Raw genomic sequence first — 53490 nt, 5'->3', positions numbered from 1 at the left:
GCACGACTTCTGGGCGGCCGCCGAGGCGGACCAGCAAGACGAGATGATCAACTTTCTCAAGAACGTCGCCATGCTCGCCGGGGCGCTCGTCTTCCTCGCGCTGGGCAGTGTCGAGTGGCCCTACGCCGTCGGCGTGGGTCTGGTCTGAAGCGGCAGGATTAGAGGGGTCGGGCTCCTGGGTTCCGACGTTCCACCCACCCCAACATGCAGATCGACCCCGAAACCTACGACCGGTCGCTGTATCGCACGATGACTGGCGCGGTCGTCCCCCGCCCCATCGGCTGGATCTCGACGACGAGCGATGACGGCGTCGACAACCTCGCCCCCTACAGCTACTTCAACGTGGTCAGCGTCGAGCCGCCGGTAGTTATGTTCTCGCCCGCGAACAAGGGGCCCGACGAATTGAAAGACTCGGCTCGTAACGTCGTCGACACCGGCGAGTTCGTCCACAACGTGGTCACTCGACCGCTGGCCGAACGGATGAACGAGACCAGCGCGACGCTCCCGCCCGAGGAGAGCGAGTTCGACCACACGGGACTGGAGCGCGTCGAGAGCGAGAAGGTCACGCCGCCGCGAGTCGCCGACGCCGACATCGCCTTCGAGTGTGAACTGTACGACGTGGTCGACGTCGGCGTCGGGACGATGATCCTCGGCGAGATCGTGCTGGCACACGTCGACGACGACGTGACGACCGAGGGTAAAGTCGACGTCCGGAAGGTCGACGCAGTCGGTCGACTGGCAGGTAATTACTACGCGAGTACCGAGGATCGCTTCCGGATCGAGCGGCCGGACTGAGCCGCTACAGCGGTTCCTCGCCGTCGATGATCCGCTGGGCGCGGTCGGCCAGCGCGGGGACGCCCTCGCGCATCTTCGGGTACATCGGGTCGTCGCTGTTGCCTTCCAGGAACCGGCGGAAGAACATCTCGCCGAGCGCGGCGAGTTTGTATACCGCCAGCGCGCGGTAGAACCGCTCGTGCTCGAACTCGAAGCCAGTCGCGTCCTCGTAGCGGGCGACCAGTTCCTGGCGGGTCATGTAGTCGTCGTTCGCCATGAACGTCGTCGAGAGTGTGTCCGTCGATTCGGGCGGGGCGGGGTCTTTCGCGTCCCACCAGTACGACAGCATCCAGCCCAGGTCGGTGAGCGGGTCACCGAGGGTTGACATCTCCCAGTCGAAGATGCTGGCGATCTCGGGGTCGTCCGCGGGCGCGTACATCACGTTGTCGAGCTTGTAGTCGCCGTGGACCAGCGTCTCGGGATGGTCCTCGGGGGCGTTTGCCTGCAGCCACTCCATCACGTCGCGGACGACCGGGACCTCCCGCTCCTCGGTCGTGACCTGGAAGGCCCACTCGAACTGCTCGCTCCAGCGCTTGACCTGGCGCTGGGCGAACCCTTCGGGGTACCCGAACTCGCCCAGCCCGACGGCCTCGTAGTCGACCGCGTGGATCTCGGCCAGCCGGTCGACGAGTTCCGCGCCGACCTGCCGGCGCGCGTCCGCGTTCTGGAATCGCTCGGGTTCCTCGGCCCGCAGGACGGTGCCCTCCTCGCGTTCCATCACGTAGAATTCCGAACCGATGACGTCGTGATCGTCGGTCGCGGCCACGGTCGTCGGCACACGAACGTCCGTGTCCTGTAGCGCGTCGACCACCTTGTACTCCCGGAGCACGTCGTGGGCCTTGTCCGCAGTCTCGCCCGGCGGCGGCCGCCGGATGACCAGCCCCTGGTCACCCCAGGTGACGAAGAGCGTCTCGTTGGAGTGTCCCTCCTGGTGGTGGGCCACGTCGTAGGTCTCGACGGGGCCGAGTTCGGCTTCGAGGTAGTCGGCCAGTTGCTCCTCGTCGACGATGCGGTCGAAGTACGTCTCGCTATCGTCAGTCACGGGGCCGTCACCCCGGACGCGACACCAGTGAACGCTAACATTGTTAGCCCGATTGCGGTCCACGTATGAATAAGTGGGGGTTGCCACCGCGGGCGGCCGGCCATGAGGGGATCTGAACCGGAGGTTGCCGTGTGTCGTGCTGTCACGGCTGGGGGATGTTTTACAATGTTGTGTTCGTAAGGGGTCGTATGGTAGTCGAGTACGAGGATTCCGACACGGCTGCGGCGCTTCGGGAGAAAGCCCACGAGTTCGTCCAGAACGAGGTCATTCCGGTCGAGCGTGAGTACCTCGGTGACGGGCCGGTGCCCCACGAGGAGATCGAGGACCTGCGGGCGGGTGCTCAGGAGAAGGGGATCTTCTGCCCCCAGATCGACGAGGAGTTCGGCGGCGGCGGGTACAATTTCCGTGACGTCCTGCCACTGTTCGAGGAGGCGGGCAAGAGCCTGCTCGGGCAGGCCGCGATGCGTGTCGACGCGCCCGACGAGGGGAACATGCACACCCTCGAGATGTTCGGGAGCGACGAACAGCAGGAGGAGTGGCTGAAACCCCTCGTGGCTGGTGAGATCCGCTCGGGCTTCTCGATGACCGAGCCGATGCAGGGTGCCGGCTCGGACCCGAAGATGATGCAGACCACGGCGGAGAAAGACGGCGACGAGTGGGTCATCAACGGCCACAAGTGGTGGACCACACAGGGCGACGAGGCCGACCTCCTGCTCGTGATGGCCCGGACCGACATGGACGCCCACCCCTACGAGGGCACGTCGATCATCCTGGTTCCCATGGACACCGACGGCGTCGAAGTCGTCGAGCCGACGCCCCACTTGGGCCAGTCGCTGATGGAGGAGAGCCACGCCGAGATTCGGTACGACGACGTGCGTGTACCCGAAGAGAACCTGCTGGGTCCGGAGAACCAGGGCTTCGCCATCTCGCAGGAACGGCTCGGCCCGGCCCGGCTGACCCACTGCATGCGCTTCTCGGGAATGGCCGAGCGCGCGCTGGGCATCGCCAAAGAGTACATGCAGGACCGGTCGGCCTTCGGCAGCCAACTTTCCGAGAAACAGGCCCAGCGGTTCGCCATCGCCGAAAAAGAGACGCAACTGCACGCCGCGCGGACGATGGTCCGACACGCCGCCGAGAAGATCGCCCGCGGCGAACAGGCCCGCATCGAAGTCGCGATGAGCAAGTACTACACTGCGAACGTGGTGCAGGAGACCATCGACCTGGCACTGCAGGCCTGTGGTGGCGCGGGGATCTCCCGGCACCTGCCGCTTGCTGACTTCTACGAGTCGGTGCGTGCGTTCCGCATCATCGACGGGGCCGACGAGGTCCACAAGCGATCCATCGCGCGCGAGGCCTTCGAGGAGGAGAACGTCCCCGAGGGCGAGTTGACGAACCTGCCGCGATTCTGACGGGTCCGGTAGGCCTAAACGCGACGCGGCCGAGACTCCGGGTATGTCGCCCGGCGTCCTGCAGATTGGGCTGTTACAGTCGATTCCGTGGTGGCTCTGGGCCGGCGTGGTGCTGGTGTCGGTGTTGCTCTCGCTGGGTGTCACACTCAGGTTCGAGCGCCCGCGTGGCCGCTGGGCCCACGCGCTCCGACGCCGATTCGTCCTCGGGGTCCCGTGGGGGACGCTGCTGACCGTCGGCGGCGTGGCGGCGTTCTATCTCGTCGTCCAGGCCGGGTACCAGCACCCGCGGCAGCCGCTCATGATCCCCTTCGTCAGCTGGTCGTACTTTTACCCGCTCGGCGTTCTCTCGTCGCCGTTCGCCCACTCCGGGCTCAACCACGTCACGTCCAACCTCGTCGGGACGCTGACGTTCATGCCCGTGGCCGAGTACGCCTGGGGTCACTTCCCCCGGTCCCGGGGGAGCCAGTCGTTCGCGCGGCTCCGGGACAACCCGTTCGTCCGGATTCTCGCGGTCCCGGCCGCCGCCGTCGTGGTCGGTCTGGTATCCGGCGTGTTCTCGTTCGGCCCGACCATCGGCTTCTCCGGCGTCGTGTTCGGCATCGCCGGGTTCGCGCTGGTCTCCTACCCCATCGCGTCGATCCTCGTGTTCCTCGGCGCGCGCATCGTCAACCTCGCGGTTCGAGCGGTCGGGGATCCATTCACCATCTCGCGCGCACGAGAGGTGTTCGTGGCACCGGGCTGGGCCAACATCGCGATCCAAGGCCATCTCTATGGCTTCCTCCTCGGTGTCGCGCTCGGTGGGTACCTGGCCGTGCGCCGTGATCGGTTGCCCGGGCCGGCGCGCCTCTGGTTCGCGACGCTGCTGTTCGCCGTCCTGCAGGGGCTCTGGCAACTGTACACGCCCGTCCCCGGCGGCCGGTTCGTCCTCTACCGGGCCGTCGGCGTCGCCGTGATCTTCCTGCTGGCCGCCCTGATCGCGGGCGGTATCGGCGAGTACGGTGACCGAACGTTGCTGTCGAGCATCGACCTGCCCTTCTCCGACCGGTCGGTGACGGCAGACCTGCGAACCAGGGAACTGGCTGGTATCGTCTTCGGGGCCGTCGTCGTCGCGCTCTCGCTGACGGCCGTCTGGACGGGGCTGTTCGTCCTCGACGACGGCGTCGACGGCGAGATCAGCGTCGACGGCTACGAGGTCACCTACGCCGAGGGGATCACCGACGAGTACACCTCGTCGTTCGCCGTCGGGCCCTTCGGGGACGGCGGCCAGGTCAACACCAGTGGCGTCGTCGTCACGAGCGGATCCCGCGAGGTATTTTACACCATCGTCGGCAAGCAGGAACTGGCGGTCAGAGAGTCAGTGACGATCGTTCTCGGGAGTCCCGGCCGGTACGAGCGAGTGGAAGCCAACCGGACCGCCTGGAACCCCGTCGGGAACGACTCCGTCTACAAGGTCTACCTCTCCCACGAGGACACGCGGCGGCTGGCGTTTACGTCCGGACCGTCGACCGTCCAGCCGCGAATCGCCGGGCGTCGGATCGTCCTCGCGCCCGCCGAACGCGACTTCGGCCTCGCCGTGGTCGCCGCCGGCGAGCGAGTCGGCGAGACACCGGTACCCGCCGTCGGCACCAACGTCTCCGCCGGCGGTCTGCGGTTCAACCGGACGGCCTCCGGGAGTCTGTTCGCGATCACGAACGACACGCGCGTCCGGATCGCGGGCCGGCCCTAACCATCAAAACGACTCCTGTTCCGACTCGTCCTGGCTGGTTCTGCGGTCGGAGTAGTCGGTCCGGCCTGCGGCAGACGCACCGACCATCGTGAGGACCGTCTGTTGGACGGCGTCGGGACCGTCGAAGGTCTCGCCGCCGACCGGCCCGAGGATCTCGTCGAGCGTCTTCGTCCCGGATTCGGTCCCGATCTCGCGGTCGCCGTACGCCGCCAACAGGTCCGCCTTCGAGAGCGGGTACGATTCGTCTTCGAAGTCCGCCCGGAGTTCGCCGAAATCGAGTCCCACGTCGCGGTCTGCGACCGTGGTCGCTCTCGCCGACCGAGGCAAATAGCGGTTCGGCCGGCGCGTGCAGGCTCGTCGTCCAGCGACCCGGATCAGGCCCACTGGATACGGAACACTTCCGCGTCGATGCTGCGGGACTCGTCGGTGTGGTGGTCGAACTGGTTCGGCAACTCGAAGGTGGCCCGGAAGGCGTGGGTGACCTCGCCGCCCTCGTCCGCGGCGAAGGCCTCGACGAACTCGTCGCTGTTCTCGTTGTGGATCGAGTAGGACACGTCGGCGATCTCGGCGGCGGTTCCGAGGAACGCGCGGTCGGCGTGTTCGTTGCCGGCCTGCGCGCCGAAGGGTGGGTTCATGACGACCGTCGTCGGGCCGTCGGGACAGATCGGGGCCTGGGTCGCGTCCGCGCGGAGCCACTCGACGGCCGACGCCGAGGCCACCTTCCGCTCGTTCTCCGTCGCCGTGGCGAGCGGCGCGGGGTCCACGTCGATCCCGACGACCCGCGTCGGCCCCCGGAGTGCGGCCCCCAGCGCCAGCATGCCGGTGCCACACCCGAGGTCGACGACGGTCCGGTGCTCGACGTCGCCCTGCAGGTCCGCCGTGTGGACCAGGTGGGCCGCCAGCTCCGGCGGCGTCCGGTACTGCTCCAGCGACGCCGACGGATTCTCGAACCCCGCGACGATCGCCAGTCGCTGTGCGAGCCCGCTCTTCGTACTCATACGGAACGCTCACCCCGACCGCCATCCCGGCGAACACCTGTGCTCATCGCTACCGTGGAATACGCTACGTTCATTGAAAAATGTTTGTGTATGCTTCGTAGTAATCCCATTCCGGCACACCAGCGAAACAGTGGCGGCCGGGGACGACGGTCCGGTTTACGACGTTAGCTCAATGTGGGATAGGATTAACAGTGGCGGGATCCGTGGGCCACGGTATGGCAGACCAACCCCATCCACAGGTACAGGCCGTGTTGCAGATGATCGACGACCAGCCGGTGCCGCCGACGTATGCAGTATCGGTCGAAGAGGCCCGCAACCAGCTGGAAGCGATGGCCGCCATGCGGGGTGGCGGCGAGGACGTGGCCACCGTCGAGAACTTCGAGATTCAGGGGCCCGACGGGGCACTCCCGGTCCGCCTCTATCAGCCCGACGGCGACGGCCCCCATCCCGTACTCGTGTACTTCCACGGTGGCGGCTTCGTCATCGGGAGCCTGGAGACACACGACGCGCTGTGTCGCTCGATCACGAACGCCGCCGACTGCGCGGTGCTCTCCGTCGACTATCGGCTCGCCCCCGAGCACCCCTTCCCCGCGGCCGTCGAGGACGCTTACGCCGCCGTCGAGTGGGTGGCCGAACACGGCGACCACGTCGACGCCGACACCGACCGGATCGCGGTCGGGGGCGACTCCGCCGGCGCGAACCTCGCGGCCGCGACCACACTCGCGGTGCAGGACCGGGGCGGCCCGGAACTGGCACACCAGGTGCTGATTTACCCCGCCGTGAGTTCACCCGTCCTCGACGCGGACTTCGACTCGTACGAGGAGAACGCGGAGGGATACTTCCTCGAAACCGAGAGCATGGAGTGGTTCGTCGACCAGTACATCCAGGACGAGATCCACCTCCGCAACGAGTACTTCGCGCCGCTGCTGGCCGACGACCTCTCGGGGGTCCCGCCCGCGTCGATCCTCACCGCCGAGTTCGACCCGCTACGGGACGAAGGGACGGTCTACGCCGACCGCCTCGAAGACGCGGGTGTCGACGTGACGCTCGATCACTACGAGGATATGATCCATGGCTTCGCCACCATGGTCGGCGTCGTCGACGCCGCCGACGATGCCATCGGCAGCATCGCCGCCGACCTCGACGACGCGTTCTGAGCGCGCGAGGTTACGGGCCGCCCGGTCCCGGACCGGGGCCGTCGCCGGGGCCGCGGTCAGTACCTGGTCCTCGCCCAGGTCCCGGTCCAGGTCCCGGCCCGGGACCCATCCCCGGACCGGGCCCCGGCGTCGTCGCTTCGTCCCGCGCCTCGGACAGCCAGTCGGGTTCCTCGACGCTCGGCACGCCCACCTCTTCGACGCGGAGTTCGTACCGCATCGTCACGGTACGCTGTTCGGCCTCGACGGCCCCGTTCACTGCCCGGACCACTCCCCGATCGTCGACCACGAGCGTAACGTTGCCGCTCGCATCGAACCGCGGGTCCGCCAGTTCGATCGGTGCCGTCAGGGTCACGCTCTCGGCGCCAGTGTCGGCCTCGGGGAGCGGCTCCTCGGCGACGGTGAACTCACCGGTCGCGTTCTCGAGTGCCAGGAGGACCGCCCCAGGGACGGCCTGCCCCGGTCCCATCACTCCGGGACCGCGCTGTGGCATCGGGCCGGGGCGCTCGCCGGTCGCCGTCCCGTTTCCTCCGGGCGGACCGCCCTCACCGCGTGGCCCCACGGGCTCAGTCGGCAGCCGCTGGTAGGTCACGTTCCCGTCCCGTTCCACCCGGACGAACCGCTCGTCCTCGGTCGTCCAGACCTCCATCTGGACGGCTCGGCCGAACGTCGTCGCGTTTCGGACGACCAGCGACCGGTTGTCGGCACTCGCGGTCTCCGTCTCGTTCAGCCCGTGACTGAGTGTCCCGTTCATGTCGACGGTCACGTTCTCGGTCACACGGTACCCCTCCGACCGCAACACCTCGCTATGGCGTTCGTATAGCGCCGTCAGGTTCAGCGATCCGTCGTCGACTACGGCTTCTGGAACGGTGTCGAGCGGTGTCGCACCTGCCTCGCCGTCGGCATCCGTCGGTGTTTCGTCGGGCGTTGCCTGTTGGGACAGCGCGTCTCCGGTCGCGTCCGGCCCACCGTCGCCGAGTCCGATGGTGGCCATCGCGCCGACCGCGAGCAGGATGACCACGCCGAGTGTGACTGTGCGCACCACGTCGCTCACGGCAACGGCCAGCGAGGTAGTCGCTCTTGCCGGCTTGTCCGTCGTCTTCGTGGCTCCCAATCGCTCCGTTGTGAAACGACCCCGGACTGCTCGCGGGGTGGCTACAGCTGGTTTCGCCTCCGTCAACCGGCGGCCGCGGTCCCGGGCGCGCTTCGATCGTTCGGCACGTTCTGGTCCGCTTCGTCGGTAGTCGCCGATACGTTGCCGGTCCAGGCGGGCCGTGGCACGTCGTCGACGCCGAGTTCGACGAGCCGGTACGTCATCCGTTCGGTCCCGTCGGCCGTCGGGCGGGTCACGGTGGCGTTGCGGACGATTCCGCGGTCGTCGACCCGGAGGTTCAACGTGCCAGCCTCGCCGTCACCGTCGGTCGACCGTTCGAGGGGTGCCGCGAGGGTCACCACCCGGTGGCCGTCGACCGTCTTCGAGTCCGTGACGACGAACTCACCGTCGACCCGACTGAAGGCCGCGGTGAACGGCTCCGTCGTCGGCGGAACCGGGGTGACGGGGACGCGCCCGGTGACGGTGAAGGTGTCGTCACCGGGCGTCGACTGCCGAGTGACCCGGTGGCTGTCGTTGGCCCAGACGGCGGCCCGTCGGGTCTCACCCTGCGTGTCGAGGCTCCGCTCGACGACCAGCAGCTGTGACCCGTTCGGGGACACCCGGAAGGACAGGTTCCGTGCGGCGACTACGGACCCGTCGGTCTGCCGGGTCGCGTTGGTGACCGCGACGTAGCCGCGACTGGAGAGGGCGCTCCGGTGGGATTCCAGGACGCCGGAGATGTTGGCGGTCCCGTTTTCGGCGACGCCGGGGACGGACGCGTTCCCGGTGTCGGCGACGCTATCGGACGGCTCGGCCGGGGGAGCGGAATCGAGGGCGATGTCGCCGGCGATGTGGCCCGCCGCGGCCACGAGGGCGGTCCCGGCCGTCAGGACCACCGCGACGCCGAAGGCGACACACACGACGATTCCGACCGTGACGAGTGGCGTGCGTGACACGTTCGAAAACAGAACCCCCGGGGTTGAATGACATTCTGCGGGTCGGCCACGACCTCGCTGCCGAGTGCTTGCGGCATCGACACGCGACGGTACCCGATAGGGACCGTCCTGGTGCAGGATCACACCCGGACGCGTCCCACCGCGCCTCACCAGGTACCGTGGAAGGTATCGAAGGAGAGTTCCTCCAACGGTTTCTCGCCGATGGCGATCTCGTACTCGCCGGGCGTGAGCATCGGCTTCTTGAACTGGGGGCCGTCGTCTGTCGTGATCCGCGGACAGCCCGTGTTGACGTAGGCGTCGAACCCGAAGTTCGTCAGCCGGTCGGGCGTCACCTCGTCCATCGTGATGAGGTAGGCGTTGTCGTTGTCGTCGACGATCTCCTGGGCCTGATCCCAGCGGCCCTGCCCGATCTTCGTACAGAAGATGACGCCCCACTCCTCGGCGTCCATGGCCTTGTGGACCGAAGCGTAGCGCTGTTTCAGGAACTTCTCGGGGTCGGCGACGGTGATGGCGTTGTTCACCGGGTCAGCGATGACGACGTGTTTGTCCGGGTGTTCCATCGCGAGGCCGAGCGGGTGGAACTTGCCGCCGCCGACGTAGAGGATCTGGTCGGCGTCCACGTCAGCGCTTGCGTAGTTACAGCCGAGCACCTGTCCCTCGTGGGTCAGTCGCTCGTCGCCGCGGCGGGTGTGGACCTCGTAGCCCCGGTCTTCGAGCCACTCGCGCATCTCCTCGAACTTGTTCATGTGCTGGGCCGTCGTCACCAGCCCCACGTCCGGATCGTCGTCTGGATCGGCGAGTTCCGAAAGCGACTCGTCCATGATCGGCGTGACCTCGACGTTCGAGAACAGCGGCACGTAGATGATCTTCTCGGACTCCTTCATCGGGCTGTGCCCGAAGTGGACGAACACGTCCGTCCGGCGCATCATGTACGTGTCCAGATCACAGGCCCCGTAACAGGGCTGTCCCGAGGTCATGACGGTCACGTCCTCGGGGAGCTCCGCACGGAGGTCGTCGGTGACGGCGCTGGCGCGCCGCTTCAGTCCCTCGGGGAACTGTAACCCGACCATCTCGGCGTCGCGTTCCGCGACGGCTTCCGTGATCCGGTCGAGTTCGTAGTCCCACTCGCGGTCGTGTTTCAGGGACATTCCCGTCCCCCGGAGGTCTCCCTCCGAGTAACCCTCCGACGAATCCTGACTCATTGCACCTGCGTTACCGCCGGGCGCGTAAAACGCCGACGCTTTCGGATACCGGAGTCGCTAGCCAGGATTCAGACCGGCCGCCCCGGCCGCTCGTCGCGGCCGTCCGACTCGACCCGGTCGAGGTACCGATACAGCGGGACCGACCCGACGCCACTCAGGAGGACGGCCAGCGCGAGGAACACCGCCCCGGCTCCCGCTCCGTCCAGCACCTGTACGAGCGGAGCGAGGACACCCTGCCGTTCGGGACCGCCCGGATAGAAGCCCGCGACCGGCGCGGTCCCGTCGACGTAGCGGTCGAGCCAACCGTCCATCCGGTGGCCGGCGACGGCGGCGACGGCGTCGGCGAAGTCAGTGTAGGTAACCGGCCCTTCGTGGGCGTTCAGGCGCCGGAACACGTCCTCGAGAGACCGGTCGCCGTCCGTCGAGAGCCGGATCTTTCGGTCCACGAGCGCGAGGACGCGCGCACCCTTCGTGTAGGGCACGTGGGGATCGGTCCACGTACCCGGTGCGGTCAGGGCGGCGGCCTTCGGGGTGCCGGTCAGATGCGTCTCCATCGCGGCCCTGTCGATGCGCCCCTGTTCGTATGCCAGGCGCGCGGCGTAGTACTCGGCGCTGGCTTCCCGGAACCACCGCATGTCCGCCGCGAGGCGGAAGTCCTGGCGCGTGTGGACGTACTCGTGGAGCCAGACGCTGTTGGGGTCGTCGAGCCGCGAGTCGGCGTTGATCCACGCCTCGTCCTGGACCGGGAACGACTCCCCACCACGTCGGGCCGGACTCCCCAGCGCGAACAGCACTACCTCGTCGCCGCGGTCACCCACGTCGAGTCGGTCGGCGGCGTCACCGAGAGCCGCGGCGAGCGCGTCCTCGTCGGGTCGGAGGGTCGTTCCGGCAGGCCTGACGAGCCGGACGTTCCCGTCGGCAGTGTCGACGGTCGTGCGACGCTGGGTGCCGACCAGCGCGTACCGCTCGCCCGCGGTCACCTGCTCCGAGGTTCCCCGGACGTCATCGAACAGTCGCCGGCGTTCGACGGGTCCGCCGGCCCCGGCCCAGCGGAGCTCGACCAGCGGCACCCGGCCCAGGAGCCACGAGTCGGCCGCGACGTACTCACCGCCGTCGGTGGGTCGGTCGGCCACCGCAGTGGTGGTTCGGATGCGGACCGTGGCTTCGCCACGCTGACCGCCGACCTGCAACCACGTCCGCCCGTGACGCTGCGTGGCCGTCGTCCCATCCGTCTCGAGGACCGTCGCGTCCCGTCCGACGACGAGTTCGACCCGCTCGTACTCGGATAGCCCGCTGAGCGAAACGTCGTATCGCAGCACCCCGGTCCCGGAAACCCGCTCGACGGTCGTGTCGACCGTGGGCCCCTCCACAGCAGTCGCGTTCGCGTCGCCGACGGCAGCCCCAGCCACACCCGCAGTCGCGACGAGAGTCACGCCGACGGCTACAGATACGAGTATCAATAATAAAGAAAAAAGGGAGCTACGGAACGAAGCTACTTTTTTCATCGTTGATGTCGCCTTGGAGTCGATTTCTGCTATCGAAATAAATCAGTAGCCCTCAAAATATCGATACTGATACTAAATTTCGTTCGGTGCCGGCGGCGTGGACCGACGGGAGGTCACGGCTGCTGGGGCTCCGGGGGCTGACGGTTCGGCAGGTTGAAACCGCTGAAGAACGTAGCCCAGGGTGATGAGCATCGAAACGGAATCCGGCGAGTCCGCCAAGTCGACAGTCGACCAGCTCAGCCGCGACCTCGGCGAGGCGATCGCCGATCTCCCGGCCTACCAGCGCTTCGAGGAGGCCAAAGAGGCCGTCGAGAACGACGAAGAGGCCCAGGAGAAGATCCAGGAGTTCGAATCGTTCCGCGAGGAGTTCATGCTCGCCCGGCAGACCGGTGAGGCGACCCAGGAAGACCTCCGCGAACTGCAGGCGAAACAGGAGGCACTCCACGACATCCCCGTGATGGCCGAGTTCATGCAAGCACAGAACGAACTCGAACTCCACCTCCAGGAGATCAACGAGACCATCTCCGAGCCCCTGCGGATCGACTTCGGACAGAAGGCCGGCGGCTGCTGCGAAGACTGAGACGAGGCGTCCGGAACGGCCCGTTTTCTCCACGCCGCCGACCTCACGAGCGGCGTGTGGGTCGAAATCCTCTTTGGGCGGCCCGGCGGAGCCACGGGCATGGTTCACAGCGACTGGGGCGACTGGCTCCCGGCAGCCGTCGCCGACGCCGACCCCGACGGACTGGCGATCTGGTATCTCGGCTGTAACGGATTCGTCCTGAAGGCCGACGACGGGACGACGCTCTTTATCGACCCGTACCTCGGCACCGGCGATCCGCCGCGGACGGTCCGCATGATCCCGATCCCCTTCGAGCCGACCGACGTGCGCGAGGCCGACGCCGTCCTCGCCACGCACGAACACTCCGACCACGTGCACGGCCCGAGCCAGGCGCCGATCCTGGCCGGAACCGGAGCCGACTACGTAGGGCCGGACGACTCCCTGGCCGTGGTCGAAACCGAGGGCTGGACCGACGAGTGGGCGGTCGACGACGCGCAGTTCCGCGAGGTGAGCGAAGGCGACACCTTCGAGGTCGGTAGCCTCCGCGTACACGTCGAACCCGCGAACGACCCCGACGCGACACATCCCGTCTCCTACGTCTTCGAGCACGACGCCGGAACCTTCTTCCACGGCGGCGACGCCCGCCCCGGTGAACCGTTCGCAGCCGTCGGCGAGACGTACGATATCGACCTCGGTGTCCTCGCGTTCGGGTCGGACGGTCAGATCCCGGACAAGCAGACGCGGGAACCCAAGTACACCAAGTGGTACAGCGACGAGAACGAGATCAGCGAGGCCGCCCGCCAGCTCCAGCTAGACCGGTTGCTCCCGACCCACTGGGACATGTGGAAGGGGCTGACTGCGGACCCGACGGCGCTACACGATCACGTCCGGAGTCACGAGTATCCACGCCGGCTCGAAATCGTCGAGATCGGGGATCGAACCGACCTGTAACCGGTCGTTACTGCGAGCCCCCCGGCGACGCCGGAGCGCGGTTGTGAGTACCTACCACGCGGGGAGAAACGGTACGTAGCTTTAATACCGTTGGTTACTCGAACTGTAATCATGAGCGAATCGCAAAATTACGAGGAGGTGACCGTCGCCTCGAACGGGGTCACTGTGATCAAGACCTTCGAGGCCGACGCGTTTCCTGTCCCCGCGATTGCGTTTCGGATCAACTCGGACAGGACCGAAGCGGTGACGGTCAGGCTCGTCGACGACGTGCCGGAGAACGTCGCTGTGGAGGATCTGGGGTTCCATCCGGAGTACGGCAGCGAGTACTGGACGATCGAGGACGACGAGATCACCTTCGAGCGAGAGATCGAGGCCGAAGAGCAGTACACGACGGTCTACGGGATCCGGGCGACGGGGACCGACAACGTCGAGCAGTTCCTCACCGAACCCGAAATCGCCGAGGTCGAGCCGCCCCTGGAGGACGAAGACGGTGTCGTCGGGGGGAGCGGCAGCGACGTCGTCCGCGACGTAATCTCCGGCAACGCCGACTCGGTCCCCGGGCTCGAGGACGAAGAAGCCGACGAGGAGGACATCGGGACGCTGGACCTCACCGATCCCAACGCCGAGGAGGCGGAGGCGGACCCGGACGAGGTCGACCTCGTCGACGACGATGACGACGAGGACGAGGCGGACGACGCCGACGAGGAAGCCCAGGCCGACGAGGAAGAGACCGAGGAAGACGAGGAAGGGACCGAACAAGCCGAAGAGCAGGAGGCCGAAACGGAAGCCGAGACCGAGACCGTCGACGCCGAGTCGGGTAGTTCACTCGACGTCGAGAGCGTCGCGTCGGCACTCGCCTCGGAGATCGAAGACGGCGAGGTCGACGACGACGACCTCGAGGTCCTCCGTTCGGAACTGGAAGTCGAGCGCAACGGCGGGGGCGGTGCCGTCGAGGCTCGCATCGAGAAGCTCCAGACCGACGTGAGCGAACTCGACGCCTACACCGACGCGCTCGAAGAGTTCCTCGAGGAGAACGGCACCGGCCAGGACCTCATCGAGGGACTCCAGGACGACGTGGCGAACCTCGAAGACCAGCTCGGTGGGCTGGAAGACGACATCGAGGACAACACCCAGCAGGTCACTTCGCTCGAAGACAGCGTCGAGAGCATCCAGGGCGACCTCCAGTCGCTGAAAGGCGACGTGAAGGACGTCGACGACGAGATCGACGCCATTCAGGGCTCCATCGGCGATCTCGAGGACGAACTCGGGGACATCGACGAGGTCGACGACCGCGTCGACGACATCGAGAACAACATCGAGGAACTCCAGGAGTGGCGCGAACAGCTCAGCAACGTGTTGGGTGCGGCCGACGGCGACTAGAAACCGGCGGCGTTTTACTCTCGGCTCGCGACCTGTTCGATAATGACTACTGTCCGCGTCGCCGTCCCGCGCAAGGGACGGCCGCTGGAGGCCGTCCTCGAACGGCTCGCGGCCCGGACGGGCACGACAGACCTCGCCGACGACGTCATCTCGACGCTCCAGTACGAGAAAGCGATCACGAAGGACAACCAGACCGCCGAGCGTGACGTCTACGACCGGCTGGCGGCCTACTCGGACACCGACGACCCAGCTGCACCCGAGTTCACACTCCTGCGCGACGATCGCGCCGGCATGCCCCGGCGGATCGTCTTCGACAGCCTCACGCTCGACCTCGACGGGTACGACCTCCAGCTCGTCGGCCGCGAGGAACCGTTCCGGGCGCTCCGGACCCACGAGTTCGCTCTCGGGTTCGACAGCGCGGACCTGGTGCTCGAAGAAGTGGTCGGACTCGACCCCGAACCGCTGACCGGACTCGACGAGGTCAACGACCGGATCGATCCCCGCGATACCGACGTGCGCGTCGTCTCCGGACTCGGGGACACCGTCTGGCACACCCTGCTGGCCACCCCGGAGACACGCCGGGACGTCGACGCGGACCTGAACCGGTCGTTCGTCGATGCCTACGAGGGCACCCTCTGTATCTCACCCCGATACGAGCGTCTCGTGGAGGCCGTTCTCGGAACCGACGCCATCGAGGGCGTCGAGTTCACCTATCCCGACGAGGAGGCCGTCGAGGAAGCGGCGATCGCCGAGACGGGGCTCGGGGTGTACCTGACGGTCACCGGATCGACGGCACACGATTACGGACTGGAACTGGGCGAACGGCTGTTCCCGAGCGAGACGGTACTGCTCGAAAACACTGCCGAGACGACGGACGCCACCGAGCGCGCGACCGATCTGTTCGTCGGCGCGGATCTGGAGACGAAACTCGCGACCTGAGGCCGGAGCATCCGACTCCCGGGCCAAACGGTCACGGGTCTCGATAGCGACGGACGGCGGCTTCTGTCTTCCGTCGGTGTTCGCCGACGGTGCCGTTCGCCAGGCCGAGCCGGTCGGCGACCTGTGAGTGATCACGGAGATGAGGATATTTTTGCTGGTGTCTGTGGATGGTAGACACATGCCCAGGGATCGAATCTCGCGGCGGACCATCGTGACGGTGGGTGCCGCCGGGGTGTTGTCGGCAGTGGTGGGGGTCGTCGTCGGGCGGTTCACCGGACTCGTCCCCGGTGGCGGCGACTGGTGGGAGGGGACCGCGACCGTCTCACTCCCCGAACCGGAGCGGGACGGGGAGACGGCCGTCGAGACGGCACTGGACGACCGCCGGTCCCGACGGGAATACGGACCCGGCACAGTCTCTCGGGCGGACCTGGGGCAGTTGCTGTGGTCCGCACAGGGGATCACCGAAGCCGGCACGGGCCACCGGGCCGCGCCGAGTGCCGGTGCACTGTATCCGATGGACCTGTTCGCCGTCGTCGGTTCGGATGGCGTCGAATCACTCGACGGTGGGGTCTACCGGTACCGACCCGACGGGCACGAACTCGTCCGGGGGGCCGCCGAGAACGCGAAGTCCGAACTGGGACGGGCGGTCGAACAGGACGCCGTCGACGAAGCGCCCCTCGCCCTCGTCGTCTGTGGCGCCGACGGCAGAACGACGCGGAAGTACGGTGACCGGGGACGCCGACGATACGTCCCCTTGGAGGCCGGCCACGTCGGACAGAACGTCTACCTCCAGGCCGAAGCCCTCGGGCTCTCGACGGTGGCCATCGGTGCCTTCGGCGACGACGACGTCCGGTCCACACTGGGTGTTCCGTCGAATCTGCGTCCCCTGTACGTCCTGCCCGTTGGCCCGCGTCAGTGACCGCGCGATGTCGGACCGGGAAGCAACACGACGACGGCAGACCGATCCACTCGATCGTCCCTCCACGTGCCGGGGACCACTCACCCAGACGAACCGTAGAGCCCCGCTTCCGACGGAACGGCGCGATTTTTGTATAGCGCCATACGGTTTATCCGTCGCCCGCCGAACGTCAATCCACTGGTGATTTACTCTATCTCGAGTACACATTCACCACTTTGGCCCCCTGGACCTGAGGTGACGAACTCTCGATTCGCGAGAAGCGGGACTGCGCTTTTTGTACCGACGGGCGTATTGTCGCCGAGATGTACGAGCGGATTCTGATTCCGACGGACGGGAGCGATCACGCAGTACGGGCGGCCGAGCACGCGATGGCGCTCGCTCGGGCCTTCGACGCGACGGTGCGCGTGATCGGTGTCGCCGACGTACAGGGTGCGGCGGGCCCGTTCGACGCGGGTGGGGTCGACGACGCGTTCGTCGACGAGCTAAAATCACAGGGCAGAGAATCGATCGAGGCGATCGAAGCGCTCACCGACCGGCGCGTGGAGACGGATATTCTGGAGGGGACGCCTGCGAACGGCATCGTCGACGACGCCGCGGAGTTCGGGGCCGACCTGATCGTGATGGGGACCCACGGCCGAACGGGCGTCCATCGCTACGTCGTGGGGAGCGTGACCGAGCGAGTCGTCAGACTCGCCGACGCGCCCGTGCTGACGGCCCGGGCTGGTGTCGAACTCGGTCCGGCGGGCGAGTGTGACGACGTGTTGATCCCCACCGACGGGAGCGACCTGGCCGACGTCGCCGTCGATCACGGCCTCGCGATCGCCGATCGCTTCGACGCCCGGATTCACGCGGTCTCGATCGTCGACGTCGGCGATCTCGCGACGCGGGTCGAGTACACGCCGCCGACCGAGGCACTGGAGCGCGTCCGTGACGAGCGAACCGACGCCACGGAAGCGGTCGCCAAACGGGCACGCGAGGCCGGGCTCGACGCCCGGACAGCGGTTCGAGAGGGATTCCCTGCGGAGGGTCTCCTCGACTACGCCGACGAGAACGAGATCGACCTGCTGGCGATGGGGACCCACGGCCGAACTGGCCTGAATCGGGTCCTCCTGGGGAGTACCACCGAACGAATCATCCGGCACGCCGACGCACCCGTCCTGGCGGTGAACGCTCGAGAAGAGGTCGACGAGTGAGGGGTCAGTCGCCCGTCTCGGCCGTTTCGGCGGCGAGCCGGTAGGGCACTGACGCGTATACAAGCGCGTCGTCCCGAAGTGCGCCGAGGGTCGTGTACTCGTCGACGGCGTGGGCGGTGTCGGTACCCAGTCCGAACTCGACGGTCGGGACCCCCGCGGCCCGGAGTTTCTTGGCGTCGCCGCCACCGGTCGCGCTACGGCGGTACACGTGGTCATCGGTTACTGTCGCCGCCGCCTCGGTTACGGCCTCGACGAGCGGACTGTCGAGCGGTTCGTAGGTCCCGACGCTCCAGGAGACGTCGTCGATCCGGACGCCGTCACACCCGGCCGCACAGTCCCGGATGCGCCCGAGCATCTCGCGAGTCCGGACACCCGCAGTCAGCCGGATGTCGAGGCGGGCCGTCGCCGACGCCGGTACGCTGTTGACGCTCTCGCCACCGTCGATAGTCCCCAGGTTGATCGTCGGATACTCGAACAGGTCGCGAGCGGCCGCTTCGCCCGTGACTGGAGCGTAGTACTCGACGGACTCCGAGACGAGCGCCTGGACGTCGGGATGCAACTCGAACCGTCGCGTCCCGAACTCCTGCCGGATACGTTCGACGGCCGCGTAGAGTCGGTCGATGGCGTTCTCCCCCAGCACCGGCCGCGAACCGTGTGCGGCGGTGCCCTCTGCTGCCAGGGTGAGCCACACGCTGCCCTTGTCCGCGACCGTCACGGAGTGGCGGCCGTCGTCACACGTGGTCTCACCGATCACGCACCAGTCGGCGTCGATGAGACCGCCGTCTAAAAGCGTCGGAAGTCCGGGCTCACCGGCGATCTCCTCGTCGCTCACGAACGCGAACTGCAGCGTCACCGGCGGTGTCGTGCCGGTCTCGACGTAGGCGCGGGCGACCGCCAGCATGGCCGCCAGGGCCCCTTTCATATCGGTCGCGCCCCGGCCGTAGATCCGGTCGCCGACCCGCTCGCCCAGCGGCTCCCGGTCCCACTCCGCCGCGTCGTACGGTACCGTGTCGAAGTGGCCGTTGAAGAGCAGCGTACGGTCCGAGGTACCCGGAAGAGTCGCCAGGAGGTTCGGCTTGGCGGGATCGGCCACGACCCGCTCGGTCTCGATTCCGAGCGCTTCGAACCGGGTCTCGACGGTGTCCACGATCGCCCTGGTCTCGCCCGGCGGATTGGCAGTGTCGATCGCCAGCAACTCCAGCAGCTGGGTCTCGATCGAGTCCACGCTGGCCTCGATGGCCCCAGTCACTGGCTCCGGTGGTCGGTCCCCTGGCATCGGGACCGATCAGCGGTCCGCGTCACACGTGTCGATTCCCACACCGGCGTAGATCGGACAGCGCTGGGTCGTCCCGGTGACGACCAGCACCGCGCCGATGGCGACGATCAGCGCACCCACCGCGGCACCCACAGCCCAGTACCCCGTGATGGCCGCCCCACCTGCGATGGCGATGAGGACGCCCAGCGCGATCCGCACTGTACGGTCGCCAGTACCGACATTTCGGTCCATACGATACTCTACGAGCTCCACTGTATTGTATATTGTGGGTACAGAACACAAGATCAGTGCCCCGCCAGCCCGGATCACGTCCACGAGGCACCTCAGGCATCGACCCCTGTACGTCAATCACACCTGGGTGAAGCAGTATTGTCCAATTCGCACAAAACAACTAAGTACGGTCGGGACGTAGGGACTGTCGATGAGCGAGAATCGATCCATCGACGACATCAAAGCGGAGAAAATGGAACGACTGCGCGAGTCCGCGGACGGCGGGACGGCAGCGACGCCGTCGGAGCCGATCCACATCGAATCGGCCGAGGACCTCTCGGCGGCCGTCGACGAGTACGGGGTCGTCCTCGTGGACTTCTACGCGGACTGGTGCGGTCCGTGTAAGATGCTCGAACCGACCGTCGAGGAACTCGCGGCCGAGACGGAAGCGGCCGTCGCCAAAGTGGACGTCGACCGAAACCAGCAACTCGCCGGCCAGTACGGCGTGCAGGGCGTCCCGATGCTGCTCGTGTTCGCAGACGGCGAACCGGTCGAGAAGCTGGTCGGCGTCCAGAGCAAGGACGACCTCGCCGGCCTGATCGGCGCGTACAGCTGAACGACCGTCGACGGCCGGGGTCAGTGCTCGAAGTTCTTCTCGCCCGCCTCGATCCGCACTTCCAGCCAGTTCTCCGTCGGTGGGAGCGGGCACTCGTACCGGTCCGAGTACGCACAGGTCGGGTTGTAGGCCTCGTCGAAATCGAGAATCCACGTTCCCGCGTCGGTGCGGTGGCGCTCCGGTTCGAGGTCGAGGTATCGACCCGCACCGTACGTCTCCGCCCCGCTGGTCGCGTCCCGAAACGGCACCCAGAGCCGGTCTCCATCCGGATCGCCCTTGTAGGCAGTGATTGCGACACGTTCGCCGCCGATCTCGACAGTGAACTCCCCCCAGGCGAGGTACTCCTGTTCGCCGTCCGTACTCGTGCCGACGACGACCGGTTCGGGTTCGTCGTAGGCGTCCAGTTCGACCTCGAACCGATAGGCCGGGTCGACTGCGAAGTAGTCCAGGCCGTCGAAGGCCGCACGCTCGTCTTCGGGTATCGGTGATCGGTGGTCCTCACCGAAGTACCGGTCTTTCTGTCGTCGCTGTGCCTCGACGTCGTCGATCCAGTCCTCGTTCGTATCCATGAGTGTCCGTGGCCGTAGGCTCGACCGCCAGCCCGCTGTTTCGATTCCGATCCGACGCGTCTCTACCTGTAGTTTTGCCCCCGAAATACAAAAGTGCGCCGTCCGTAGTCTCCCCGATATCGGTACATGCACCGGAAAATCGCCGCTCAGTATCCCGTACGTGTTGCGACCGGCCACGCGTCCGGTCGCTGTCTGCCCGGTCGTATATTGTATTTTTTGCACAATATTTTATTATCGGTGCGGACGTAGGTACTGGTATGACAGCACCAGTAGTCGTCGTCGGTGGCGACGCGGCGGGGATGAGCGCCGCGAGCAAGTTCAAACGTGACGCGCCTGATCGAGAGGTCGTCGTGTTCGAGCGTGGCGAGTGGGTCTCCTACGGCGCGTGTGGCCTCCCCTACTACGTCAAGGGGGCAGTCGAGACGCTCGAGGACCTCGTCTCGGTGACGCCCGAGGAGTTCGTAGAGCAGCGCGACATCGACCTCCGGACGAACCACGAGGTGACGGCCATCGACCGCGAGGCACAGACGGTGAGCGTCGACGGTCCCGACGGCGAGTTCGAGCAGGCCTACAGCGAACTACTGATCGCGACTGGAGCCCGCGCCGTCGAACCCCCGCTCGACGGGATGGAACTGGACGGCGTCTTTACACTCCACAGTATGCAGGCGGGAGCCGATATCCGACGGGCGATCGGTCTCGAGACGCCCGCCGTGGACGCCCGCGAGGTCGCCTCGGACTACGCCGACACCGAAGACCCCGAATCGGTCGGCATCATCGGCGGCGGCTACGTGGGCATCGAGATGGCCGAGGCCTTCGCCGAGCGCGGCCTCGACGTCCACCTCTTCGAGATGTTGCCCCACACGCTCCAGCCGTTCGGCGCGAACGCGGCCGCCACCGTCGAGCGCCACCTCCGCGAGCAGGGTGTCGACCTGCACCTCGATACGGCGGTCGACGCGATCACCGGCGACGGACGCGTCTCGGCCATCGCCGCGGGCGACGCGGACGTGCCAGTCGACCTCGCGCTGGTGGGTGTCGGCGTCGCGCCGAACACGAAACTCGCCGAGGCGGCCGGTATCGACACCGGGGAGACGGGTGCGATCGCGACCGACGGGTACGGGCGGACGAACGACGACCACGTCTACGCGGCCGGTGACTGCGCCGAGGCGACTCACGTCGTCACGGACGAACCCGATCACGTCCCGCTCGCGCTGACCGCCAACCGCGCCGGCCGCGCCATCGGACAGACGCTGGCCGGCGACGAGACCCCGGTCGGCGAGATCGCCGGCACGGCCGCAGTGAAGGCCTTCGACCTCGAAGTCGCCCGAACCGGCGTGATCGAGGAATCGGTCGCCCGCGAGGCCGGCTTCGACCCCGTCTCGGTGACGATCACCGCACCCTCGCGCGCCCACTACTACCCCGGCGGCTCGGAGATCGAGATCACGATGCTCGGGGACCGGGAGAGCGGGCGCGTCCTGGGCGCGAGCATGGTCGGACGCGAGGGCGTCGCCAAACGGATCGACACCGTCGCGGCGGCGCTGCACGCCGAGATGACGGCCCAACGACTCTCCTCCCTCGACCTTGCCTACGCGCCCCCGTTCAGCCCGGTGTGGGACCCGGTCCTTACCGCCGCGAAGGTTCTCGCGGGGAAGCTGGAATGACGGCCCCACTCACTCCCTTCGAGCGGCGGTTGCTGGCCGAACTCGCCGGCGGGGACCAGACGCCCGCCGGGCTCGCGGTGGCGCTCGATACGGACCTGGGTACCGTCCTCGAAACCACCGCCGCGCTGCAGGCCCGGGACCTGCTGGAGCGTCAGGGGTTCGACACCTGCAGGCTGACCGACCGAGGGCTCGAGCACGTCCCGGACCGACCGAGCTGACAGGCTCTCGACCAGTCACGTCCGGTCACGACAGCATCGACACGAAAAAACAGCCTCACTCCTCGCGAAGGTCGCGCCCGAGCGCACGAGCGATCGCGAGCAGAAACCCCATGCCGGACTGCACGTCCGGATCGCGCAACGCACGAACCGTCCCGACGACACCTGGTGGCTCCGGCGGCTGGTCGCTCGCTTCGCCGACCGCTTCCAGCACAGATTCCAGCGAGCCCGCGACGGCCTCGTCGGCGGCCGTGTCCGCGAGTTCGCCCAGGCGCGAACCCGTCGCCGTCAGGTTCTGCACCATCTCGTCGTCCATCGCGGCCGTCAACAGCGAGAGCGTGTCGGCCAGGGCGAGCACGTCGTCGAGCGTCCCCGACCGCTGAAGCCGTGCCAGCGTCTCGATAGCTTCGGCCAGGTCGTCAGCGTTCTCGCCGGCTGCCTCGCCGAGTTTGGCTGCCGCAGGTGTCGCCAGTCCCTCCGCGGCCGCGCCGAGATTCGTCCCGGTGGCCGCCAGGTTCTGGACCATCTCGTCGTCCATCGCCGACGTGGCGACGGCCGTCCCGTCCAGCAGGTCGTTGACCGCCCCGAGGTTGTCGAGGAAACGCGCGACCTCCTCGGGATGCTCGGCGATGGCCGCCTGCACTTCCGGTGGGAGGTCACCGCCGTCGTCCGGCCCGTCTGTCGACCCGTCGCCGGTCGTAGCGAGTTCCTCCTGTTGTTCTGTCATCGTTCTCACCTCAGAGTAGTCCCCTGGCGGTGAGCCAGTAGGACTCGTTGTAACCGAGTTTCGCCCAGTGGACCGGCTTCGAGGGCTCCCTGACCGTGGGCTGGGTGCCGTACTCGAAGTCGACGAAGGTCGCCTCGTCCATCCCGCTCTCGATGAAGCAGACGGTCTTGCCGTCGTAGGTCGCTGTCGGCGTCTCTCCGCGCGTGCGACTGGCGATGCGATCGGCGACTGCACCGGCCTCGTAGTGGGCGACACTGCCGGCCTTGCTGGTGGGCACGTCGGCGAGGTCGCCCAGCACGTACACGTCTTCGGCGTGGTCCGATTCGAGCGTGTGTTTGTCCACGTCGGCCCAGCCGTCGTCGCCCAGGCCGGCTTCCGTCACCAGGTCGCTCCCCTCGTGCGGTGGGATGCCGACCAGCAGGTCGTAGTCGAGTTCCGCGCCCTCCATCGAGTGCAGGACGCCCGCCTCCGGGTCGACCTCGTCTGCGTTGAAGAACGTCTCGACGTCGATATCGCGTTCCTCGAAGGCCTCGCTGGCCCAGTCGGCGACGTTCTGAATCGCGTGAGCTCGCTGGATCGGGTAGGTGTAAGTGATCTCGACGTCTTCGCGGACGCCGCGCTGGCGGAACCAGGCGTCGGCCATCAGCACGAACTCGACGGGCGCCGCCGGACACATGTGCGGCGTGCCGATCACCGAGAGGACCAGGTGGCCCTCGGTGAACTCTGCCATCGTTTCCCGTAGCTCCTGGGCCCCGTCGGGACCGTAGAAGTGGTGGCCGCCTTCGGCGAGGCCCGGCAGCTCTTCGGGCACGAGCTGTGCCCCGAGCGCGAGCGCCAGCTGGTCGTAGCCCGTCGACCCGCTGTCCCGCAGCGACAGGCGCTTGCCGTCGGTGTCGACCCCGGTGACGCGGTCGATCTCGACGTCGACCGCGTGGTCGACGAGGTCCGCCAGTGGGCGTTTCGCGTCCTCGACCGTCTTCTTCCCGAAGGGGACGTAGAGGAACGTGGGCTTGTACACGTGGTCGGGGTCGTCGGAGACGAGCGTGACCCGGGCGTCACCGCGCTCGATCTCCGGGCCGAGCTTCTCGGCTAACCGGTTCGCGAGCACGGTCCCGCCCGTGCCGCCGCCGACGACGACGATGTGTTCTGTCATGATTGGGTGTGAGAACGGTGTGGACCGTTCAGTTGATCTCGACGTACATGCTCCAGTAGTCGTCGTGGTCGACGACTTCGAGGAGATCGTGGCCGGCCTCGTCCAGCCACTCCGGGACGTCGCTCTTGGACCCGTTGTCCGAGGTCTGCAGTTCGATGACGGTGCCCGGGTCTGACTCCTTGACCTTGCCGATGAGGTCCATCAGAGGACCGGGGCAGGTGGCACCGCGGGAGTCGACCGTGACGTCGGGTTCGTGTTCGGTTTCGCTCATTGTGTTGGGTGTATCGTGGTGTACTCGAACGATCGATGCTCAGACGAAGACGACCTGTTTGTCCTGGGCTCGGTTCAGGAAGCCCGAGACCCCCAGCGAGTCGTCGAAGACGTCGACGTAGTCGTCCAGGTCTTGGCCCATCAGGTCCATCGCCATCTCGCATGCGTAGAGTCGGAGCGGGCCGATCTCTTTCGCCTGTGCGAACTGCTCGGTGAAAAGCGGAACGTCCATATCCTCGGCTTCCAACATCCGCGCCCCGACGGGCCCGACTTCGAATTCTCCCGACTCGACGGTCTCTCTCTCGAAGGGTAACAGTCCCTCCATGGTAGCGAAGACCTCGACGGGGACGTCCGACGCCGCCGCGACGGATGCGATGGTACTGACCGCCTGGACGCGGGACAACTTCCTGGACGCGAGGACGATTGCATAGCCTGTCATGGGTCCAGTTACTGCTACGCCGAGGCCACAGATAATAGTGTGCAGAATTCCCAATATTCGGGAAGAACGACAACGACGGCGGTTGCTCCACGGGGAGACGTACGGAGAGGTATCGAAACTCGGTCAGCGGGTAATCCCGCGTGGGTTCACGACTCCGAGGGGGTCGTCGGGGCCGACTCGTCTTCGTACTTGGTCCGGAACTCCTGGATCAACTGACCGATCTGGGCGTACCAGTCGTTGAGCAGTCGCTGCATGTCGTCGGTGACCTCCTCGGGGTCTGCGGGGTAGTAGACGTGGTAGTACCCGCCCTGTTCGTAGTTGATCTGTTCTTTCTGGACGAGGCCGGTCTGGAGGAGGCGCTGGATCGATCGATACGCCGTCGAGCGTTCCCGCTCGACCCGGTCGGCGATCTCGTCGACGGTCAGTCGCTCGTCGCTGTTCGCGAGCGTCTCGAAACACTCCCTGTCGAGGTCCTTGAGACCGTGAAGACACTCCAGGAGCCCCTCACACTCCATGTCCTGGCGCAACATTTCCGCCATCGAGTCTGGCATAGGTGTACGTAGTCGACCTGACGCTAAAAGAGTTATGTATGTACCATACAACACTCCGCCGGGGTGTCAGCGTGGTCGGGGCCGGGAAAGAGTGACGAGTCAGACCAGCAACTGGATGTCGGCATCGGCCATCTGCTCCAGCGCCGTCGCGGCGCCGACGCCGACGGTGACGTCGTCGTAGAAGTCGTCTTCGTCGTAGTCCATCAACTCGACGGTCATCTGACAGGCCTGCATCTCGACGCCCATGTCGAAACAGGTCTCAAGCAACTCCTCGACGCTGGCCGTCTCGTTGTCGGCGATCCGCTTTCGCATCATCTTCGTCGTCACGCGATCCATCCCCGGGAGCGACGCGATGGCGTTGGGGACCGGCATGTTCGGGTTGCCGACAGAACTCATCTGGAGGTCCGTCGAGTGGTCCTCGTGGAGGATGTCCAGCCCCCAGAACGTATGAAAGACGGTCACGTCCCAGCCGAAGGCGGCGGCCGTCGACGCGAGGATCAAGGGCGGGTAGGCCATGTCGAGTGTCCCCTTGGTCGCGACGATGACCATCGACTTCTGCCCGTCGTCGACGTCGGTCTCGACGGCCGCCAGCTGGTCTTCGAGTTCGTCGACGCGTGCGCGCAGAGCCGCCAGCTCGGCCTCCTCACCGTCCAGTTCCGGACCGTCGGACTCGGCGCTCTCGTCCGTCTCGGTACTCATTCCTCCACCTGCACGTAGTGCACGTACACGCTCTCGCCGCCCTCTTCGCGTTCCTCTTGGTCGAGCAAGGCGACACCGTCTGTCCCGTCCGCCCAGCCGTCGATGTCGCTCATACTCCCGGAGTCCGTCGCGACGACTTCCAGCACGTCGCCACCGGCGAGGCCGTCGACCGCCTGTTTGGTCTTCACGACCGGCATCGGGCAAGAGAGACCTTTCACGTCGAGCGTCTCGGTGATGTCTGCTTCGTAGCTCATGTTGTGCCTTCGGCGTACAATACTACGCCCGGCCTTGATAATTGTGTCGGTAGTGCCCACTACTAGAGACCGAGTAGAAGAAAAACATCCGCTCAAGAGACCTATTGAACTCGTATCTCGAACACAGTATTGTACAATAACCGATTTGCTATGCAAATCCTTTTGACCGAGCAGACGGTAGAGCGGATGAGACATGCCCAGAAATCGACCCAGTACGGCAGCCCGCTCGGGCGGGGTGATCCGCCGATGATCGGTGCCGAGTTGTTCCCGAACGGGATCGCACGGTACCTGATCGGCGGCCTGTTCATTGGCGGCGGTGCGGCAGTGATCTACCTCGCGACCGGCATCATCGCGGGCGCGAGTACGTTCCTCGAGTCGACCCTCTCGTACGTGTCGAAGGTTCCGCGGTTCAACCGGTTCCCGTACGTGAATTCCCGGGACTGGCGGGTCGTATTCACGATCGGAATCGTCCTCGGGGCCGGTGTCTACGCCCTGATCTGGCAGGGCGGAGCCTGGACCACCGAGGTTCAGTGGTGGCGACTGCTCGGCGGCGGCATCCTCGTCGGCGTCGGAACCCGTCTCGGGAAGGGGTGTACGTCCGGCCACGGCGTCTGTGGTGTCGGTTCGCTCTCGCAGACCTCGATCGTCAACGTCGCGACGTTCATGGCCGTCGCCATCGGCACCGCACAGCTCGTCCAGGCGCTGGGGGTGTCGCCGTGAGCGACCGTGGCCCCGGCTTCTACCTGGCCATCCTCGTCGGCGGGCTGATCTTCGGATTCGGTCTGGGTTACAGCCACATGGCCCGGCCGGAGGTCGTCCTGAACTTCCTCCAGTTCGACGATCTCGGACTGCTGTTCGTGATGGGTGGCGCTGCGGTCGTTACCGGGATCACGTTCGCGATCGCCACGAAGACGCTCGACCGCGCGCCCCTCACCGGTCGGGAGTACCTTCGCCGGACGAAGTCCTTCGACCGGAACGTCGTGGTCGGCGGCGTCGTCTTCGGGGCCGGCTGGGGTATCTCCGGTATCTGTCCCGGCGCCGCCTACGCGAGTTTCGGCATCGGGAACTGGCCCATCCTCTGGGCCGTCGCCGGCATGTTCATCGGCGCGTACGCCCAAGGCCGACTGCGCTCGCGCATAGCCGATTCGAGTGCTGGCCCCGCCACGGCCGACTGATTCCGCTGCCCGCTGCGTTCCCGTCACCGCGCGTGACGACTTCCCGTCCTTCCGACTCGTCACATCGACCGGTAGTATGAGCGCCGTTCGCCCCCCGTAGCTACCCGTAACTTATCCATCGGTATCGGTCGGTTATGGCGATATAGTATTGTAGCTGAGACCCAAAACCGTTATTTACCCGCTCCGACTACGAACTCACGTGCAGAATTTCAAATCCGACACAAGACTGCTGGCACAGGTGAGTTCCGATGTTCGGAATTGAGACGCTCGGCGGGAACGCCCAGGCTGCCGTGCTCGTCGGCATCGTCCTCGTCGAGGCTCTCCTGCTGTACGTCGGGTACGGCGGGCTGGAGACCTTGCTGGGGCCGCGGTTCAGGCGCGTCCTCGAGGGACAGTGTGCGGTGCTGGACGCGTTACTCATGCGCTGTAAGACTGCGGAGAACGGGGGTGTCGAGCGGTGATGGACCTGTTCGGCGTGAGCGTGACGCTGCTCGCGACGTTCACGGGCTTCGGACTGCTCATCGGCATCCTCTTCGGCTTCTTCGGGATGGGCGGGTCCTTCCTCGTGACGCCGGCCCTGCTGGTGATGGGATACGAGCCCAACGTCGCGGTCGGGTCAGGCCTCGCGTTCGTCTTCGGGACCTCGGTGATCGCGACGCTGAAACACCGCGACCTCGGGCAGGTCGACTACAAACTCGGCGTGTTGATGATCGCCGGGACGACCGCCGGCATCGAGGTCGGCAAGGTCGGGCTGGAGTACCTCCAGCACATCGGGCTGGCCGGTTCGGTCGTCAGCGTCGCGTACGTCCTCCTGCTCGGTGGGATCGGTGCATTCGTCACCCGCGAGTCCCTGAAAGGAGGAGACGGTGGCGGCCTCGAACACGACGTAGACGAGGACACCGACGTCGACGAAGACGACATCCCCGAGATCGCACAGAAGATACAGTCCTACCGCATCCCGCCGATGATGTCGCTGCGCGGAGGGTTCCAGGTCTCGCTGTGGATGATCCTCGCCGTCGCCTTCGCCACGGGCCTGCTGTCGGGCTTCCTGGGCGTCGGCGGCGGGTTCATCCGTATGCCCGCGCTGTTCTACCTGATCGGCGTCCCCGTGCCGGTCGCGGTCGGGACCGACTTGTTCGAGATCGTCTTCTCGGGCGGGATCGGCTCTTTCCTCTACGCCCAGTCCGGTGCGGTCGACCTGAGCATCGTCGTGCCCCTGCTGGCCGGGAGTGCCCTCGGCGCACGACTCGGCGCGGCGGCGACGAGTCTGGTCGAGGAGGAAGACATCAAGATCTACTTCGGCATCATGCTCCTGCTGGGTGCGGTCGCCGTCGCAGTCCGGCAGGTCGGGGGCGTGCTCGAGATGCCGGTCCTCGACAGCGTGAGTCTCGCGATCATCCTCGGCGCCGCACTGCTGGTCAGCGGCGCCGTCTCCTACAGCGCGGTTCGGGAGCTCCGGCGTGACGCCGCTGAGAGAAGCGTGACCGCCGAGGCCTGACCGCTCCGCACACGTATCGACTTTGCGTTTTTTCCACAACACAACGTCGTCGCTTCCCCTGTTTTAGACGCCGAAATACCGCCAACTCTCCGCGGCGCGTGACATCTGGGGACATAGTATTGCACAATTTACGCAAGATATATGGGCGTCGGTCGCGTACCGGTGAGTGTACATGGATCCAGACGACTTTCCGACGCCGGACGTCGAGGTCGACGAGATCGAACCGGACGAGCTCAAGCGACGGATCGACGACGGGGAATCGGTGACGATCCTCGACGCGCGAATGGAGAGCGACTTCGACGAGTGGCACGTCGACGGTGACACCGTCGAGGTCGCGAACGTCCCGTACTTCCACTTCCTTGACGAGGGCGTCGACGACGACCTCCTCGAGCGCGTGCCGGAGGGGGACCCGCTGGTCGTCCTCTGTGCGAAGGGCGGCGCGAGCGAGTACGTCGCCGGTCGGCTGGCCGAGGCCGGCCGCGACGTCGTCCACCTCGAGGAGGGCATGAACGGCTGGGCCCGCATCTACGAGCGCGAGCCGGTCACGCGCTACGACGGGCCCGGTGACCTCTACCAGTACCAGCGCCCCTCCAGTGGCTGTCTCGGCTACCTGCTCGTCACCGACGGCGAGGCGGCCGTCGTGGACCCGCTGCGCGCGTTCACCGACCGCTACCTCGACGACGCGGCCGCGCTCGACGCCGAATTGACCTACGCGTTCGACACGCACATCCACGCCGATCACATCAGCGGCGTGCGTGCCCTCGACGACCGGGGCGTCACCGGCGTGATCCCCGAGGCGGCCCGCCAGCGAGGTGTGACCTACATCGACGACCTCGAGACGGCCGCCGACGGCGACGTCTACGAGGTCGGCGCGGCCACAGTCGAGACGATCCACACGCCGGGCCACACTAGCGGCATGACCTCCTACCTGCTCGGTGAGAGCCTGCTCGCCACCGGCGACGGCCTGTTCGTCGAGAGCGTCGCCCGCCCGGACCTCGAAGAGGGTGACGAGGGAGCGCCCGACGCTGCCCGGCAGCTCTACGAGACTCTGCAGACGGCGGTTCTGCCTCTGGACGACGACGTGCTGGTCGGCGGTGCACACTTCAGCGACGCGGCCGAGCCCGCCGGCGACGGTACCTACACCGCGCCCGTCGGCCAACTCGAAGCCGAGATGGACGCGCTCACGATGGACGAAGCCGAGTTCGTGGACCTGATCCTCTCGGACATGCCGCCCCGGCCCGCCAACTACGAGGACATCATCGCGACGAACCTCGGCCAGCGGACGGCCGACGACGAGAAGGCCTTCGAGCTCGAACTGGGCCCGAACAACTGCGCGGCCAGCCAGGACGCGCTCACCGGCGACTGAGGCCACCCGAGAATCGCTACCTGTTTTCCCGGTCGGCACCACAGTACTGATATCAGTGGACAGTATTCACCGTTCTATGTCGTGGCTCCCGAGGGATCAGTATGAGCGACGGTGACAGTCCGCCCGACGACGAGTCCGAGGACGCTGCGCCGGACCGCCCGCCGGACCCGGACCGCGACTCGCTCGGTCGAGTGGGGCCGCTGGACGCCCGGGTCGGCGAGGGACTGCTCGACAGTGACATGGGTCCGAGTTCGGCCATGGCCCACCTCTACCGGGGCGAGATCCACCGGATGAAACTCTGGCGCGAGCGCCTGGACAAGACCACCAACTGGGCGGTGTTGTTGATCGCGGCGGTCCTGACCTGGGCCTTCTCCAGCGAGGCCAACCCCCACTACGTGATCCTCGTCGGCCACGCCGCGGTCGTGATGTTCCTGTTCATCGAGGCACGCCGGTACCGGGCCTACGACGTGTGGCGCTCGCGCGTGCGGAAACTCCAGGAACACGTCTGGGCCGTCGGCCTCGACCCCGGGATGGACCTCGAAGAGACCGGCTGGCGCGAGGATTTGGCCGAGGACTACCGCCGACCCCGTCTGAAGATTTCGACCGAAGAGGCGATCGCCCACCGACTCCGGCGGGTCTACTTCCCGCTTTTCACCGTGCTGAACGGCGCGTGGTTGCTCCGAGTGACCGCGTTCGCGGGCACGGACTGGCCCGCGAGCGCCGCGGTCGGGACCATCCCCGGTACCGTCGTCACCGGCGTCGTCGCGGTGTTGTACCTCGGTGCGCTGGTGATCTGTTGCCGGCCACGAACCTGGCACACTCGCGGTGAACTCCTCGACGAGGACCTCAGACAGAACGGGGACTGATCAGCGGACGCGCGTCGGCGGCACGATCAGGACGTTCGAGGTCGCCCGGGCGGTGACGTCCTCCGAGACGCTCCCGAGCAGGAGCCGCCGCATCGGGCTCCGACCGCGCGCGCCCAGCAGGATCGTCGTCGGCTGGAACTCGGTTTCGGCGGCCAGTATCTCGTCGGTCGCGACGCCCTTCCGGACCTGGGTCCGCGTCCCGATACCCCGAGATTCGAGGTCGTCGGCCAGTGCCGCCAGTCGATCCTCGGCGTCGGAAACGGTCTCACTCCCGGCCCGACGCGCCGGCGGCGCGACGTGTACGAGCAATGCCTCTTTCGTCGCAGTCCGGAGCCGGTCGAACTGCTCGAATGCCCGTTCTGCGTTCTCCGAGAAGTCCGTCGCGTAGAGGATTCGCTCGAAGAGGTGTTCGTCGGCGACTTCGTGGTCGTCGTCCCGTTCGACGATCCGCTGGACGAGCAGCGGCCGAACCGACGTCCGAGCGACGTTCCGTGCGGTCCCGCCGATCAGTCGCTGTTCGAGTGGGCTCTGCCCCCGCGAACCGACGATCACGAGATCGGCGTCGACGCGGTCGGCGAGACCGTTGATCCGCCGGTGGGGCGTCCCGCGCACGACGTGGGTTCTGACCTCGAACCCCTCGCGCTCCAGAAGTTCACGCTGCCGATCGAGCGCGGCGCTCGTTCGCCGACTCACGTCGCTCCCGGGCATCCCGGCCGTCACGTTCGGACTGGTGACGGTGACGAGATCGAACGCGTCGATCCCATATCGTTCGAGACACTCCAGGCAGGTTCGAGTCCCGATAGCCGCCTCGATCGCTTCAGACAGGTCGGTCGCGTACACTGCGCGCATAGGTCGACCTACGACGGCCGTGCTATTTAGTATTGCGGGCAGTACACAATATATACAACACAGGCTGGCGGAGACGCGACTCGTAGTCACGTGGTGGTCGTCGGGTACGGAGGGGAGTGATGTGAGAAGTGATCGACGAGTCGCAGGCGGTCGTCACCGGTCCCGGGCGGGTCGGGCGCGCTGGGTGACTTCGAGGCCCATCTCGCCGCCGGTGCCCAGTGAGACGACGACGTCCTCGACGGTACGGACGTACTCGCTGCTGTGTTTCCCGGTCGTAGACAGACGTGTGCGCTCTTCGAGCAGGCCCGCGTCGGTCAGGAGTTCGAGTTTCCGGTAGGTGGTCGAGAGCGGCAGATCGCAGGCGTCCGAGACTTCGTTCGCCGAGCGGGCGTCCTCGCTGGTCGCCTCGAGGATTTCACGGCAGTCCGCGTCGTCGAGCGCGTCGAGGACGTGCTGTATCTCCTCGGCCCCCTCGACGGTGGTCACGTCGCTGGAAGCGTTCTCGGCGAACTTCACGGACGAGACGGCGGACGGTGACTGACTCATACTACCGACAACACGCCGGATGGTGAGGAACGGACAGCCCCATTATCCGGGCAGGTTTATAAGTGAGCCGCGGTCGTCCGGTGACGCTCCTCAGAGCAGGTCGTCGAACAGTTTCCGCTCGGCCGCAGAGAGGTGTTCGCGCAACGTCGACGGGTTGATGTCGAGGTCGTCGGCGATCTCGGTCGCGTTGGCACGTCGCGGATTCTCGAAGTAGCCCATCTCGTGGGCTCGTTCCAGCACTTCCAGTTGTCGGTCGGTGAGCCTGCTGCGGTCGACCAGGACCGAATCGTGCCCGTTCTCCCCGGCTGGGCCACGGACGAATCGTTTGATATCGATATCGGGGAAGCGTTCGCGGAGCTCCCCGACGACCGTCTGGAGTTCTTCGTAGTCGGCCGCGTGGAACACGACGGTGAGTCGCCCCTCACGCGCGACGTACCGGGTGACGGGACAGCCGAACTGCCCCAGACACTCACAGGGACAGTGCACTCCCTCGTCGTGGACCATCCGGTACCGTCGGGTGGAACCGTGGGAGAACACCGGTGTGAGGTCTCCATCGGGTTCGTAATCCGCGTCGACAGCGAACTCCGTCGCAGTCCGCGCATCCGCAGTCGGGCGAACACTTCGGGCCACCGAATCGACCGTCGTCCCCGCAGCGCTGGCGTGTTCGACGACCGGGCAGATGTCGGGCGTCGAGAACTCGACCGTCGCTCGTATCCCGGACGACATCGGTGACGGCCATTTCTCCGGTAGTCACTTCAGTGTACAGGTCACTCCGGGGGCCGGTCCAGCAACTCGTCTTCGTACGCGGCGACGGCGTCGACGACCGCCTGGGCGTCCTCTGCGGGGACGTCGAACGCGTCGAGACTCTCCGCTAACAACTCGACGGCCCGCTGGATGTCCCCCGGTTCGAAAGGCACGTGGCGGTGTGCCTCCCGAACCGGCTGTGCGTCGTACGTCTCCGGGCCACCGGCCGCCTCACAGAGGAAGTCGGTCTGGGTCCGGCGCAACCGCTCCATATCCGCGCCCTCGAAGAACAGTCCCAGTTGCTCGTCGGCGACCAGCCGGTCGTAGAAGTCGTCGACGACGGCTCGAATGCCGTCACGCCCGCCCAGTCGCTCGTACAGCGTCGTTTCGGACATGTTCGGGACTCTAGTGACGCCCGGAAAAAAACGACACCTCCCTTCTCACTCCCTGGAAACGGGGCCAGTCAGTCGGACCTGCTCGCCACCAGATACGCGACCAGGAAGACCGCACCCAGCCCGGCCGCGACGGCCGCGTACGGGCCCCCATGGAACGTCAGCACCGACGCCGTGACGGCCAGTGCACCCGCCAGGACGGCGTACCCGAGATGGCTGTCGCCCCCAGCGTGCCCGTCGGCGGGTTCGGTTCTGACGACGAGTTCGTCGCGTTCCAGTCGGTCCAGCGTCCGGTCGAGCCGCGCGGGGAGTCGCGTGAGCGCGGGCAGTGACCGCTGTGCGTCCGTCCAGGCCTCGTCGACCATCGCCTGGAGTTCGTTCTCGATGAACCCCTGTTCGACGAGGAAACGACGGATAATCACGAGGAAGTCGAACTCCGGGTCGAGCTGTCGACAGACGCCCTCGCCGACGGTCCCGACGCGGACGAGCAACATCACGTCCGGCGGGATACGGAACGGGAAGTCCTGCAGCATCGTCGTCAACTCGGTGATGATCGCCCGCCAGGTGATCTCCGAGCGACCCTCGAGGTTCTGGATGACCAGTTCCAGCACGCGCCCGACCTCGGCGCGGTCGACGCCAGGTTCGAGCACGTCCAGCGCGACCAGCGCGTCGACCAGTTCGTGGACGTCCCGTCGCACGAGCGCGCGGTAGAGGTCGACGATATCGCCACGGACGCTCTCCGGAAGTCGCTCGCTCATGCCGAAATCGTAGAGCAACAGTGCCCCGTCCTCCGTCACTGCGAGGTTTCCGGGGTGTGGATCGGCGTGGAACACGCCGTCGACCAGCCCCATCTTCAGGTAGACGGTCGCGATCCGCTCGGCCATCCCGTGGGGCGTTACGTCGAGCCCCTCGAAGGCGTCCGCGTCGGTGATCTTGCGGCCAGTCAAAAACTCCATCGACAGAATCCGTTCCGACGACAGTTCCTCGTAGGTCGCCGGCACGACGACGCGGTCGTCGTCGGCCAGGTTCTCCCGGACGTCCGCCATGACTGACCGCTCGCGCTCGAAGTCGAGTTCGTCGAGGATGATCTCCTCGAAGTCGTCGGCGGCGTTCCGGATCGAGTACTCCTGGCGGTCGTCGACGAAGACACCGACCACGGGCACCAGGGCTCGAACCACCCGCAGGTCGCGCTCGACGATGGGTTTCAGCCCCGGCCGCCGGACTTTCAGCGCGATCCGCTCCTCGCGGTACCGGACCGTGTAGACGTACGCGAGCGACCCTCCCGCGACAGTCTCCAGCGTCGCGAGGTCCAGCTCCTCGCCCAGTTCGGCCTCGACGATCGCACGCGGATCCCCACCTACGTCCTCGGGGACCTCGTCCTGGAGCGTGGCGAATACGTCCGCGTAGACGGGCGGGACGATGTCCGGACGCGTCGAGAGGACCTGGCCGACCTTGACGAACGCCGGCCCAAGTTCGAGCATCGCGTCCCGTATCCGCTCGGCCCGTCGTCGGTGAGTCGCCTCGTCGAGTCGTCTCGGCCCGCCGAACAGCAGAAATCGCCGCCGGTCACGGCGGAAGGCGATCGCGAACGGGAGAAACTGGACGACGACGGACAGGTACCGACGGAGGAATCCACTCATCGCCAGCGGCTCGTCGTCACGTTTCGTCGACAGTTCATGGCTCCCCGTTCGAGTGACCGATCCATAGCTGTGTGGGACTGGGCTGCCCGGAACGCCGCCGCTCCGCCGCCGCTCGAACCTACCGCACCGTGTCGAGGCTCACGAACGAGCCTTCACGAGCGGTCACCCAGGTCGACATCAGTTCTATCCCGCTCGCGTCGGCGGGGTAGAGGGTACACTCGGCCGGCTGACCGCGGGAGACGACGATCTCGGCGGCGATCGGCACCGAGGGCTCCGCGTCGTCCGCGGGAGTCGGGAGCGGTGCGTCGTCTCGAACGTCGTCGTCGGTCGTGTGTGGACTCATCGTGATACTCAGTCGGTGGCCGCGTTGCTCGGTCGGAGTTACGCCCCCACCACCGATAAGCACACAGTAAAATTCCCGCGAACCGAGAAGATCCGGTCGGAGTCCGCCAGCCCCGTCACGTCGATTCGGACGCGTCGTCGACTTCGACGCTTCGGCCGCTCAGGCCGTCGGGAGCGAGCTGGTACAGCTGGATGTCGAGGTCCTGCCTGGATTCTCCCCAGATCTCGAACAGCGGCCGTTTCGCCTCGCCGTACTGTTCGACGTGTTCGACAGTCAACTCGGACCGTGGAATCTCCTCCAGGCGGCCGACCGCGACCACACTCCGGTAGACGCCGTCGTCGTTCTCGTAGACGACGAGACGCACCCGCGGATCGGAACTCAGAAACTGCCGTTTCTCACTGCCAGGCGTCGAGACGAGTCGAAGATAGAATCGGCGGTCGTCGGCGTCGTACCCGTACGAGATCGGGATCGCGTAGGGTTCGTCGTCACGGGCGAGCGACAGCACGCCTGTCTCGTGACGGGCGAGAACCGTATCGGTCTCGGCCTCCGACAACGATGTCTGCTGATCCAGAGCCATTTGTTCGCATCCCATCTACAGCAGTGGACGATTAATACTTGTCCGTCCTGCGGTGGGAGACGTCCGTTCCTCGCGGATACCCCTCAATTCGCCGCCGCCGACGAGAACACCGAGGACGGCACGCTGGCCCCGCAGACCACGCAACCGCTCTCCACCAGTGCCGCACGCATCGACGCGTTCACTGCCATGGACTCTCCACACTCCGGGCACGCGAAGACGAAATCCGATCTAGTAGCCATACACATTCGTTCGCGCCGATCTGATAAAGGCCGTTCTCTTTCTCCAAGACAGTGGGAACCGTCCTGCCGGATAAAAAACGGGGCCGGAACCATGTTCCACCGTTCGGGCGAGCTGGACCGGCCGGTCGCTGCCGTCGACGAATCCGTTCGCGACACCCCCGATGTGATGGCCGGTTCGAGACAGCCCCTGTTTGCCCAGCAACGTCAGGTCCGCGTCGATCTCGTCTGCGTACGCGACGAGCTCCTCGTGTGGCTCGCCGTGGCAGGTCTTCGTGACGATCTCTCCGTCCATCGTCTCGGCGCGTTGGGCGACATCGGCCAGGTGTTCGTGTGCCCGGTCTTCGAGTTCCTCGAGTACCAGTTCCGTGCTGGACAGCGCCGGCTCGCCGTATCGACCCGTGTCCACGACCGAGATGACGTGGACGACCGCGTCGTATCTGGACCCGAGGCTCAGTGCGTGTTCGACCCCCCTGTTCGCCGGGTCGCTTCCGTCGGTCGCAGCCAGGATTACATCGTACATCGTTCCCCACAGATACGGATAGCACGGCCGCCAGGATAAGCCGTTCAGCAATTCTTACACGTTGGGGGAGTCTCGTGCGCCCCCGGACACCCTAATTCCCGCTCGGCTGGAAACAGAGGGCTTCATTTATACCCTCGCACCATACGTCCGGTACGGATGGTCGAGAACGGGGCTGCAGAGTACCAGTTCTTCTGTGACGAGTGCGGTGAGTGCCTCGAGGTCAACGACGCGATGCGGGAAACACTTATTCAGAAAGGCTGTGTCATCTGCAGCGCCCCAGTGACCACTGCCGAGTTCTCCACCGAGTGACCTCCGCGACGGACCCGCGGTTACTGTCCGCAAACCGACCGTTCTCCGCTGTCGCGACAGCCACCTTGCTTATAGCAACATGTAGTTTACGTGGCCGACCTGAGACGACCCTGCCGACGATCGACACGGTGTGTGATATGTCACCCCCGTACCGAGGAGTGCACGGAGAATGGGCTCGAATCAGCGTCTTCGCTGTGACAGTTGGCCACGGCGGACACCGAGTCGGTTCGGGCCACGACTGGGACCGTGGCCCTCGACGTCCGACCGAGTTCGTTCCAGTGCCAACATCCGGACGCCAACCCTGGGGGTCGGGGCGATAAAATCTCTTCCGCCCTCAGGAACTTTCGGCAGCGCCGATGGCCCCGGCAGATCGTATATTCGCTTCCGTGGTACTATCTATCCGCGAGTGAGGAACTACGAAAGCAAATATTAGAACAATTCGGGACCGGTTTGGTTCCTACCGGCACAAATAAGATAGTTTATTCGCACTACCGACACCCTCACTTTCGAACTGACAACTACAGGCCGATTCATCCCGATTCTCTGTCGCGTGCGTGTTCATCGTCGAACCTCCTTGGTGGCGTCCTTGAGCGTCAGGTAGATCGCCGCGAGTTCGTCCTTCCGTAGCTGATGGGCCGGCCCTATTCTCCCCGGCTCGAATCCCGATAACAGCAGGCACCGACGGATGATATCCTTCTTTTCCACGTAACGCGCTACGTAGTGTCGGCGCTCGCGCTCCGGCCAGCTGTCGAAGCCTGCCGGCCACCTCCTGCCCGGCGACGAACTCGTAAACTCGTACTCGCTATACCCATCATCGGAGTCTTCACCGTTGCTCATGCCCCACCTCCGTCAGATTCGAACCGCGGGGCCAGCACGAACGTGCTCGTGATCCCCCAGTCCTCGTGAGAGAAGTTGAGTTCTACCGGGAACTGGTCGCCCCAGTGGACCGTCAGGCGGTCGGCCTTGGACTTCTTGATAGCCGCCACCATGTCGTCCAGGTAGTCCAGAGAGAACAGCGACGACGTGGCTTCCCCGTCGCCTTCTGACCATGCTGTCTCCGGCATATAAACCGCGCCAGCGCCGGTTTCAGCATCCGTGTCATCATCGGGGTCTATCTGTGTGTTGCCCGACTCCTGGCTCGCGAGAACGAACGTGTCGCTGTCTCGGGTGATGTATGCGTAGTCCCGGTGGTCATCGACGGCTTCGACGGCGTCAACGAGATTCGACGGGTTCGGGTCCGCCCGGTCGGGCAGATCCAGATCCGGCGGGTTCGGATCTTGGCGAATATGATCCGGGTCGATCCCGAACCACTCACTGACGCGCTTCATGCGCTGGTCCGTCCGAGTGACCGATACCCGCATCCGGGCGGGGTTCTCGAACAGGTCGATACTGATGGGGTCGCCGTCCTCACCGCGCTTTCGTGCCCACGAAATCACGGACGTGAAGCGGTCAAGATTCAGACCGAACGCGACCTCCGAATCCGGGGCATCGAAACCACGGAATCCCTCTGCCCGGAACGTGGTTTCGAGCATCGCGACGTTCGCCGGATCGACAGCAGCGACGTGAAGGCCGTCGTCGTCGATCCGAAGCCGGCACTCGTCAACGAGCGAGTCCGGGAGTTCAACCCACGACCGGAGCGGGTCGCCGTTCGTCAGAATCGAGACAGCCGCGTCGTCGTCGGTGGCCGGCTCGATATCGTCTCTGTCGTCGGGTTCGACGGCTTGGCTCATTCTTCACCCCCGTCAGAACCGGTCTCGACAGGTGGTTTCTCTCGCGGGAGCGAGCCGACGGATTCGCTCTCGAAGGTTCGCACCCGCGCGTCGTCGCAGTTTTCGAGTTGCTCGTGAGTTTCGCGCTCGATTTCCGCGAACGAACGACGCTGGTGTGGTTCCCCCCGGGCCGCTTCGCCGTCGCGACCGCACGGGACACAGACGACTTGGTAGAACGTCACCGTCTCGCCGTCGCCGCGTGGCTCGAAGTCGCCTGGATCTTCGACTTCCGTTCCACCGTCCGTGCGTATGCCCTCGCCGCGGTCGACGTCATCGGCCTGCCGTTTGGCGAGAGGCGGGAGATACTGCCGGTCTTCGTCAACCACTCGTCTGAAAGTGCGCTCCGTCTCTGGGACGTACTCAGTACAGAGCTTCCGCACCTGGCACCAGCGCCATTCAGGAATCATCCCCGTCCGGCCGTCCCACTGCACGCACTCGATGTGACCGCCCTCCTTGACCTGCACGTCCGCGTAACAGACTGCTTCCGTCGAGTCGTCGGCGTTCCGAGCCGAGACTACCGCAGGGTCGTACCGGCGCGGGAACTCTTCAGGATCGACCGCGTCAACAGCGTCCGGGTCGTCGTGAAGTTCGTCCACCGAACCCCCGTCCGTCGCCGTCTCGGGAGGGGCCGCAGACCCGCAAGCGCCCGACGGATGCCCGCCGTCGGCCATCAGCCGCTGGTTGTCCGGATCGGCCCGGGCCTCCGAGACGCCCACGCCACGACCGCACCGCGGGCACCCCGTGTCCTGCGTCCGAATCGCGTTCGCCTTCGACCGGAACCGATCCGAATAGCTACAGTCCGGACACCGCACCCGGTAGCGGGTCGTGGGGCCAGCCGGCCGGGCGGGCGTCGTGTCTTCCGACTCGTCATCCTCCCACGCAGACACGACCGCCTCGGGATCGGCCGGCCGGTCAGACTCGTCGTGATGCGGGCACTTGATCGCCAGATTCCGGCACGGCGAATCGTCCAGACACTCAGCGGCACAGACGCCGCGCGTCTCGGAACTCATCGGCCACCTCCCGCGTTCGTATCGGCCAGCCCCGCGCACACCGAACAGGTCGGTGCATCGAGAATAGCACAGAAGCCCTCCGCCGGCTCGGTACACACCGCGCACTGGGTACCGTCACGATTATTCGACAGCGGTTCCTCTCCGTTCGAACGGGGCATCAGCCCCGTAGTGGTTGTTTCGCTCATGGCTGCACAGCGAAACCACCGTTAGGGGCCGTGTGTCAGCACGGCCCCGGCATCACAAACCGAGGAGAGTCATCAACAACCTGCGTCGGTGGCTTCGTACTTCCCACAATGGATGGACTATGCATTAATGTATCGACTAGCTTTGGAAAACGAGTCTATTCTTTTGAGGATAAAAGATAGCGATAAAAGTAGATGGTGCATTAATAAACAGACAATGCGCCAATCAGGGTCGTGGATGACAATTTGGGACGACCGGATTCTTGAGATATTAAATGATGACGAAGATGGAATCGGGAAAGTCTCGAATCTGTCTAAACAAGATAATATACACGTACAACAACCACAGGTGTCGAGAAGGTGTAAGAAATTGTCAGAGAGGGGGCTGTTACGGGCAATTGGAGACGGTGTCTACGTAATCACCGACGAAGGAGAAGCGTACCTCGAAGGGAAGTACGACGCCGAAAAAGATCGCTACATCAACGGTGGCGGGAGTTCGAGCGACGAAGAAGAGTCAGACGGTGCCGCCTCCGGCCCCAGTATCAACGGGTGACACATGAGTTCGACTCGCTCGCCCGCTCCCTGGATGGTCCCCCTTGATGAGCGAATCCTCGAAATCCTCCAATCCGAAGGCTGGTCTGCACCCGACTACATCACCCGAAAAGTCTCGCTGTTCGCCTCTGTTGGTCGGGTTCGGGAGCGCTGCCGGATGCTTGCTAAAATCGAAATGATCGAACCCCTCACTAAGCATCGCGACCACTACGAGATCGCCGGCCGCGGCCTTCGCTATCTCAACGGTCAGCTCGATGCCGGGGAACTCCCAAGACCCTCTCCCTCGCCACGGCTACTCCCCCGGTGGTAGTCTAATCTCTGCTAACCTTCGCACTCGGTCAAGTGCTTGGCGAGTCGGTTACTTGGACCCGACCAGTCCTCACACCGCGGACACTCGGCTTCTGTAATTTCACCGTGGCTGAATGGACTGTCCTCTCCCTCTTCCGGCAGTACCTCGCGGGCGGCGTCACCGAACTCATCTGCGACTGATCCGGCCGTCCGGACGATGATCCGACGTGGCGTGTCCTCAAGTTGGGCCTCGTTGGCTTCCAGCCAACGCGCCACGATTACTGCGGGATCGTGGTCTTCGAAGAGATAGTAGACCTGCGTCGACTGACTGCCAAACGCCCCCGTGTGTGGGTCGAATGTCGTTACACCCTCCATCTTGTTGTGCGTCGTAATCTGTTCGCCCGGCAGTTCCGAGAGCGTTGCCGGTCCATGCTCCTGTAGGTACTCAACATTTGGTTGTGAGCGTTTCATAAAAAGGAATCTACGAGGTAATTAGGCGTCGGGCCCGGTCTGCTCGGACAGTGTGGCCGACGTGTCGCCTTCGGAGGGTTCCCAGACGAGCGAGAGGTCGAAGTCGCTCTCGACGGCTATGTTGACGGAATTCCCGCCAACGACTGCCGAATTATCCCCGATGCTGCCAGTTGCCTGACTACCTGGCCACACGTTCTGACTATTATTCGAACCAAGTGGGACTGGGCCGGTGAAGCCACTCGAACTCAGGTCAAGATCGTTACTGCCTGCGTTCGAGGGGTCAAAGAAGCCCTCGCCACGGACGATGAGTTCCTGTGCCGGAATCGAGTCACCACCGTCATGCGAGACTGTAGCAACACCGACATTCGGGTCTGTGTTCGGATTATCGTCGTATTTCTGATAATCCCACGAGAACGACGCCTGTGGTGTCTGTTGTTGACTGCCCCCGAGGCCGAGGACGAACGATGCGATGACGGCGGCCAGGATCACCGTGATCGCGACCATCAGGATCACGCCGATGACCGGGCTGACCGCGTCGTCTTCCTGTAGCATTTTCTTGATTTGCATGGTTGTAACACCACACCTTCAGCGCGGACGCAACGCTCAAGCGAGTGGGGACAGTTATCCCCAACCGGCCAGGTGGGTTCTGTGGCCCCGGCCTTTCTTCTTGTCCGCTCTGTCAGGTGTTAGAATGTTCGTCATGTTCTGTTTGCTTAAACGTTCGGGATGTTCTAGGGAGGTGTAAGGCAGCGTTTCAAAACGGTTTAGCGGATCATTACATGGCAGTATAGAGTCTATATCGTCTCGAAGTGGTCATACTTCCGCTCAGTAGTCAGAATCGTCGCATGCCGGAGCCGATTCCGCACGTCGTAGAGAGTGTTCGCTTCCTCGGCTCGAAGCATCCGCCAGGCGACCGAGTGCCGGAGCGTGTGGGCGCTCACGTCGGTCGGCACGCCACGCCCCCGGTAGGCGTAGGGTTCAACGCCCGCGCGTTCTGCCAGCCGCTTGACCACGTCGTTGATGCCCTTCCCGGTCATCCGGTCGGCCTTCCGTGAGGGGACCAGCGCCGGACTGCTGTCCTCACGAGCCGAAAGATACGCCCGGAGCGTCCGAACCGTCCGAAGGTCCCCACTCTGGTCCAGCTCGAAGGTCGCGACACTCGGGCTGTTCTCGTTGGGGTAGTCCTTCTGAATCTCGGCGGGGATTCGCAACTCTCCAGCGTCAAGATCGAGCATCGCCCGGTCGACCGCCGCCAGCTCCGACCGACGAAGTCCGGTGTCGTAGAGAACCGTGACTATCGCGTCGTCGCGGGGACCGTGCCGACCCTCGTAGGCGGCGTCCCGCATGGCTTCGACCTGGCCGGGCTTGAGCCAGCGAATGTTCGAGTTCGTATCTCGGCCGGTTGACTGGGTAGTGCTCATATAAGGAGATACGTGTTCGAACTCCTAGAATGTTTGGTTCCATTAGCAGAATCGAACATTCAATAGCAGCCTGCTACAGCCCGAAATCGGCGCTTCACTTTCACCCTATTCCCGTATCTTAAATCTAGAATATTCCTCGTTCTCTCTGTCGCCTCTCCGGCGACGTTCTGACCAATGGAAGGCAAATTTGACATTCCAGACTCGGTACTCAGTCCATTCTTCGTGCTTTTCAGCGCGGTATCACTCGGACTGATCGGGTTCACGCCACTCGGCTTCGACCTCGGAAGTACAGCACTCGAATTCAGCGCGGACGGCTACGCAACCCAGATCAGCTTTGCGGGCATCCTCTCGCTGCTGATCCTGCTGGTCGCTTACGCTACCAACCGCGGCGACAAGAGCGGCCCCCAGCCACTTCAACTGTGGCTCGTCGTCACCACCTTCGCGCTCGTCATCGTCCCACCCTTCGCACCGCTGTTGAACGCATTCCTCGGCGAAACGATCCCCGGCATCATCGCCATCGTCATCCAGGCCGGCGGCTACTATTCGCTGTCCTACATGGGGTGACCAGATGCGGGAATCAATCAGACGCGCGCTCTCGGTCGTCATGGTCTTCGCTGTCGTGGGGGCTGGCACGGTCGCGCTGATCAATCTCGACCAGGGTCCCGAGCCCGTCCAACAGTACGGAGCCGTGCAGGACGGCGAAGCAATCCCGCCCATCGTCGCCTACGGAGCCGGAGCCGCGACGGTCGCGGTCGCGGGCTGTCTCGCGAGTGAGTGCTGGGTGCAGGAGGCCGACCTCCCTGAGCAAAAAATCGACTCGACAGAGACGCAGGGAGAAATCTACAAGAGCGCTCAGACGACGAGCGCACAGATCGACGTGCTGGCCGACAGCACGAACAACTGGCAGACTCAGACTGCGAACTCCTACCGGCGGGCGGGAAAGAGTGAGTTCGTCCGAGCGATCAACAACGGTTCGTCACAGTCGGCGGCGGTCACAGAGGCTAAACAGGCCGCTCAGGATGAATACGCTCGCTCGCAAATCCAGTTGCTGAAGTCCTACGAGGCTCAGGTCGGAGCGGTCGTAACGATGTGGCAGACTGCCGCGCAGGAGCAAAACCTCTCGGCAGGCAGTGTGTTCGAGTTCCGGAAGAATCCAACAGTAGGATGGGCTAAGGACCTCGAAAACCTCAAAGAGGTCAACCACACGACAACTCTGGTAAACGGGTCATCGTACACGTACTCGTCTCTCGGAGGCCAAGAAGGGGGCTCAAACCTCCTAATCCATGCTGACGGGGAGTATGGGGGACAGGCACGCCTCGCGGTCCTCCCGCCGGACACCCTAGAGAGTTCGGACAGGGAGATCGTGTTAGAACAGGACTCTCCGGACGGCTACACCACGATGTGGAACAAGTACGAGAGTCAATCCGCCAACGTAACTCAGAACCTCGAAAAATTCGCCCAGAGCGCCTATGACTCGTGGTCTGCTGGAAACATCTCGTCGGCTGACCTCGTGGACCCGTACATGGGGGCTCGTGACTTCGAGCCGGACGGCTCGCAGGGCTCGACGTGGACCCAACAACAGTTACTTTCGCTTGGCATCACCCCGCCTAAGAATTTCTCGTCTATCGAGCGTATGACGGTCAGAGACGAGACGAGCGGGATGATTTACGACGGTACGCTCATGTCGGGCGGGACCCCACAGGGAGGTGGCTTTGAGGTCGGACAGACCTACAACGCCACCGAAGTCCCCGGCATCCAGTATGTCGTCTCTCGGACGGCGAAGACCCAGCTAAACGGGAACTTCACGCTCGTCAACGCAACCGGGATGGATGGTGGACCCATCCAGTCCGTGGACTACACCCAGCCCAACCTGAACACCACCAATTTGCAGGAGTTCAAGGAGGGCATGGACGATTACCGGAAGTTCCGAGAAGAGATAGAGGCGCGAGAGGAAAAGATGCGGAACGAATCGGGCAGTGGTGGCCTGCTCGACGGAGCCGGCGACTGGATCCCAGGCCTGAACGGAATTCAATCCGTCGTCGCGCTCTTCGTCGCGCTGTTCGCCGTGATGTTCGGCGCCCGCGTCGTCGCGGGTAACTGACGAAACCACCCTTTTCAGACCTATGAGAATCAGAGACATGGCAGCCGGGTTGCTGTTCGCAGTTATGGTCGTCGGCGCGACCGGCGCGCTGCTGCTGGCCGGGACCGCGACGGCAGCCGGGCAGACGACAGCACAGAACGCGACCAACCAGACCGACGGCGAAGTCATCACCGACGGGCTCACGCTCGTGAACACAAGCTACGAGCCCGCGGAAGACGGCGGGAACGGCACCCTGTCGCTCACGTTCCAGGCCGACGGCCCGACCGCGGTCACCCTCTACGACGCGGGCGCGTTTCGGAACGGCGGCCAGCTCCCCTCGAAGACGAAGGTCATCGAGGGCACGCACACAATCGAGATGGCGGTCACCCGGCAGGGGCAGTTTGTCGGGGTGACTGTTGTCACCGGGAACACCCGCTACGCGGTCCCCCACCGAATCGGTGAGTCCGACAGCCACCTGTTCCGTGGTGATCCGACGTGGGCGGACACGCAGATCGCCGGCCTCTCCGGATTCGTGGGCGGCCTGCTGGTTATCACCGGCACGGCCGTCTATCGCGTCCGCTCGGAGAAAGGGGAGGTGACGCGCGTCCTATGAACCGACGCGAAGCCGCTGTTGAACTTCTGACCGCGTATCGCTGGTGGATCGGAAGCGCGACCGTCGTCGCCGTCGGGCTGGCCGTATGGTTCGGCCTGCCGGAGATTCCGGAGATTCCCCGCGGCCCGCGCCTGTTCGCGGTGGGCGCGCTCGCGGCAATCGCGCTCGGCTACGCGCCTGCGATGAAAATCGTCGAATACCTCTACTCGCCGGAGGGTACCTATCTCGTCGACATCGACTCGCGAGACAACGGCTTCGCGCTGTATCACCTCTCTCCGGAGAAGTGGAAACACCTCGAAGTCGAGACGGGCGAACTCTACCGGCTCAAGACCAGCGCGGATGCCTACGCCTGTCGGCAGTACTGGCCCGACTACGACGTGTGCATGGGCACTTGGCGCGGCTCGGCATCGGACCTGGAACTCCTCGAAGAACGCGAGCGGATCGACGAGATTCGGGAGACGCTGGAACAGCAGGCACAGGAAGGCCTCACCATGCGGATGAAGGTCGGCAGTATCGTGCGCACCGCGGTTCGGGACATCGTGAACGACCTCGTGAGTCAGTACGAGGGCACGGCGATCCACCGCGGCGAGCGTGTCGAAGACGCTGTTAACGAAGCCATGAAAGACCACAACCTCCGAGACGACGAAGAGCGCGAGCGAGAGGAACAGCGACAGACTGAGCATCAAGACGGGGACAAGTTCGGCCCCGACCCGAAACCCGGTGAGAACCCGAACCCGGGCCAGCAACCGGCCGCGACAGACGGGGGTGAGCCGACTTGAGCCCCATGGTCGGCTCGCGGTCGAAGTGCGACCGCTGTCGGGACCTCTCGCGTCTCGGCACTGTCGAACGGGTACGACTACTCCATGGGCCGGACGGCGAACGCCTCTGTCCGAAACATCACCGCCAGGCCTGGGACGAGTTGACAGGTGAGACCGATGATTAGCGAGATAGTGGCCGATCCGCGCGGACTGGTCCGGAACCTCGCTGTAGCCGGCGGTATTGCTGTTGGCGTCTTCGTGACCGCGATTATGGTCGACGGAGCAACCACAGCCGGCGGTGGTGTGATCCTCGGGGCGTTCGTGATGTTGATCCTCGAAACGATCTTGGAACCGACAGTTGGGCACGGAGAGACGTGCGAGACGTGCGGAACTACCCGCTCACCATGTGACTGTCAGGCCCGACCAGCCGCCTACGAGGTGGACGATGAGTGACCGAAGCAGCGCGAGCGAACAGGTCACCTACTCGGCCGCGCAGTTGCGCGGGGACGTGCTTGAGGGCGCGGTCGAAGAATCGCACCCGCACGCGGGTCTGGTCCCGAACGCGGACTCCCGCGAACTCTTGAACACGCTCGCGACCGAGTTCGACCCGGACGCCCACGCGGGACTCGACAGCGTCGAAGAGTCCGAACTGTATCAGACCGTCCTCCGGAACGAGGGTACCGACACGCTCACGGAAGCTGTCGAAGCCGGGAACGTCTCACAGATGCAGTACGCCGTGGGCATGGTCAACCACGAGAAAGACGCCGAGAGCGGCAGCTACCGCCGCTGGTTGCACTCGACACTTGTCTCGGAAGCCTCGGTGCTATTCGTGACCGGCGGCATGGGCGCTGGAAAGACCGACTGGGCCTTCTCCGGGGCCGACGAGTGGCACATGGTCACCCGCGGCCGGATCGTCACGAATCACGAGAAAGCGGCAGATAGGAATGAGAACGTCGAATACGTCGACACCTACAAACAGGTTGAGACGCTGTTCAAGGAGTCGACCGACGACTTCTATCTCTTGATCGACGAGACCGGCCAGGGACTGACCGGTGTCGGTGGCGACCAGCAGAAAGCACAGGCGCTCGCGCGGTTGCTCAAGCTCGTGCGTAAGGGAGACGCGCCCGCAGGAACGAAGCGGTGCATCTGCTTCATCGGCCAGACCGTGACCGACCTCTCGCGAGATCTTCGCCGGCTCGTCGCGCAGACGGGTGCGTTCGTTCACAAGCCCTCGAAGAAGCGTCTCGAAGTCTACGGGGACGAACTCGTTGATGCCACCGAGATCCAGCAGGCCAAGCCACAGACGACCTTCAACGGCATCAAGAAGAGCCGGCTCCGGTTCTCCACGACTGAAGAGCCTGTCTTCGACATGAGCGGCGCTGTGGACGGCGACAACAACCAGGAAGACCCAGAATCCGTCCGGAAGGCCGAGAAGAAGGCTCAAGCACAAAGGTTACGCAATACAGGTATGAGCGGCACTAAGATAGCCGAGGTGGTTGACATGGGTACAACTTGGGTGTATGATAACACCGAAGAACCCGCGGAATCCGGCGCGGAATCCGATACCGAGTGAATCAACCGACGGCTCTACGATTCTTCCGTTTCCGTTTCCGGCAGGCGAGTATATTTCTATAATATATGTGCGCATATGCGCGATTCAGTGGAACCCGGGGGTGACCGGGACCGGGTAAGGGTGGGGTTCGAGACGAAAAGATCGCGAAAAGAGCGAAGATCGCCTACTCGAAGCGGTCGGGGTGGGTGACCCGCCAGGCGGCGTAGGCACCGATACCACCGACGAACAGGAACATGATCGGAAGCCACGTCGGAGCCGGCTGGTAGGCGATGCGTTCCTCAGGCCTGTACTCGGACGCCTGCATGGGCACGTCGAGCGCTTCCGGTGGCACGCTCCACAGGCCCACCCACACGCCTGCGATAAACGCGAGCGCCCCCACAAGCGCCAGCACGGCCGCGCTCCGGCGCGTCAGTCCGAACCGCCACTCGTCGTTACTCATCGGACTCACCCCGGCAGTCGAAACAGGTCTCGGAGCTTCCGACGAGCATCCGGCTACACCCGTCACCGGTGCATTCGGTCCGTTTTCCGGCCAACGCGACCGGACCACCGGAGCCGTCGGCCGCAGTCTCTCGGTTGGCTTCCTCCGGACTCTCGTCACCACACCGGAGACACGTGCCGGTCGAATCGCGCAGGTGCGTGTGGACGCACTCGCTCGATCCAGGTGAGGCCCAGTCCGACGCTGGCCGACTCGTCGAACCCACGTCGGGTTGGGGCTCGTGGTAGATCTTGAGCGCAGTCTTCCCGGCGGCCAGCCGCACATAGCCCGCGTCAATCAATGGCCGAATGACGACCCGAACCACGGAATCCGTAGCAATCTGTAGGCGTTGGGCCAGCGTCGACTCGGCTACGTCCTTCGAGAGCCTGCCGGCAGCGCGGCCGCTGGTCTCGAAAGACTCGGCGAGCAGGACGTCGAGCCCCTGGCGCTGAGTGTCGGTCAGCCCCATGTCGACCTCGGTGGCCTGTTCGTCGGCTACTCGCGCCCGGAGCGCTTCACGGACAGCCTCGCTCTTGCTGTCGGCATCCGTGAGGTAGTCTTCGAGTTCCGGGTCCTCGATACGGATCGTGTGTCGGCTCATTCCGACCCCTCCGTCCCAACCGCGACCAGATAATCAACCAGATGACGCGAGCAAAGCAGAGCCAGCCCGTCCTCGACGACCACCAGCTCCGGCTCCCGGCTGCACTCCGGCACGTCGCAGGCCGGCATCAGCGCGTCCCGTAGCGTGTCAAGGATCACGCCGATCCCCCCTCGACAGTCCACCGGCAATCGTCATCCACACGAGCCGTCGAAAGCCGAGTAACGGCCCCAGCGTCAAGGTCGACGGCGTAGGCCGTCCAATTTAACCCTCGGAGGATTACCCTCTCGGAGGTCCGGTTCGCGTGGTACCAGTGGCTCACCTCTCTGCTTGGCGACTCGATCATTACGCCGTCTGCCGAACGAATCCGAGTCTCGACGGACAGCACACAGGACACCTCACTCCCTCTGTAGACATCCCACGAAACCGACGCGCCTGGATCGAGGTCGGGTTTGGGTTCAGTCGGGTCGGGCTCGGTCGGGAACACGGCCACCAGGCCGATTGCGACCACCAGCAAGGCCAGCGCGTGCCGGTAATTACCGGCGTCGATCACCGCGACCACCTCCCGTCGAGTTCGTCGCTATCCGGCCACGGGTGCCCCTCTGCGAAGCAGTGAGCGAGGACCGGCGAGTATCGAAGCCCGTCCCCGACGTACGGATGTTTGACGATGCCGTACAGGTTGCGAGTTCGCCACCACGCCCACCCAGCCGCGGTCGCCGTCGCACCGGCCACCAGCACGCTCCGACGGGAGGGAGTTGCCGGCCATCGTGCGCGGGCGTGCGCGCCCCCTCGTGCGCGTCCCCCTATTTTCCCCGCGCCGGAGCGCACGGGGGGGCCACCGATATGACGATGGGAGGGGGGCAGTATGACACGAGTCGATAGACCTGCCCCAGCGCCTCTAACGTTCGATTCTCCGGTTTGCGTCTGTATGACTCGGGTTCCTGTCATATGACACAGCAGGGTTCCACTTGAAACGGGGGTCATGCCCGACCACCGTCCTCACCGACCCCGTGGGCCTGCTGCACGATATTGGGGAACCGGGCCACCAGTTCGAAGTATCGGTCGGCGTAGGTTCGGAGTCGTTCGTTCTCTTTTCGTAGCGCCTCGTTTTGGGCTTCGAGCAACGCACGCGGGCGTTTAGACACGGTCTTCACCCCCACGAAGCAGGTCGCGAGCCGGCCGGTCGAAGTGCCGAAGTGTCCAGTAAGTCCCGTGGCCGATGCCCGTCAGCCACGCTAAGAGCGTGAATCCGACGAGAGACCAGTCCGTCGCGAGACTCATCGGCGAATACCCCCGTCGGCCACCGGCTGCTGTTCCTCGGGCTCGGCGAAGTGGTCTGCCGTCGCCTGCCCGACCGCTTCAACGTCGAAGATCCGGACGGGCTGGCCCTTGTCGTCTACCTGATTCCCGAAGTCGGCCCGTCTAATCGCGCATAGGTGCGCGCACGGTCCGTCGTGGTAGGCGAATCCAGGGCAGTCGTCACCGTCGGGACGCACCGCACAGTCGCCGAGATACGCGCCGTGGTCCCGGTGCAACCGCACGCGGTGGGTATCCTCGCTGTCTCGGAAGGTGACCAGCCACTGGTCCCACGCGATCCGCTCGATGAGGACAGGTTCGGAACACGCGCGCCCCCAACTGCCCGTCATCTGGTCGCGCTCGTGCTCGAAATTGAGCGGGTTCAACGGACACCACCCCCGGTACACTCCGGACAGACGCGACGAGTGAGACCGCCCGGACTCGTTTCAGTAGTCAGACGAGAACCGCATTCGGGGCAGTATCTCACGCCAGAACACCCCGGAAAATCTTCGGTTTTGGATTTGTGCAACTGCACCCGCGGATTCGTTGAGACGCCAGTTTTGGGGCTTTAGCGCGTCTGAGATACGATAGTTTATTCGCGATAGTGGGGACAAGCTTTAGTCACCGGCGTCCGAGTGTTCGGACATGTCCACTGACGGTGACGTCGACACGTCCCGGAGCAGCGTCCGGACCTACGTCCCGGCGTATCAGAAAGAGGAGTGGGAACGACAGGCCGACCGGATGAACATGAGCCTCAGCGAGTTCGTCCGCTCGATGGTCCAGGCCGGGAGACAGGGCTTCGAGGGTGAGGTCGCTGGGGACAGTCCAGACGACGCGCCGACCGACGACGGACACGAGCTTGAGACGCAGGTCGTCGCGGAACTACGCGAGCGCGAGTGTTGCTCCTGGGACGACCTCGTGACAGCCGTGACCGACGACATCGAATCCGAACTGGAGCGGACGCTCCAGGAGAGTCCACGAATCCAGCACAGCCCACGGCAGGGCGGTTACGTTCTGGAGGATACATGAGCCAAGCACAGACCGCCGAAGATCCAGACGATCCGGTGGCCTACTTCCTGCGAGACATCGAATTTCAGGGCAAATCGGCCCGCACACGCGACTCTTACGAACGCGTTCTTCGAGAGTTCGAGGCGTATCTCGACGCGAACGGGCTGGGGGGCCTCGACGGACCGTCCTACCGGGATTGTATGTCCTGGATACACACCCTCCGTAGCTCCCACGCCGAGAGCTCCATCGCGACGTACGCGTCCTACCTCCACCGGTTCTACTCGTACATGGTGCAGGTCGGTGTCTTCGACGCCAATCCGATGACCGTCGTGATCGAGGAGATGGACGAGTCGATCCACACCGACCCGACCCGGCGTGATCTCTCCATCGAAGAGATGCGTGGGTTCGTCGGGACGATTCGACATCCGCTGGCCGACGCCATCGTGACGACGCTGCTCAAGACGGGGATGCGGTCCGGCGAACTGTGCAATCTCGACGTTCGCGACCTCAACCTGGAGGGGGTGGCCCTCTCGAACGCCGGCCTGGACGAGGTTCGTCCCCAGTTACAGGGGCGTCCGAACTCGATCTACGTCGACGACGCCCCTGCGCGGGGTGAGCGAATCAACGGCGAACGACGCGACGCCTCGAACAAACGCAAGCGTGCGACGATCGTCCCGGTCGACCCGGAGCTGAAAGCGACACTCGAACGGTGGCTCGCCGTCAGACCGGATCCGGCGTCCCCGGCCGAACCCGTGTTCGTCAGCACGAGTCGAAACTGGGGTGAACGCGTCACCATCGACGCCGTTCACCACGTCGTGGCCACGAACGCCGAACGCATGGGCTGGTACCGCACTGGCGGCGGTGCCGACGAGAACGTCACCCCCCACTACTTCCGGCACTTCTTCACGACACACCTCCGGGACCGAACCGGAGATCGTGGCATCGTCAAGTACCTCCGCGGCGACGTGGCTTCGGACGTCATCGACACTTACACCCACAACTGGGGCAGTCGCGTCCGGGAAACCTACGAGACCCACATCTATTCACTGGACTGAGTCGGGCTTCCGACAGTTTGTATAAGATACTATATATTTCATTTCCGTCTATTCGTGCCCACGACCGAACACGTAAACTGTATATCGCTATATCTAATTGGCGGTGTCGGGTTGCTGTCTGCGTCAGAGGAAAACCGACGAGGCGAATGCTGACGGTGGTAATTCCCGGACCGATGCACCCTGTGTCGACTACGAAGCGACGAACCGCCGACTGTCGCTGGAGGTTCAGTGCAGGCACCAGTTACGCGCGAGAAACGCTTCTCGGTCGGGGGACCTAAGCCATCCCGAGTGCGATTCGCAGTATCTAGGGTCGGTGTGGTCGCCGGGCGGTCATCGGACTCGTCCTCGGCCTGGCCGGGTTCATCGTTTACGACGCCGACGAAGTCTCACCCTCCCTGCTGGTCGATTCACTCGGCGCGTTCGACGCGTCTCGGACGGAACGGCTTATCGAGTACTTTACCGATACCACCCGATACCCCCTCGCGGCGGTCCACCCCGAAGTCGCCGCCGAAATGGAATACGAGTCGGCATCGATGAGCTGATCGATCGAACGCATCGACCCCGACCGCGATCTACCCAGTCCGCAGTCCGACGAACCTCGGGGAGCCGGTGCTGTCGGTACCCTACTCCACCGGACACCGGAACACACTGTCGCCCCACCTTTCGATTCGCGATACTTGCCAAACCGGTGAGCGGGAACGCTATCGGTTCCTTCTGGGCGAGTGGTTCGAAATGAAAAGACCCCCACACGGCGAGTGCCGTGTGAGGGTCTGAGTATGA

The 53490-nt window shown here is 65.0% G+C and carries 65 protein-coding genes and 1 pseudogene (1 of these 66 only partly in view); 29 read left to right on the top strand and 37 right to left on the bottom strand.

Translation table 11 applies throughout. The annotated features are described in order from the left end of the window. Positions 1–148, top strand: partial view of a DoxX family protein gene (locus EAF64_RS18410; RefSeq protein ID WP_129070450.1) — the final stretch only. 272 nt of this gene lie to the left of the window's left edge; only the last 148 of its 420 coding nucleotides appear in the window; its start codon lies beyond the left edge, outside the window; its stop codon occupies positions 146–148. Positions 149–204: 56 nt separating this feature from the next. Beyond that, positions 205–795, top strand: a complete 591-nt coding sequence (locus EAF64_RS18405; protein ID WP_129070449.1) for a flavin reductase family protein — start codon at positions 205–207, stop codon at positions 793–795. 4 nt (positions 796–799) lie between these two features. Here the strand turns inward: EAF64_RS18405 and EAF64_RS18400 are convergent, their stop codons facing one another. After that, positions 800–1876 carry a phosphotransferase family protein gene (locus EAF64_RS18400; protein ID WP_129070448.1) on the bottom strand — a complete coding sequence of 359 codons (1077 nt, stop codon included), beginning with the start codon at positions 1874–1876 and terminating at the stop codon, positions 800–802. Between the two features lie 188 nt (positions 1877–2064). Here EAF64_RS18400 and EAF64_RS18395 point away from each other — a divergent pair, with 188 nt between their 5' ends. Beyond that, positions 2065–3285: an acyl-CoA dehydrogenase family protein gene (locus tag EAF64_RS18395; RefSeq protein WP_129070447.1), complete on the top strand. Its 1221-nt coding sequence runs from the start codon at positions 2065–2067 to the stop codon at positions 3283–3285. A gap of 43 nt (positions 3286–3328) precedes the next feature. Further along, complete coding sequence (locus tag EAF64_RS18390) at positions 3329–5011, top strand: rhomboid family intramembrane serine protease (protein WP_129070446.1); 1683 nt, start codon at positions 3329–3331, stop codon at positions 5009–5011. A 3-nt stretch (positions 5012–5014) separates the two neighbouring features. On the opposite strand, the gene EAF64_RS18385 is transcribed toward EAF64_RS18390, so the two are convergent. Both EAF64_RS18385 and EAF64_RS18380 read right to left on the bottom strand, forming a co-directional pair. Then, positions 5015–5296, bottom strand: a complete 282-nt coding sequence (locus EAF64_RS18385) for a DUF5789 family protein (RefSeq protein WP_129070445.1) — start codon at positions 5294–5296, stop codon at positions 5015–5017. Positions 5297–5385: 89 nt separating this feature from the next. After that, the gene (locus EAF64_RS18380; RefSeq protein ID WP_129070444.1) at positions 5386–6009 is read right to left on the bottom strand and encodes an METTL5 family protein; all 624 of its coding nucleotides are present in this window, start codon (positions 6007–6009) and stop codon (positions 5386–5388) included. A gap of 215 nt (positions 6010–6224) precedes the next feature. Between EAF64_RS18380 and EAF64_RS18375 the strand changes: the two genes are divergently transcribed. Further along, a complete protein-coding gene (locus EAF64_RS18375) occupies positions 6225–7166 on the top strand; it encodes an alpha/beta hydrolase (protein ID WP_129070443.1) in 942 nt (313 codons plus the stop codon). A gap of 10 nt (positions 7167–7176) precedes the next feature. On the opposite strand, the gene EAF64_RS18370 is transcribed toward EAF64_RS18375, so the two are convergent. The 4 genes from EAF64_RS18370 to EAF64_RS18355 all read right to left on the bottom strand — a co-directional run bounded on the left by EAF64_RS18370 (position 7177) and on the right by EAF64_RS18355 (position 11823). Then, positions 7177–8205, bottom strand: coding sequence for a hypothetical protein (locus EAF64_RS18370; RefSeq protein WP_129070442.1), 1029 nt, complete (start codon positions 8203–8205; stop codon positions 7177–7179). A gap of 134 nt (positions 8206–8339) precedes the next feature. Next, positions 8340–9212 (bottom strand): hypothetical protein, encoded by an 873-nt coding sequence (locus EAF64_RS18365; RefSeq protein WP_129070441.1) that lies wholly within the window; start codon positions 9210–9212, stop codon positions 8340–8342. Between the two features lie 146 nt (positions 9213–9358). Next, entirely contained in the window at positions 9359–10414 is a 1056-nt protein-coding gene (gene dph2 / locus EAF64_RS18360; protein ID WP_129070440.1) for a diphthamide biosynthesis enzyme Dph2, read from the bottom strand. 68 nt (positions 10415–10482) lie between these two features. Further along, on the bottom strand, positions 10483–11823 hold the full coding sequence (locus EAF64_RS18355) for a hypothetical protein (RefSeq protein WP_129070439.1): 1341 nt from the start codon (positions 11821–11823) through the stop codon (positions 10483–10485). 280 nt (positions 11824–12103) lie between these two features. On the opposite strand from EAF64_RS18355, the gene EAF64_RS18350 reads away from it, so the two are divergent. The 6 genes from EAF64_RS18350 (at position 12104) to EAF64_RS18325 (ending at position 17860) form a co-directional block, all read left to right on the top strand. Beyond that, positions 12104–12499, top strand: a complete 396-nt coding sequence (locus EAF64_RS18350; protein WP_129070438.1) for a YlbF family regulator — start codon at positions 12104–12106, stop codon at positions 12497–12499. A 99-nt stretch (positions 12500–12598) separates the two neighbouring features. Continuing rightward, complete coding sequence (locus EAF64_RS18345) at positions 12599–13429, top strand: MBL fold metallo-hydrolase (RefSeq protein ID WP_129070437.1); 831 nt, start codon at positions 12599–12601, stop codon at positions 13427–13429. Positions 13430–13540: 111 nt separating this feature from the next. Continuing rightward, positions 13541–14809: a hypothetical protein gene (locus tag EAF64_RS18340; RefSeq protein WP_129070436.1), complete on the top strand. Its 1269-nt coding sequence runs from the start codon at positions 13541–13543 to the stop codon at positions 14807–14809. 42 nt (positions 14810–14851) lie between these two features. Further along, positions 14852–15748 carry a hypothetical protein gene (locus EAF64_RS18335; protein WP_129070435.1) on the top strand — a complete coding sequence of 299 codons (897 nt, stop codon included), beginning with the start codon at positions 14852–14854 and terminating at the stop codon, positions 15746–15748. Between the two features lie 178 nt (positions 15749–15926). Next, the gene (locus tag EAF64_RS18330) at positions 15927–16667 is read left to right on the top strand and encodes a SagB/ThcOx family dehydrogenase (protein WP_227739057.1); all 741 of its coding nucleotides are present in this window, start codon (positions 15927–15929) and stop codon (positions 16665–16667) included. Between the two features lie 302 nt (positions 16668–16969). Beyond that, positions 16970–17860, top strand: a complete 891-nt coding sequence (locus EAF64_RS18325) for a universal stress protein (protein ID WP_129070434.1) — start codon at positions 16970–16972, stop codon at positions 17858–17860. A 4-nt stretch (positions 17861–17864) separates the two neighbouring features. Here EAF64_RS18325 and EAF64_RS18320 read toward each other — a convergent pair whose 3' ends face one another. Both EAF64_RS18320 and EAF64_RS18315 read right to left on the bottom strand, forming a co-directional pair. Next, on the bottom strand, positions 17865–19136 hold the full coding sequence (locus EAF64_RS18320) for a M20 family metallopeptidase (RefSeq protein WP_129070433.1): 1272 nt from the start codon (positions 19134–19136) through the stop codon (positions 17865–17867). Positions 19137–19145: 9 nt separating this feature from the next. After that, positions 19146–19367 carry a YgaP family membrane protein gene (locus tag EAF64_RS18315; protein WP_129070432.1) on the bottom strand — a complete coding sequence of 74 codons (222 nt, stop codon included), beginning with the start codon at positions 19365–19367 and terminating at the stop codon, positions 19146–19148. 190 nt (positions 19368–19557) lie between these two features. On the opposite strand from EAF64_RS18315, the gene trxA reads away from it, so the two are divergent. Beyond that, entirely contained in the window at positions 19558–19962 is a 405-nt protein-coding gene (gene trxA, locus EAF64_RS18310; RefSeq protein WP_129070431.1) for a thioredoxin, read from the top strand. Positions 19963–19982: 20 nt separating this feature from the next. On the opposite strand, the gene EAF64_RS18305 is transcribed toward trxA, so the two are convergent. Beyond that, on the bottom strand, positions 19983–20531 hold the full coding sequence (locus tag EAF64_RS18305; RefSeq protein WP_129070430.1) for a DUF1684 domain-containing protein: 549 nt from the start codon (positions 20529–20531) through the stop codon (positions 19983–19985). 257 nt (positions 20532–20788) lie between these two features. On the opposite strand from EAF64_RS18305, the gene EAF64_RS18300 reads away from it, so the two are divergent. Next, positions 20789–22189, top strand: coding sequence for an FAD-dependent oxidoreductase (locus tag EAF64_RS18300; protein ID WP_129070429.1), 1401 nt, complete (start codon positions 20789–20791; stop codon positions 22187–22189). Further along, on the top strand, positions 22186–22407 hold the full coding sequence (locus EAF64_RS18295; protein WP_129070428.1) for a hypothetical protein: 222 nt from the start codon (positions 22186–22188) through the stop codon (positions 22405–22407). The genes EAF64_RS18300 and EAF64_RS18295 overlap by 4 nt, the downstream gene beginning before the upstream one ends. A gap of 55 nt (positions 22408–22462) precedes the next feature. On the opposite strand, the gene EAF64_RS18290 is transcribed toward EAF64_RS18295, so the two are convergent. The 7 genes from EAF64_RS18290 to EAF64_RS18260 all read right to left on the bottom strand — a co-directional run bounded on the left by EAF64_RS18290 (position 22463) and on the right by EAF64_RS18260 (position 26497). Next, complete coding sequence (locus EAF64_RS18290; protein ID WP_129070427.1) at positions 22463–23131, bottom strand: DUF1641 domain-containing protein; 669 nt, start codon at positions 23129–23131, stop codon at positions 22463–22465. A gap of 10 nt (positions 23132–23141) precedes the next feature. Further along, positions 23142–24284, bottom strand: coding sequence for an NAD(P)/FAD-dependent oxidoreductase (locus EAF64_RS18285; RefSeq protein ID WP_129070426.1), 1143 nt, complete (start codon positions 24282–24284; stop codon positions 23142–23144). A 28-nt stretch (positions 24285–24312) separates the two neighbouring features. Then, positions 24313–24555, bottom strand: coding sequence for a sulfurtransferase TusA family protein (locus EAF64_RS18280; protein ID WP_129070425.1), 243 nt, complete (start codon positions 24553–24555; stop codon positions 24313–24315). Between the two features lie 39 nt (positions 24556–24594). After that, positions 24595–24993 (bottom strand): DsrE/DsrF/DrsH-like family protein, encoded by a 399-nt coding sequence (locus EAF64_RS18275; RefSeq protein WP_129070424.1) that lies wholly within the window; start codon positions 24991–24993, stop codon positions 24595–24597. Positions 24994–25139: 146 nt separating this feature from the next. Beyond that, complete coding sequence (locus tag EAF64_RS18270) at positions 25140–25544, bottom strand: helix-turn-helix domain-containing protein (protein ID WP_129070423.1); 405 nt, start codon at positions 25542–25544, stop codon at positions 25140–25142. 99 nt (positions 25545–25643) lie between these two features. Then, positions 25644–26243: a DsrE/DsrF/DrsH-like family protein gene (locus tag EAF64_RS18265; RefSeq protein ID WP_129070422.1), complete on the bottom strand. Its 600-nt coding sequence runs from the start codon at positions 26241–26243 to the stop codon at positions 25644–25646. After that, entirely contained in the window at positions 26240–26497 is a 258-nt protein-coding gene (locus EAF64_RS18260) for a sulfurtransferase TusA family protein (RefSeq protein WP_129070421.1), read from the bottom strand. Before EAF64_RS18260 ends, EAF64_RS18265 begins: the two co-directional genes overlap by 4 nt. Before the next feature lie 246 nt (positions 26498–26743). On the opposite strand from EAF64_RS18260, the gene EAF64_RS18255 reads away from it, so the two are divergent. The 6 genes and pseudogenes from EAF64_RS18255 to EAF64_RS18230 all read left to right on the top strand — a co-directional run bounded on the left by EAF64_RS18255 (position 26744) and on the right by EAF64_RS18230 (position 31402). Next, entirely contained in the window at positions 26744–27217 is a 474-nt protein-coding gene (locus EAF64_RS18255; protein WP_129070555.1) for a YeeE/YedE family protein, read from the top strand. After that, a complete protein-coding gene (locus EAF64_RS18250) occupies positions 27214–27672 on the top strand; it encodes a DUF6691 family protein (protein WP_227739056.1) in 459 nt (152 codons plus the stop codon). The genes EAF64_RS18255 and EAF64_RS18250 overlap by 4 nt, the downstream gene beginning before the upstream one ends. 248 nt (positions 27673–27920) lie before the next feature. Further along, positions 27921–28067, top strand: a pseudogene (locus EAF64_RS18245) (DUF7512 family protein); the annotation flags it as partial. 65 nt (positions 28068–28132) lie between these two features. Further along, positions 28133–29170 (top strand): sulfite exporter TauE/SafE family protein, encoded by a 1038-nt coding sequence (locus EAF64_RS18240; protein WP_129070419.1) that lies wholly within the window; start codon positions 28133–28135, stop codon positions 29168–29170. Between the two features lie 172 nt (positions 29171–29342). After that, positions 29343–30536 (top strand): MBL fold metallo-hydrolase, encoded by a 1194-nt coding sequence (locus EAF64_RS18235; protein ID WP_129070418.1) that lies wholly within the window; start codon positions 29343–29345, stop codon positions 30534–30536. Positions 30537–30637: 101 nt separating this feature from the next. After that, positions 30638–31402: a DUF2270 domain-containing protein gene (locus EAF64_RS18230; RefSeq protein ID WP_129070417.1), complete on the top strand. Its 765-nt coding sequence runs from the start codon at positions 30638–30640 to the stop codon at positions 31400–31402. Here EAF64_RS18230 and EAF64_RS18225 read toward each other — a convergent pair whose 3' ends face one another. The 9 genes from EAF64_RS18225 to EAF64_RS18190 all read right to left on the bottom strand — a co-directional run bounded on the left by EAF64_RS18225 (position 31403) and on the right by EAF64_RS18190 (position 37252). Then, entirely contained in the window at positions 31403–32251 is an 849-nt protein-coding gene (locus EAF64_RS18225) for a universal stress protein (protein WP_129070416.1), read from the bottom strand. A gap of 153 nt (positions 32252–32404) precedes the next feature. Continuing rightward, complete coding sequence (locus EAF64_RS18220; RefSeq protein WP_129070415.1) at positions 32405–32797, bottom strand: winged helix-turn-helix domain-containing protein; 393 nt, start codon at positions 32795–32797, stop codon at positions 32405–32407. 90 nt (positions 32798–32887) lie between these two features. Beyond that, the gene (locus EAF64_RS18215; protein WP_129070414.1) at positions 32888–33523 is read right to left on the bottom strand and encodes a helix-turn-helix domain-containing protein; all 636 of its coding nucleotides are present in this window, start codon (positions 33521–33523) and stop codon (positions 32888–32890) included. 41 nt (positions 33524–33564) lie between these two features. Further along, positions 33565–33936 (bottom strand): group I truncated hemoglobin, encoded by a 372-nt coding sequence (locus EAF64_RS18210; protein WP_129070413.1) that lies wholly within the window; start codon positions 33934–33936, stop codon positions 33565–33567. Positions 33937–34004: 68 nt separating this feature from the next. Beyond that, a complete protein-coding gene (locus EAF64_RS18205; RefSeq protein ID WP_129070412.1) occupies positions 34005–35573 on the bottom strand; it encodes an ABC1 kinase family protein in 1569 nt (522 codons plus the stop codon). A 118-nt stretch (positions 35574–35691) separates the two neighbouring features. Next, positions 35692–35916 (bottom strand): DUF7511 domain-containing protein, encoded by a 225-nt coding sequence (locus EAF64_RS18200; protein WP_129070411.1) that lies wholly within the window; start codon positions 35914–35916, stop codon positions 35692–35694. Positions 35917–36031: 115 nt separating this feature from the next. Further along, a complete protein-coding gene (locus EAF64_RS18195; RefSeq protein ID WP_129070410.1) occupies positions 36032–36493 on the bottom strand; it encodes a pyridoxamine 5'-phosphate oxidase family protein in 462 nt (153 codons plus the stop codon). An 83-nt stretch (positions 36494–36576) separates the two neighbouring features. Beyond that, positions 36577–36732 (bottom strand): DUF7560 family zinc ribbon protein, encoded by a 156-nt coding sequence (locus EAF64_RS21205; protein WP_193767763.1) that lies wholly within the window; start codon positions 36730–36732, stop codon positions 36577–36579. Further along, on the bottom strand, positions 36722–37252 hold the full coding sequence (locus EAF64_RS18190; protein ID WP_129070409.1) for a universal stress protein: 531 nt from the start codon (positions 37250–37252) through the stop codon (positions 36722–36724). Before EAF64_RS18190 ends, EAF64_RS21205 begins: the two co-directional genes overlap by 11 nt. Before the next feature lie 156 nt (positions 37253–37408). Here EAF64_RS18190 and EAF64_RS21200 point away from each other — a divergent pair, with 156 nt between their 5' ends. Next, positions 37409–37561: a DUF7560 family zinc ribbon protein gene (locus EAF64_RS21200; RefSeq protein WP_193767762.1), complete on the top strand. Its 153-nt coding sequence runs from the start codon at positions 37409–37411 to the stop codon at positions 37559–37561. Positions 37562–38119: 558 nt separating this feature from the next. Here the strand turns inward: EAF64_RS21200 and EAF64_RS18185 are convergent. Genes EAF64_RS18185 through EAF64_RS18175 form a run of 3 tightly spaced genes read right to left on the bottom strand, consistent with a single transcriptional unit; the run spans position 38120 to position 40340 of the window. Continuing rightward, positions 38120–38398, bottom strand: a complete 279-nt coding sequence (locus EAF64_RS18185; RefSeq protein WP_129070408.1) for a hypothetical protein — start codon at positions 38396–38398, stop codon at positions 38120–38122. Continuing rightward, positions 38395–39291, bottom strand: coding sequence for a hypothetical protein (locus EAF64_RS18180; RefSeq protein ID WP_129070407.1), 897 nt, complete (start codon positions 39289–39291; stop codon positions 38395–38397). Before EAF64_RS18180 ends, EAF64_RS18185 begins: the two co-directional genes overlap by 4 nt. Continuing rightward, on the bottom strand, positions 39288–40340 hold the full coding sequence (locus EAF64_RS18175) for a hypothetical protein (RefSeq protein WP_129070406.1): 1053 nt from the start codon (positions 40338–40340) through the stop codon (positions 39288–39290). Before EAF64_RS18175 ends, EAF64_RS18180 begins: the two co-directional genes overlap by 4 nt. Positions 40341–40739: 399 nt before the next feature. Between EAF64_RS18175 and EAF64_RS18170 the strand changes: the two genes are divergently transcribed. Next, the gene (locus EAF64_RS18170) at positions 40740–41075 is read left to right on the top strand and encodes a PhiH1 repressor (RefSeq protein ID WP_129070405.1); all 336 of its coding nucleotides are present in this window, start codon (positions 40740–40742) and stop codon (positions 41073–41075) included. 320 nt (positions 41076–41395) lie between these two features. On the opposite strand, the gene EAF64_RS18160 is transcribed toward EAF64_RS18170, so the two are convergent. The 3 genes from EAF64_RS18160 to EAF64_RS18150 all read right to left on the bottom strand — a co-directional run bounded on the left by EAF64_RS18160 (position 41396) and on the right by EAF64_RS18150 (position 43254). Then, positions 41396–41833 (bottom strand): hypothetical protein, encoded by a 438-nt coding sequence (locus tag EAF64_RS18160; protein WP_129070403.1) that lies wholly within the window; start codon positions 41831–41833, stop codon positions 41396–41398. Positions 41834–41854: 21 nt separating this feature from the next. Continuing rightward, positions 41855–42400: a type IV pilin gene (locus EAF64_RS18155; RefSeq protein WP_129070402.1), complete on the bottom strand. Its 546-nt coding sequence runs from the start codon at positions 42398–42400 to the stop codon at positions 41855–41857. Positions 42401–42627: 227 nt separating this feature from the next. After that, positions 42628–43254: a tyrosine-type recombinase/integrase gene (locus EAF64_RS18150; protein WP_129070401.1), complete on the bottom strand. Its 627-nt coding sequence runs from the start codon at positions 43252–43254 to the stop codon at positions 42628–42630. Positions 43255–43428: 174 nt separating this feature from the next. Here EAF64_RS18150 and EAF64_RS18145 point away from each other — a divergent pair, with 174 nt between their 5' ends. The 5 genes from EAF64_RS18145 (at position 43429) to EAF64_RS18125 (ending at position 48278) form a co-directional block, all read left to right on the top strand. Beyond that, on the top strand, positions 43429–43818 hold the full coding sequence (locus tag EAF64_RS18145) for a hypothetical protein (protein ID WP_129070400.1): 390 nt from the start codon (positions 43429–43431) through the stop codon (positions 43816–43818). A gap of 4 nt (positions 43819–43822) precedes the next feature. Continuing rightward, on the top strand, positions 43823–45355 hold the full coding sequence (locus EAF64_RS18140) for a hypothetical protein (protein WP_129070399.1): 1533 nt from the start codon (positions 43823–43825) through the stop codon (positions 45353–45355). Positions 45356–45392: 37 nt separating this feature from the next. Beyond that, a complete protein-coding gene (locus EAF64_RS18135; protein ID WP_129070398.1) occupies positions 45393–45947 on the top strand; it encodes a hypothetical protein in 555 nt (184 codons plus the stop codon). Next, on the top strand, positions 45944–46726 hold the full coding sequence (locus tag EAF64_RS18130) for a hypothetical protein (RefSeq protein ID WP_129070397.1): 783 nt from the start codon (positions 45944–45946) through the stop codon (positions 46724–46726). The genes EAF64_RS18135 and EAF64_RS18130 overlap by 4 nt, the downstream gene beginning before the upstream one ends. Before the next feature lie 424 nt (positions 46727–47150). Further along, the gene (locus EAF64_RS18125) at positions 47151–48278 is read left to right on the top strand and encodes a hypothetical protein (RefSeq protein ID WP_129070396.1); all 1128 of its coding nucleotides are present in this window, start codon (positions 47151–47153) and stop codon (positions 48276–48278) included. 163 nt (positions 48279–48441) lie between these two features. Here EAF64_RS18125 and EAF64_RS18120 read toward each other — a convergent pair whose 3' ends face one another. The 5 genes from EAF64_RS18120 to EAF64_RS18100 all read right to left on the bottom strand — a co-directional run bounded on the left by EAF64_RS18120 (position 48442) and on the right by EAF64_RS18100 (position 51033). Then, entirely contained in the window at positions 48442–48717 is a 276-nt protein-coding gene (locus EAF64_RS18120; RefSeq protein WP_129070395.1) for a hypothetical protein, read from the bottom strand. Then, the gene (locus EAF64_RS18115; RefSeq protein ID WP_129070394.1) at positions 48710–49354 is read right to left on the bottom strand and encodes a hypothetical protein; all 645 of its coding nucleotides are present in this window, start codon (positions 49352–49354) and stop codon (positions 48710–48712) included. The genes EAF64_RS18120 and EAF64_RS18115 overlap by 8 nt, the downstream gene beginning before the upstream one ends. Continuing rightward, positions 49351–49536, bottom strand: coding sequence for a hypothetical protein (locus EAF64_RS21195; protein ID WP_129070393.1), 186 nt, complete (start codon positions 49534–49536; stop codon positions 49351–49353). The genes EAF64_RS18115 and EAF64_RS21195 overlap by 4 nt, the downstream gene beginning before the upstream one ends. Further along, on the bottom strand, positions 49509–49904 hold the full coding sequence (locus tag EAF64_RS18105) for a hypothetical protein (protein ID WP_129070392.1): 396 nt from the start codon (positions 49902–49904) through the stop codon (positions 49509–49511). Before EAF64_RS18105 ends, EAF64_RS21195 begins: the two co-directional genes overlap by 28 nt. Before the next feature lie 724 nt (positions 49905–50628). Continuing rightward, positions 50629–51033 (bottom strand): hypothetical protein, encoded by a 405-nt coding sequence (locus EAF64_RS18100; RefSeq protein ID WP_129070391.1) that lies wholly within the window; start codon positions 51031–51033, stop codon positions 50629–50631. Between the two features lie 259 nt (positions 51034–51292). Here EAF64_RS18100 and EAF64_RS18095 point away from each other — a divergent pair, with 259 nt between their 5' ends. Then, positions 51293–51676, top strand: a complete 384-nt coding sequence (locus EAF64_RS18095) for a DUF5805 domain-containing protein (RefSeq protein WP_129070390.1) — start codon at positions 51293–51295, stop codon at positions 51674–51676. Beyond that, positions 51673–52710 carry a tyrosine-type recombinase/integrase gene (locus EAF64_RS18090; protein ID WP_129070389.1) on the top strand — a complete coding sequence of 346 codons (1038 nt, stop codon included), beginning with the start codon at positions 51673–51675 and terminating at the stop codon, positions 52708–52710. The genes EAF64_RS18095 and EAF64_RS18090 overlap by 4 nt, the downstream gene beginning before the upstream one ends. Positions 52711–53490 lie beyond the last annotated feature (780 nt).

Source organism: Halorientalis pallida, from assembly GCF_004118325.1.
Taxonomy (GTDB): Archaea; Halobacteriota; Halobacteria; order Halobacteriales; family Haloarculaceae; genus Halorientalis; species Halorientalis pallida.
This window is presented reverse-complemented; position numbering and strand designations above follow the sequence as displayed.

Coding starts and splice junctions, on each gene's coding strand:
- EAF64_RS18140 (WP_129070399.1), top strand. CDS start 43,823: ATGCGGGAATCAATCAGACGCGCGCTCTCGGTCGTCATGGTCTTCGCT.
- EAF64_RS18285 (WP_129070426.1), bottom strand. CDS start 24,284: ATGACAGAACACATCGTCGTCGTCGGCGGCGGCACGGGCGGGACCGTG.
- EAF64_RS18305 (WP_129070430.1), bottom strand. CDS start 20,531: ATGGATACGAACGAGGACTGGATCGACGACGTCGAGGCACAGCGACGA.
- trxA (WP_129070431.1), top strand. CDS start 19,558: ATGAGCGAGAATCGATCCATCGACGACATCAAAGCGGAGAAAATGGAA.
- EAF64_RS18115 (WP_129070394.1), bottom strand. CDS start 49,354: ATGAGCCGACACACGATCCGTATCGAGGACCCGGAACTCGAAGACTAC.
- EAF64_RS21200 (WP_193767762.1), top strand. CDS start 37,409: ATGGTCGAGAACGGGGCTGCAGAGTACCAGTTCTTCTGTGACGAGTGC.
- EAF64_RS18090 (WP_129070389.1), top strand. CDS start 51,673: ATGAGCCAAGCACAGACCGCCGAAGATCCAGACGATCCGGTGGCCTAC.
- EAF64_RS18150 (WP_129070401.1), bottom strand. CDS start 43,254: ATGAGCACTACCCAGTCAACCGGCCGAGATACGAACTCGAACATTCGC.
- EAF64_RS18280 (WP_129070425.1), bottom strand. CDS start 24,555: ATGAGCGAAACCGAACACGAACCCGACGTCACGGTCGACTCCCGCGGT.
- dph2 (WP_129070440.1), bottom strand. CDS start 10,414: ATGAGTCAGGATTCGTCGGAGGGTTACTCGGAGGGAGACCTCCGGGGG.
- EAF64_RS18235 (WP_129070418.1), top strand. CDS start 29,343: ATGGATCCAGACGACTTTCCGACGCCGGACGTCGAGGTCGACGAGATC.
- EAF64_RS18270 (WP_129070423.1), bottom strand. CDS start 25,544: ATGCCAGACTCGATGGCGGAAATGTTGCGCCAGGACATGGAGTGTGAG.
- EAF64_RS18240 (WP_129070419.1), top strand. CDS start 28,133: ATGGACCTGTTCGGCGTGAGCGTGACGCTGCTCGCGACGTTCACGGGC.
- EAF64_RS18265 (WP_129070422.1), bottom strand. CDS start 26,243: ATGAGTACCGAGACGGACGAGAGCGCCGAGTCCGACGGTCCGGAACTG.
- EAF64_RS18290 (WP_129070427.1), bottom strand. CDS start 23,131: ATGACAGAACAACAGGAGGAACTCGCTACGACCGGCGACGGGTCGACA.
- EAF64_RS18170 (WP_129070405.1), top strand. CDS start 40,740: ATGCGCCAATCAGGGTCGTGGATGACAATTTGGGACGACCGGATTCTT.
- EAF64_RS18380 (WP_129070444.1), bottom strand. CDS start 6,009: ATGAGTACGAAGAGCGGGCTCGCACAGCGACTGGCGATCGTCGCGGGG.
- EAF64_RS18260 (WP_129070421.1), bottom strand. CDS start 26,497: ATGAGCTACGAAGCAGACATCACCGAGACGCTCGACGTGAAAGGTCTC.
- EAF64_RS18190 (WP_129070409.1), bottom strand. CDS start 37,252: ATGTACGATGTAATCCTGGCTGCGACCGACGGAAGCGACCCGGCGAAC.
- EAF64_RS18215 (WP_129070414.1), bottom strand. CDS start 33,523: ATGTCGTCCGGGATACGAGCGACGGTCGAGTTCTCGACGCCCGACATC.
- EAF64_RS18335 (WP_129070435.1), top strand. CDS start 14,852: ATGACTACTGTCCGCGTCGCCGTCCCGCGCAAGGGACGGCCGCTGGAG.
- EAF64_RS18340 (WP_129070436.1), top strand. CDS start 13,541: ATGAGCGAATCGCAAAATTACGAGGAGGTGACCGTCGCCTCGAACGGG.
- EAF64_RS18300 (WP_129070429.1), top strand. CDS start 20,789: ATGACAGCACCAGTAGTCGTCGTCGGTGGCGACGCGGCGGGGATGAGC.
- EAF64_RS18145 (WP_129070400.1), top strand. CDS start 43,429: ATGGAAGGCAAATTTGACATTCCAGACTCGGTACTCAGTCCATTCTTC.
- EAF64_RS18095 (WP_129070390.1), top strand. CDS start 51,293: ATGTCCACTGACGGTGACGTCGACACGTCCCGGAGCAGCGTCCGGACC.
- EAF64_RS18130 (WP_129070397.1), top strand. CDS start 45,944: ATGAACCGACGCGAAGCCGCTGTTGAACTTCTGACCGCGTATCGCTGG.
- EAF64_RS18120 (WP_129070395.1), bottom strand. CDS start 48,717: ATGAGTAACGACGAGTGGCGGTTCGGACTGACGCGCCGGAGCGCGGCC.
- EAF64_RS18255 (WP_129070555.1), top strand. CDS start 26,744: ATGATCGGTGCCGAGTTGTTCCCGAACGGGATCGCACGGTACCTGATC.
- EAF64_RS18275 (WP_129070424.1), bottom strand. CDS start 24,993: ATGACAGGCTATGCAATCGTCCTCGCGTCCAGGAAGTTGTCCCGCGTC.
- EAF64_RS18225 (WP_129070416.1), bottom strand. CDS start 32,251: ATGCGCGCAGTGTACGCGACCGACCTGTCTGAAGCGATCGAGGCGGCT.
- EAF64_RS18405 (WP_129070449.1), top strand. CDS start 205: ATGCAGATCGACCCCGAAACCTACGACCGGTCGCTGTATCGCACGATG.
- EAF64_RS18220 (WP_129070415.1), bottom strand. CDS start 32,797: ATGAGTCAGTCACCGTCCGCCGTCTCGTCCGTGAAGTTCGCCGAGAAC.
- EAF64_RS18330 (WP_227739057.1), top strand. CDS start 15,927: ATGCCCAGGGATCGAATCTCGCGGCGGACCATCGTGACGGTGGGTGCC.
- EAF64_RS18210 (WP_129070413.1), bottom strand. CDS start 33,936: ATGTCCGAAACGACGCTGTACGAGCGACTGGGCGGGCGTGACGGCATT.
- EAF64_RS18350 (WP_129070438.1), top strand. CDS start 12,104: ATGAGCATCGAAACGGAATCCGGCGAGTCCGCCAAGTCGACAGTCGAC.
- EAF64_RS18160 (WP_129070403.1), bottom strand. CDS start 41,833: ATGAAACGCTCACAACCAAATGTTGAGTACCTACAGGAGCATGGACCG.
- EAF64_RS18195 (WP_129070410.1), bottom strand. CDS start 36,493: ATGGCTCTGGATCAGCAGACATCGTTGTCGGAGGCCGAGACCGATACG.
- EAF64_RS18135 (WP_129070398.1), top strand. CDS start 45,393: ATGGCAGCCGGGTTGCTGTTCGCAGTTATGGTCGTCGGCGCGACCGGC.
- EAF64_RS18375 (WP_129070443.1), top strand. CDS start 6,225: ATGGCAGACCAACCCCATCCACAGGTACAGGCCGTGTTGCAGATGATC.
- EAF64_RS18230 (WP_129070417.1), top strand. CDS start 30,638: ATGAGCGACGGTGACAGTCCGCCCGACGACGAGTCCGAGGACGCTGCG.
- EAF64_RS18395 (WP_129070447.1), top strand. CDS start 2,065: ATGGTAGTCGAGTACGAGGATTCCGACACGGCTGCGGCGCTTCGGGAG.
- EAF64_RS18175 (WP_129070406.1), bottom strand. CDS start 40,340: ATGAGTTCCGAGACGCGCGGCGTCTGTGCCGCTGAGTGTCTGGACGAT.
- EAF64_RS18185 (WP_129070408.1), bottom strand. CDS start 38,398: ATGAGCAACGGTGAAGACTCCGATGATGGGTATAGCGAGTACGAGTTT.
- EAF64_RS18315 (WP_129070432.1), bottom strand. CDS start 19,367: ATGGACCGAAATGTCGGTACTGGCGACCGTACAGTGCGGATCGCGCTG.
- EAF64_RS18200 (WP_129070411.1), bottom strand. CDS start 35,916: ATGAGTCCACACACGACCGACGACGACGTTCGAGACGACGCACCGCTC.
- EAF64_RS18390 (WP_129070446.1), top strand. CDS start 3,329: ATGTCGCCCGGCGTCCTGCAGATTGGGCTGTTACAGTCGATTCCGTGG.
- EAF64_RS21205 (WP_193767763.1), bottom strand. CDS start 36,732: ATGGCTACTAGATCGGATTTCGTCTTCGCGTGCCCGGAGTGTGGAGAG.
- EAF64_RS18345 (WP_129070437.1), top strand. CDS start 12,599: ATGGTTCACAGCGACTGGGGCGACTGGCTCCCGGCAGCCGTCGCCGAC.
- EAF64_RS18205 (WP_129070412.1), bottom strand. CDS start 35,573: ATGAGTGGATTCCTCCGTCGGTACCTGTCCGTCGTCGTCCAGTTTCTC.
- EAF64_RS18125 (WP_129070396.1), top strand. CDS start 47,151: ATGAGTGACCGAAGCAGCGCGAGCGAACAGGTCACCTACTCGGCCGCG.
- EAF64_RS18325 (WP_129070434.1), top strand. CDS start 16,970: ATGTACGAGCGGATTCTGATTCCGACGGACGGGAGCGATCACGCAGTA.
- EAF64_RS18295 (WP_129070428.1), top strand. CDS start 22,186: ATGACGGCCCCACTCACTCCCTTCGAGCGGCGGTTGCTGGCCGAACTC.
- EAF64_RS18155 (WP_129070402.1), bottom strand. CDS start 42,400: ATGCAAATCAAGAAAATGCTACAGGAAGACGACGCGGTCAGCCCGGTC.
- EAF64_RS18320 (WP_129070433.1), bottom strand. CDS start 19,136: ATGCCAGGGGACCGACCACCGGAGCCAGTGACTGGGGCCATCGAGGCC.
- EAF64_RS18180 (WP_129070407.1), bottom strand. CDS start 39,291: ATGAGCCAAGCCGTCGAACCCGACGACAGAGACGATATCGAGCCGGCC.